Genomic DNA, 55,250 nt, shown 5'->3' on the forward strand with positions numbered 1-55,250 from the left:
GCCGGTGGGATTGGTCATCAACCGCAGCAAGCCGTGGACCCACGCCGCGCAGCAGGCGCTGGAGATGCTCGGCGGCTGGCCGTATCCGGTGCTGGCGCAGCTGCGCGACAGCCAGGCCTATGTGGTGCTGGTCGGCCTCGGCCGCAGCCTGTTCGACTACCGTTCCGCTCAGGTGCGCGATCACCAGCAGGACTGGGAACCCTTGCTCAAGTGGCTCAAGAAGGCCTGACCGATGACCATCGTCCTGCGTGAAGTGATCCTGCTGCGTCATGCCCATGCCGAACCGGCCGATACCGGCCAGGCCGATTTCGACCGCCCGCTGTCGCCGCACGGCCTGGCCGAGGCCGAGGCCGCCGGGCGCTGGCTGCTGGAACAGCGGCTGGTGCCCGACCGCGTGCTGTGCTCGCCGGCGCGGCGTGCGCGCGAGACCCTGGAAGCGGTGCTGGAATTGACCGGCTATGTCGAGCAGCGCCTGGAACCGCGGATCTACGAAGCCACTTCCGGCACCCTGGCCGCGCTGATGGACGAGCATCGCGACGTCGAGCGCCTGCTGCTGGTCGGCCACAACCCGGGCCTGGAGCAGCTGGCGGCGCTGATGCACAGCGGCCAGACCGGCGACTACCGCGGCATGCCCACCGCCAGCGTGGTGGTGCTGACGGTGCCGCAGGACGCGGCGATCGAGCCCGGGGTCGCCCGGCTGACCGGGTTCTGGTGGCCCTGAACGCACTGCGCCGGCGGCTAAGTCCGGCGCTGTACGCCGGGCTGCTGTCGCTGTGCCTGCTGCCTGGCCACGCCGTGGCCCAGGCCCCGCCGCTGGCGCAGGGCGAGCATGTGCTCGACCCGGCCCAGTCGCGCTTCGGCTTCGAGATCCGCACCCGCTTCGGGCAGCGCATCGAGGGCTTCTTCCCGCGCTTCGAGGGGATCGTGGAAGTCCGCCCGGACGGCCGCCACCAGGTGCGCCTGCGCCTGTTCACCGCCTACGTGCAGATTCCCGGCAAGCCGCGTTACACCGGCTGGATGCGCGGCGAGGATTTCTTCGATGCGGCCCGTTTTCCGACGGTGTCGTTCGATTCGCAGCCGTTCTCGCCGGACCTGCTGACCAGCGGCGGCTCCCTGGTCGGCACGCTGAGCATTCGCGGGGTCAGCCATACCGAGACGCTGACCATGATGCCGGCGGGATGCAGTCGTCCGGGCTATGATTGCGACGTGATCAGCCGCGGTACGGTTTTGCGTGGACGTTATGGAATGGACAAGTGGGATCTGGCCTTGAGTGATCGGGTCACCTTCGTGCTGCGTACGCGGCTGACCGGAGCGGACGCTCGGTGACAGCCTGGTCGAGGGTCCTGGTGCTGGCAGCGCTGCTGCTCGGCAGCGGTTGCGCGAGCCTGTCGCAGGCCCAGCATGGCCGCGCCGTGGCGATCGCCGAGGCGGCGCGCGACAGCCATGTCGAGTGCGCGCAGAGCGACCATTGCGCGCTGGCCTCGCCGCTGCGCGCCCTGGCCGGCAAGGCCTTCGCCGAATCCGGCGACGCCGCCCCGCGCCACTACGCCACCATTCTGGACCACGGCGAGGAAGCGCTGGTGGCGCGGGTCAACCTGATCCGCAGCGCCAGCCGCAGCATCGACCTGCAGACCTACATCTTCGACAAGGACGACAGCGCGCGGCTGGTGATGGACGAACTGCTGGCCGCGGCGCGGCGCGGCGTGCAGGTGCGGGTGCTGATCGACCAGCTGTCGGCGATCTCCGACCTGCAGATCCTCGGCGCGCTGGCCGGCGCGCACCAGAATTTCTCGCTGCGCATCTACAACCCCACCTTCGGCCTGGCCAAGCCCAACTACCTGCACTACGCCGCCAGCGTGCTGTGCTGTTTCCGCCGCTTCAACCAGCGCATGCACAACAAGGTGCTGGTGGTGGACGACGCGATCGGTGTGGTCGGCGGGCGCAACTACCAGGACGACTATTACGACTGGGACAGCGAGTACAACTTCCGCGACCGCGACGTGCTGGTGGCCGGGCCGGTGGCGCGCAGCATGGCCGCCAACTTCGACGCGTATTGGGCGGCGCGGCGCAGCGTGCCGGTGGCGCGGCTCAACGATGTCGGCAAGCTGCTGCTGCGCGACGGCGTGCCGCAGATGCCGCCGGCGCAGTTCCTGCGCCCGGAGCGGGTGCAGCGGGTGAGCGAGGAGGCGGCCGATCCGGCCTTCGTCGAGGACGCCTTCGTGCTGACGGCGCTGCCGGTCAGGCACGTGGACTACGTCGCCGACCTGCCGCAGAAGCACCGCCGCGAACACGGCCCCAAGGCGATCTCCACCGCGCCCAAGCTGGACAAACTGATCGCCGACGCCAAGCAGGAGATCATCCTGCAGACGCCGTACCTGGTGCTGTCGGACCCGGCGCAGGCCATCTTCCGCGACCTGCGCAAGCGCGCGCAGCCGCCGAAGGTGATCGTGGCCACCAACAGCCTGGCCAGCACCGACAACCCGGTGGTGTATGCGCTGTCGTACAAGTACAAGCGCCGCAACCTGCGCGAGATGGGTTTCGATATCTACGAGTACAAGCCGTTCCCGCTGGACGCGCCGGTGGACTACGCCAACCTGTTGCCGTCGCCGCTGCAGGTGCCGGACGAAGCCACTGGCCGCAACCCGCTGATCGGCGGCAGCGCCGCCGGCAGCAATGCGCGCAGCGGCCGCAGCACGGTGCTCGGCAGCGGCGGTTCCCCCGGCGGCGAACGCCGCGCCGACGGCAGCCAGGTCGATCGGCGCGTGCTGCGCACCGAGACCCGGCCGTCCTACCTCAGCCGCCGCATCGCCAACCGGCCGCTGCCGGTGACCCGCGAGGGGGCGCGCATGGGCCTGCACGCCAAGTCGTTGGTGGTGGACCGCCGCGTCGGCGTGATCGGTACCCACAACTTCGATCCGCGCAGCGAGACCTACAACACCGAGGGCGCGGTGATCGTCGACGACCCGGCCTTCGCCCAGGCGCTGGCCGCCAGCATCGGCCGCGACATCGAGCCGGAGAATTCGTGGACGGTGGCGGCGCGGGTCAAGCCGCCGGTGCTGTCGGGCCTGAACTACAGCATGGGCAAGGCCTCCGAGGCGTTGCCGGTGCTGGATTTCTGGCCATGGCGCTATGCCACCAACTACGAGTTCCAGCCCGGCCCCGACTGCCCGGCGCCGCTGACCCGGCGCGATCCCGGCTTCCACCGCTGCTACAGCGCGGTCGGCGACTTCCCCGAGGTCAACGTCGGCCCGAAGTGGCTGCTGGTGCGGATGCTGACGGCGTTCGGCTCGGGGTTGGTTCCGATTCTTTGAGGGCCGGGATTGGGGATTGGGGATTCGGGATTGGCAAAAGCGGGTCCCTGCGACCGGATGCTGCGTGCAGGCGCAATAATATCCACGCCGGGGATACCGCTCTTGCGAATCCCTAATCCCCAATCCCGAATCCCGGACCCAAAATGCCCTTCCGCGACCCCGTCGATCTCGATGCCCTCAACGCCGCCGCCCGCGACACGCTGATCGCGCACCTGGGCATCGTCTTCACCGAGGCCGGGCCGGACTGGCTGCGCGCGACGATGCCGGTCGATGCGCGCACGCTGCAGCCGTACGGGCTGCTGCACGGCGGCGCCTCGGTGGTGCTGGCCGAAACCCTTGGCAGCAGCGCCGGCAATCTGTGCGTAGGACCGGACCGGATCTGCGTGGGCCTGGAGATCAACGCCAACCACCTGCGCGCGGCCCGCACCGGCGTGGTCACCGGCACCGCGCGGCCGCTGCATGTGGGCCGCGCCACCCAGGTCTGGGAGATCCGCATCGAGGACGCGGCCGGCAAGCCGGTGTGCGTGTCGCGGCTGACCCTGGCGGTGATCGCACGCGATTAGCGTGCACTCAGCCGTAACCGTCTTCATGCTGACACAATAGGGTGCTTCCCTCCGGCTTCCGGTACCCTGACCAGAATGAGCGAGTTCTCCTCACCCGCCACGCGCCAACGCGGCGAGGCGCTGCGCTGGGTCCGTTACGGTTACCGCATTCCGCTGCTGGCGCTGCACGTGGTGCTGTCGTTGCCGTTCCTGCTGGCATGCATGGCGCTGTCGCCCGGCCGCGCCGGCGTCGAATCGTTCGGCGACCGCGTGGTGTGCTGGTGGTCGACCTGGCTGCTGCGCATCTTCGGCCTGCGCGTGCGCCGGATCGGTACGCCGCTGCCCAATCCGGTGCTGTTCGTGGCCAACCACGTCAGCTGGATCGACATCGTGATGCTGCACAGCCAGCGCATGATGGGCTTCGTCGCCAAGCGCGAGATCGCCGGCTGGCCGCTGGTCGGCTGGCTGGCCACGCGCGGGCAGACCATCTTCCACCAGCGCGGCAACACCGAATCGCTGGGCGGCGTGCTGCAGGCGATGCTGGAACGGCTGCGCTCGGGGCGCTCGGTCGGCGTGTTCCCGGAAGGGCGCACCCGTGGCGGCGAGGATGTCGGCCCGTTCCACGCGCGCATCTTCCAGGCCGCGGTGGAAGCCGAGGTGGCGGTGCAGCCGGTGGCGGTGCGGTACGGCGCCGGCGGCTCGGCGCAGACGGTGGTCGCGTTCGGCCCGCACGAGAGCTTCTTCGCCAATTTCCTGCGCCTGCTCGGCGAACCCGGCCGCGTGGCCGAGGTGCACTTCCTGGAGCCGATCCGCCTGCAGGACGTGGAAGGGCGCCGCGGCATCGCCGAGATCGCGCGCGCGCGCATCGTCGCGGCGATGGCGCAACGCTGAACATGGAACACTGCGGCCCAAGCGATTTGATCTATTGCTCCAATCGCCCGGCGCAAGCTCGCTGCCGATGATGAATGCCGCCGACTACCTCCCCCCGCGTTGGCTGCGCAACCCGCATCTGCAATCGGTGCTGGGTTCCAGCGTCCTGCGCGTGCGCCGCGGCGAACAGCTGCTCGCCGCCAGCGGCGCCACCACCACCTCGCACATCCTCGACGGCGGCGACGGCGTGCGCCTGCAGGGCTGGCTGAGCGTCCCGGCCGATACCGACCCGCGCGGCACCGTGCTGCTGCTGCACGGCTGGGAAGGCAGCGCCGATTCCAGCTACATGCGCCTGACCGCGGCGCAATTGCTGGCGCGCGGCTACCAGGTGTTCCGGCTCAACTTCCGCGACCACGGCGGTACCCACCACCTCAACGTGGACCTGTTCCACTCCGAGCGCCTGGACGAAGTGGTCAACGCCGCCGCCGATCTGTGGCGGCGCTTCCCGGCGCCGACGCTGCTGGCCGCCGGCTATTCGCTGGGCGGCAACTTCGCGTTGCGCCTGGCGCTGCGCGCGCCGGCCGCCGGCCTGCCGCTGCAGCACGTCGCCGCGGTGTGCCCGCTGCTGGATCCGGCCACCACCATGCAGCGGATCGAGCACGGCCCGCAGTTCTACGACTGGTATTTCCGCCGCAAGTGGCGCGAGTCGCTGCTGCGCAAGCGCGAGCTGTTCCCCGAGCGGCACGGCTACGACGACGCCACCCTGGCGCTGGACATGCGCGAGCTGATGGGCTGGCTGGCGCAGCGCCATGCCGGCTTCGCCAGCCTCGAGGAATACTTCGACAGCTATTCGATCGCCGGCGATCGCCTGCAGCAGCTGAGCGTGCCGGCCGACATCCTGATGGCCGAGGACGATCCGGTGATCCCGCTCGACGAGTTCCGCCACCTGCGCCTGCCGGCCCTGGCGCGGCTGGAAATCGCGCGCTGGGGTGGGCACTGCGGCTTCATCGAGAATGCGCGCGGCGACGGTTTCGCCGAGCGCTGGGTGGCCGAACGCCTGACCGACGGCGTGCCCGCCTGAGCCAAGGGCCCGTCGCCGGTTCCAGGGCCGGCCGCGCCTGGCATGGCCCGGCCGATCGGGTCTGACCGCCACGCGGCACCGCATGGCTCGACCTGACCGCTGCGGCGCCACGCCGCCAGCCTGCCGCACCCACCCTGCCTGTTCGCGATGTCTGGCGCAGGCCAGCGCAGGCCGGCCGGGCGCTCCCGTTACAATGCCGGTTTGCCCAGAGCCGGACCCTCATGCAAGAGCAAATTCTCGACGCCCTGCGCCGCCAGGCCAACGCCGACGCGCTGCGTATCGCCCAGGCCTGGGTGGCCGGCGCCGCCGCCGACGCGCAGGCGCACCGTTGGCTGGCGCTGGCGCAACAGCAGAACGACGACACCGCCGCCGCGCTGGTCAGCATCGACCAGGCCATCGCGCTGGCGCCGGAAGACGCCGGCCTGCACCTGCTGCGCGCCGGCATGCTGCTCAGCGCCAACGACCTGGCCCAGGCCGAGGACGCGCTGGCACGCACCGCCGCGCTGGATCCCAACCAGTTCCTGGCCTACGTGATGCGCGCCCATCTCGCACTGGGCCGCGGCGATCTGGACGAAGTGGAGCGGCTCAGCCGCACCGCCGCGCGGCTGGATCCGGAGCATCCGCAATTGCTGGGCCTGGACGGCATGCTTGCGCTGCGCCGCGGCGATGCCGATCGCGCCCTGGCGCTGCTGTCGCGGGCCAGCAATGCGCTGCCCGACGATCCGCGGTTGCTGTACGCGCTCGGTTTCGCCTACCTGGAAAAGCAGCATCTGGCGTTCGCCGAGACCGCGTTCCGCCGCGTCGCCACGCTGACCCGCGGTACCAGTGCGCTGATGGCGCTGGTCGCGCAGCTGGCACACCGCCAGGGCCGCCTCGACGACGCCATCGCGGCGCTGGACGCGGTGCTGGCCGATCCGGTCAGCGACACCGCCGGCATGCGCCGGCTGGCGGGCGAATACGCCTTGCAGGCCGGGCGCCCGGCCGATGCGCTGGAGCACCTGCGGCGCGCGCTGGGCGTGGCCCCGGCCGACCGCCGCACCCTGCATGCGGCGCTGATCGCCTGGCAGCGGCTGGGTGCGGTCGAGGATGCCCGCGCCACCCTGGAAGCGGCGCTGGCCACCACCACCGATGCGCACGACCTGTGGCTGGCGCGGCTGGCGCTGGAGCCGGTCGGCGGCGCCGAGGCGCGCGCCCTGATCGCGCGCTGGCAGGCGGCGATGCCGGGCCACGTACCGGCGCTGGAAGCGCAGCTGCGGGTGCACGACATGGCCGGCGAACGCGATCAGGGCGAGGCCGTGGCGCAGCGCATCGTCGCGTTGGAGCCGGGCCGCATCAGCGGCGAGGAGCGCCTGGTCGAGGCTCTGCTGGAGCGCGGCGAGCACGACGCGGCCATCGCCCACGTGCGCGGCCTGATGCAGCGCATGCCCGAGCACGAGCAGACCACGCTGCGGCCGTGGCTGGCGGCGGTGCAGGACCGCGCCGGTTGCGCGACCGAGGCGCTGGCGACGTGGCTGGCGTTCCAGCAGGAACAGTTGCCGCATCGCCTGCCGCTGCCGCCGCTGGGCCAGGCCCCGGCGCAGTGGCCGGCGCTGGCCGAGATCGACCCGCAACAGCACGCGCGGCCGCTGTTCGTGTGGGGCGCGCCGGGCAGCGGCGTGGAGCGGGTGATCGCGGTGATGGACGCGACCAGCCAGGTGCTGCGCAGCGACCGCTTCGGCGCGCAGCCGCCCACCGACGGCTTCCAGCGCTACCGTACCGTCCCCGAGCTCGACAGCGGCGCACTCGACGGCGCGGCGCTGATCGCCGAGTGGCGCGCGCAACTGCCTGCACGCGGCATCGACGACGGCAACATCGTCGACTGGCTGCTGTGGTGGGACAACGCGCTGCTGCGCGCGTTGCGGCCGCAGCTGCCGGAAGGGCGGCTGCTGATCGCGCTGCGCGACCCGCGCGACATGCTGCTGGACTGGCTGGCCAACGGCGCCCCGGCGCCGCTCGGCCTGGCCACGCCGGAGATCGGCGCGCAGTGGCTGGCGGCGGTGCTGACCCAGGTCGCCGACCTGCACGAGCAGGACCTGTATCCGCACCGCCTGCTGCGCCTGGACGGCATCGAGGCCGATCCAGACGGCGTGGCCGCGGCGTTGCAACAGGCCTTCGGCATCCCGTTCCCCAGCGTGTCCACGATCGGCCCGCCGCGCCTGCCGTCCGGCCATTGGCGCGCCTATGCCGCGCCGCTGGCGGCCGCGTTCGCGCTGCTCACGCCGGTGGCCGTGCGCCTTGGCTACGCTGAGAGCTGATTCCCCCACCGGAGTGTTTCGCATGCGTCTTCGCAGTGACAGCATCCAGCCCGGCCAGCCGATCGCCGCGACCTACGCGATGGGCCAGGCCGAGGGCTTCGCCGCCAACCGCAATCCGCATCTGGCCTGGGACGAGGTGCCGGCCGGCACCGCGGCGTTCGCGCTGCTGTGCATCGACCCGGACGTACCGACCGTGGCCGAGATGGTCGGCCGCGACGATGTGCAGATCCCGGTCGAACAGCCGCGCACCAATTTCGTGCATTGGGCTGCCGTTGAGATTCCGGCCGAGCTGCGCGAGATCGCCGAAGGCAGCGCCAGCGACGGCGTCGTGGCCAAGGGCAAGCGGCAACCGCCGGGCCTGCCCGGCGCGCGGCAGGGCTTGAACAGCTATACCGACTGGTTCGCCGGCGATGCGCAGATGGGCGGCGACTACTACGGCTACGACGGCCCGTACCCGCCGGCCAACGACCTGCGCGTGCATCGCTACTTTTTCCGGCTGTTCGCGCTGGACGTGGCCACGCTGGACCTGCCGGCACGCTTCACCGCCGCCGACGCGCTGCGCGCGATGCAGGGCCATGTGCTGGGCGAGGCCAGCCTGTATGGCACGTACAGCCTGAATCCCAAGCTCGCTTGAGCCCCTCTCCCCTCGGAAGAGGGGTTGGGGTGAGGGTCCGGCGCGAAAGCGTCTCGCGGAGGTTGGGTGCACGAGGCTTTGCCCGTACCCTCATCCGCCCCTGCGGGGCACCTTCCCCCGAAAAGGGGGCCATGGTCCCGACGGGAGAAGGAAAAACCGAGCCCCTCTCCCGCCGGGAGAGGGGTTGGGGTGAGGGTACGGCCGCCAGCCAACCGGCCCTAGGCCGCCGGCAACCACAGCAGCAGCGCCGCACCCAGCACGATGCGATACACCGCGAACGCCGTGAAGCGATGCGACTTGATGTAGCCCAGCAGCCACTTCACCACGATGAAGCCGGTCACCACCGCCGCGGCGAAGGCGATGGCCACGTCGCCCCAGTCCTCGCTGCCCACCGCGCCGTTCTTGTACAGCTCCAGGAACGAATAGCCGCTGGCCGCGAACATGGTCGGGATGCCGACCAGGAACGCGAAATCGGCCGCGGCCGAGCGCTTGCTCAGGCCCAGCAGCATCGCCAGGAAGATCGTCGCGGCCGAGCGCGAGGTGCCCGGGAACACGCCGGCCACCACCTGCGCCAGGCCCACCGCGATGGCCACCTTCCAGGTCACCAGCTCGCGCTCGGGCATGCGCGCGGCGAAATGCTCGGCCACCAGCATCCACACGCCGCCGATCACCAGCGCCCAGGCCACCGGCTGTACCGTTTCCGGCAGCTGCCAGCCGGCCTTGCGCACCGCCAGACCGACCACCGCGGTGACCAGGAACGCGGTGCCCAGTTTGAGCACGTAGTCGCGGTTGGCGCGATCGCCCAGCCCGGTGGCCAGCGTCCACAGCTTCTGCCGGAACACCAGGGTGGTGGCCAGGATCGCGCCGGCCTGGATCACGATGTTGAAGAAGTCCGAGCGGCGGCCGAGCCATTGCTCGGCGATCAGCAGGTGGCCGGTGCTGGAGACCGGCAGGAATTCGGTCAGGCCTTCGAGGATGCCCAGCAGCAGGGCGGAGAACAGGTCGCTCATGGGGGAGGGTTCGGCTTGTGGGGGAGGAAAGCCGGGCAAGGATAAAACATTGCTTGAAGCACCATTTTGGTGCTCAGAATTGCCAGCGACCTATTTTGGTGCGTCGATTTCACCCCGTTGGCGTGCTCGCTTCACCAAAATCAAGGACTTGTGAACCGGTCACAGTTGGCACGGCGATTGCTCTTACTGGGCAAGCCATTCACCAACCGAGGTTTCATCGATGTCTGCGGAAAATATTGAGAAGCTGGTCAAGGACAACAAGGTCGAGTTCGTCGACCTGCGGTTCGTCGATATGCGCGGCGTGCAGCAGCACGTGACCTTCCCCGCGAGCATCATCGAGCCGGCGCTGTTCGAAGAAGGCAAGATGTTCGACGGCAGCTCGATTTCGGGTTGGAAGGGCATCAACGAGTCGGACATGGTCCTGCTGCCCGATGCCGACACCGCGTTCATCGACCCGTTCATGGCCGATCCGACCCTGGTCCTGACCTGCGACATCCTCGACCCGGCCACCATGCAGAGCTACGACCGCGACCCGCGCGGCGTGGCCAAGCGCGCCGAGGCCTACCTGAAGTCCAGCGGCATCGCCGACCAGGCGTTCTTCGGCCCGGAGCCGGAATTCTTCATCTTCGACGGCGTGCGCTTCGGCAACGAGATGGGCCACACCTTCTTCAAGATCGATTCGGAAGAAGCGGCCTGGAGCAGCGGCAGCAAGATCGAAGGCGGCAACAGCGGCTACCGTCCGGCGGTCAAGGGCGGCTACTTCCCGGTGCCGCCGACCGATTCGCTGCAGGACCTGCGCGCGGAAATGTGCAAGACCCTGGAGCAGGTCGGCATCGAGGTCGAGGTGCACCACCACGAGGTGGCCACCGCCGGCCAGTGCGAGATCGGCACCAAGTTCAACTCGCTGGTGAAGAAGGCCGACGAGCTGATGATGATGAAGTACATCATCAAGAACGTCGCCTACCGCAACGGCAAGACCGCGACCTTCATGCCCAAGCCGATCGTCGGCGACAACGGCTCGGGCATGCACGTGCACCAGTCGCTGGCCAAGGGCGGCCAGAACCTGTTCTCCGGCGACGGCTACGGCGGCCTGTCGCAGATGGCGCTGTGGTACATCGGCGGCATCTTCAAGCACGCCAAGGCGATCAACGCCTTCACCAACTCCGGCACCAACAGCTATAAGCGCCTGGTCCCGGGCTTCGAGGCGCCGGTGATGCTGGCCTACTCGGCGCGCAACCGCTCGGCCTCGTGCCGCATTCCGTGGGTGTCCAACCCGAAGGCGCGGCGCATCGAGATCCGTTTCCCGGATCCGCTGCAGTCCGGCTACCTGACCTTCGCTGCACTGATGATGGCCGGCCTGGACGGCATCAAGAACCAGATCGACCCGGGCGCGCCCAGCGACAAGGATCTGTACGACCTGCCGCCGGAAGAAGAGAAGAAGATCCCGCAGGTGTGCTCCAGCCTCGACCAGGCGCTGGAAGCGCTCGACGCCGACCGCGAGTTCCTCAAGGCCGGCGGCGTGTTCAGCGACGACTTCATCGACGGCTACATCGCGCTGAAGATGCAGGAAGTGACCAAGTTCCGCGCCGCAACGCACCCGCTGGAATACCAGCTGTACTACGCCAACTGAGTTCCACGCGCGGCGATGGCGAAGGTTACCCCTCCCTCCTTCGTCATCGCCGCCACCTACTCGGCTGGGGAGCCGTGCCGGTGGTTCGCGCCCGAACGCAGTAGCGACAGCGGTTTTTCCAGGGGATGCAGCACGAGACAAGCGCTTGCGTGCCGTGGGCCACGCTCCCTCCCACGTCGCCGTTGCCGTCGCACTCGCGTGCGCCGCGCCACGGCGTGATCCGCGGGACGCACCGCGCAGCAGAACGGCGCCATTCGCGGCGCCGATGACATGCAAACCGCCGGCCGGCGTTCGGCGGCCGGCTCCTTCCACCAACGGGGTATGCGCATGAAACTGATCACCGCCATCATCCGGCCATTCAAGCTCGACGAGGTCCGCGAGGCCTTGTCGCAGGCAGGCGTGTCCGGCATCACCGTCACCGAGGTCAAGGGCTTCGGCCGGCAGAAAGGCCACACCGAGCTGTATCGCGGTGCCGAGTACGTCGTGGACTTCCTGCCCAAGATCAAGATCGAGACCGTGGTGACCGACGAGCGCCTGGACGCCGTGGTCGAGGCGATCCAGACCGCGGCCGGGACCGGCAAGATCGGCGACGGCAAGATCTTCGTCACCGCGATCGAACAGGTCATCCGGATCCGCACCGGCGAGATCGGCGCAGATGCGCTCTAACCCCACCCTGGAGCCCCTCATGAAGACAGGTCTTTTCTCCGGGTGGAAGGCCCGGTTCTACGCGGTGTGCATGCTGATGCTGGTCAGCGCGATGGCGGTGGGCGTGCCGGGCACGGCTTTCGCCCAGGCCGAAGTGACCCCGGCGCCGACGCCGGACGTGGTCACCGAACAACTGACGCCGCCGGCGCCGCCTGCCGCCGCCGCCGCGCCTGCCGCTGCCGCGCCGGTGGTGGACAAGGGCGACGTCGCCTGGATGCTGACCTCCACGCTGCTGGTGCTGCTGATGGTGGTGCCGGGCCTGGCGCTGTTCTACGGCGGCATGGTGCGCTCCAAGAACGTGCTGTCGGTGCTGATCCAGGTCGGCGTGGTGTTCTCGCTGATCGCGGTGCTGTGGGTGCTGTACGGCTACAGCCTGGCCTTCGCCGATGGCGGCCTGTTCGTCGGCACGCTCAACAAGGCGCTGCTGCACGGCGTGGATACCACCACGCTGGCCGACACCTTCTCCAAGGGCTTCAAGCTGCCGGAATACGTGTTCGTCGCCTTCCAGCTGACCTTCGCCGGCATCACCGGCGCGCTGATCGTCGGCGCCTTCGCCGAGCGCGTGAAGTTCGCCGCGGTGCTGCTGTTCGTCGTCATCTGGTTCACCTTCGGCTACCTGCCGCTGGCGCACATGGTGTGGGCGGCGCCGGGCTTCCTGTTCACCAAGGGCGCGCTGGACTTCGCCGGCGGCACCGTGGTGCACATCAACGCCGGTATCGCCGGTCTGGTCGGCTCCTACTTCGTCGGCAAGCGCCTGGGCTTCGGCCAGACCGCGCTCAAGCCGCACAACGTGACCCTGACCTTCGTCGGCGCCTCGCTGCTGTGGGTAGGCTGGTTCGGCTTCAACGCCGGTTCGGCGCTGGAAGCCAACGCCACCGCGGCGCTGGCCTTCCTCAACACGCTGCTGGCCACCGCCGCCGCGGTGCTGGCCTGGTCGCTGGTCGAGAAGCTGGTCAAGGGCAAGTCCTCGGCGCTGGGCGTGGCCTCGGGCATGGTCGCCGGCCTGGTCGGCATCACCCCGGCCGCCGGCACCGTCGGCCCGTTCGGCGCGATCGCCATCGGCGTGGCCGCCGGCGCGATCTGCGTGTGGGGCGTGACCGGGCTGAAGAAGCTGCTCAACGCCGACGACACCCTGGACGTGTTCGGCGTGCACGGCGTCGGCGGCATCGTCGGCGCGATCCTGACCGGCGTGTTCACCGACAAGGGGCTGGGCGGTCAAGGCTATGCCGAAGGCGTGACCATGGGCCACCAGGTCCTGGTGCAGGCCACCGGCGTCGGCGTGACCGTGGTCTGGATCGGCGTGGTGTCGGTGGTCGGCTTCCTGGTCGCCAAGCTGGTGTTCGGCCTGCGGGTGTCGGAAGAAGCCGAGCGCGAAGGTCTGGACATCACCTCGCACGGCGAAGCCGCGTACGAGTCCTGAGCAAGGGCGGCCCGCGACCTCGCGTCGCGGGCCGCTGCGGCATCCCGCCTGCGGCCGGCATGCCCGGTCCTGGCGGTCAGTGGCCATCGCCGGCGCTCCATGGGGCGGAACGACGGCAGTTTTCTTAGCGATCTGAGGTATTTCCGCGTGGCCGCTAGGCTCGCCCGATCCCCAATTCTTTTCTTCTCCGTTGCCGGCGGCGTCTCGCGCTCGGCGGCGGCGATGGCCGCGACCGGCCGCGCCTCGGCGCCGGCCCGCGCTGCCGGCCGGTTCCGGCAGATCGCCCGCCCGGCCAGGCGTTCAGCGCCTCCCGGCGGTCTTTGCACTACATTGGTGCAATGTCGATGACCTCGCCTCCGCCTCCGCTCGACGCGCTCGGCACTCCGGTGGTCTGGGCCGATGCCGATGGCCGCCTGCTCGGCGCCAATCCGGCCTTCGCGCGCTGGCTGGGCGTGAGCGCGCGGCGCCTGCTCGACCAGCCGCTGGCCTCGCTGGAAGTGCAGGGCGACGCGCTGGCGCGGTTCCTGCTCAACGACGAGCGCGACGTGCTGCGCCTGCACCGCATGGCGCTGGCCATTCCCGGCGAGACCCCGCGCTTCGCCGAGGGCTGGCTGTCGCGGATGGACAACGGCGGCTGGCTGCTGGAAGCGCATCCGGTCGACGAATTCCCCACCCCGGATCCGGCGCAGGCCTTGCCCAACGCGCTGGGCGCGGCGCTGAAGGGGCTGGCCCACGAACTGCGCAATCCGCTGGCCGGGCTCAAGGGCGCCGCGCAGCTGCTGGCGCGGCGCGCGCAGCACCGCGACGAGGACGAGCGCGAGCTGATCGAGCTGATCGGCGCGGAGATCGAGCGCCTCAACAGCCTGCTCGACCAGCTGCTGTCGCCGGCACCGGCGCGGCCGCACGCCATGCTCAACATCCACGCGGTGCTGGAACGGGTGCTGCGCCTGGCCGAGAACGAGGGCGGCTGGTCGGTGCGCCTGCAGCGCGACTACGACCCCAGCATTCCCGAGTTCCTCGGCGATGCCGACCGCCTGACCCAGGCGGTGTGGAACTTGGTCCGCAACGCGATCCAGGCCGGCGCCGCGCAGGTGACCCTGCGCACCCGCGTCGAGCACGCCCAGCGCATCCGCGACCGCGTGCATGCGCGCGGCGTGCGCCTGGAGATCGTCGATGACGGCCGCGGCGTGCCGGAGGAACTGGCCGAACACCTGTTCCTGCCGCTGGTCAGCGGCCGCGCCGAGGGCAGCGGCCTGGGCCTGGCGCTGGCGCAGCAGGTGGCGCGCGAGCACGCCGGTTCGCTGACCTTCCGCTCCCGCCCCGGGCATACCGTTTTCACCCTGCTGCTGCCGCAGGCCGCAGCGGACCCCGAATAGGAGCTTTCCGATGACCGAATCCCTGGAAGGATCGCAACGCATCTGGGTGGTCGACGACGACCGCTCGGTCCGCTTCGTGCTGTCCACCGCCTTGCGCGATGCCGGCTACAGCGTGGACGGTTTCGACAGCGCCGCCTCGGCGCTGCAGGCGCTGGCGCAGCGGCCGCTGCCGGACCTGCTGTTCACCGACGTGCGCATGCCCGGCGACGACGGCCTGGTGCTGCTGGACAAGCTCAAGGCCGCGCATCCGCAGCTGCCGGTGATCGTGATGTCCGCCTACACCGACGTGGCCAGCACCGCCGGCGCGTTCCGCGGCGGCGCGCACGAATTCCTGTCCAAGCCGTTTGACCTGGATGACGCGGTGGCGCTGGCCGCGCGCGCGCTGCCGGAGGCTGGCGGCGTCGCCGAGGCCGCGCTGCCGGTGCCCAGCCAGGGCAGCGCCGAGCTGATCGGCGACACCCCGGCGATGCGCGCGCTGTTCCGCGCCATCGGCCGCCTGGCGCAGGCGCCGCTGTCGGTGCTGATCAATGGCGAAACCGGCACCGGCAAGGAACTGGTCGCGCACGCGCTGCACACCGAGTCGCCGCGCGCGCGCAAGCCGTTCGTCGCGCTCAACACCGCCGCGATTCCGGCCGAATTGCTGGAGAGCGAACTGTTCGGCCACGAGGCCGGCGCCTTCACCGGCGCGCAGCGGCGCCACATCGGCCGCTTCGAACAGGCCGACGGCGGCACCTTGTTCCTGGACGAGATCGGCGACATGCCGCTGCCGTTGCAGACCCGGCTGCTGCGCGTGCTGGCCGAGAACGAATTCTTCCGCGTCGGCGGCCGCGAACTGATCCGGGTCGACGTGCGGGTGATCGCCGCCACCCACCAGGACCTGGAGGCGCTGGTCGAACAGGGCCGCTTCCGCGCCGACCTGCTGCATCGGCTCGACGTGGTGCGGCTGCAGCTGCCGCCGCTGCGCGAACGCCGCGCCGACGTGCCGCAACTGGCCGAGAACTTCCTGGCGATGGCCGCGCGCAAGCTCGACACGCCCCCCAAGCGGCTGTCGCCGGCGGCGCTGGACGCGCTGCGCGGCTACGCCTGGCCGGGCAATGTGCGCGAACTGGAGAACGTGTGCTGGCGGCTGGCGGCGCTGGCGCCGGCCGAGGTCATCGACGCGCACGACGTGGACGGCGCGCTGCTGCGCGGCAGCCGCCGCGAGCGCAGCGGCGAGGGCGGCGAATGGGACGCGCAGCTGTCGGCCTGGGCGCAGCAGCGTCTGACCGATGGCGCAGAGGGCCTGCACGCCGAAGCGCGCGATCGTTTCGACAAGGCGCTGCTGGAAGTGGCGCTGCGCTTCACCCAGGGCCGCCGCGCCGAAGCCGCCGCGCGCCTGGGCGTGGGCCGCAACACGGTCACCCGCAAGCTGGGCCCGGGGCGGCGCCGCCGCTGACGCGGCTCGGGACCCGGCACCCGGAACCGGGGACCCGCAAAAGCGCGCTGTCGTCTGATCGCTCCGCAGACCTCGTAAGCAACAGCTGCGACGCTGTGCCGATTCCCGATTCCCGATTCCCGATTCCCGAACCGGCGCGCAGCGCCGGTTAGACTTGTGCGGCCGGTGCCGCCTTCATGAGCTGTGAACGGCCCTCCCTCTAGTTTTCGCTGCACAAGGAGCCAATGCCGATGCGTTACAGCTTGCATGCCGTCGTGGGAAGCGCGTTGCTGATACTGGCCGGCTGCAGCAGTGCGCCGCCGAAAGCGCCGCCGCCGCCACCGCCGAACGCCCTGCCGATGCCGACCAGCGGCACCGCGCAGCAGGCGCAGGCCGTGCTCGCCCCGGCTTCCGGCAGCCTGGTCAGCGGCAAGCTGTCGCTGGTGGCCGCGCCCGGCGGCGTGCGCATCACCGGCACCCTCGGCGGCCTGCAGCCCAATCGCCCGTTTGCATTCCACGTGCATGAGCGCGGCGATTGCAGCGCGGCCGACGCCAGCAGCGCCGGCGGCCACTTCAATCCGCTCGGCGGCCCGCACGGCCGTGCCGGCAGCGGTCCGCACCACGCCGGCGACATGGACAACCTCAACGCGAATGCCGACGGCGTCGCCCAGGTCGACGTGCTGCTGCATGGCGTGGTGCTCGGCGGCGGCGCGGCCAACGACATCGCCGGGCGCGCACTGGTCGCGCATGCCGATGCCGACGACTACCGCAGCCAGCCGGCCGGCAATGCCGGCGCGCGCGTGGCCTGCGGCGTGATCCGCGTGTTGCGCTGATCGATCATCCGCCCGGAGCGCGCTCCGCGGCGAACGTCCGCATTCCGCGGCCCCTCAAGGAGAACCACCATGCGTACGCTTCCCACCGTCCTGTTCCTGGCCACCACGCTCGCGCTCGGCGCCTGCAAGCGCGAGGAGCCTGCCGCTGCCGACGCTCCCGCTGCGGCCGCGACGCCCGCCACTCCGGCGCCCGCCGCAGAACCCGCGCCCGCCGCCACGCCCGCGCAGGCCGCCGCCAGCGCCGCGCTGAGCCCGACCCAGGGCAACCAGGTCGCCGGCGAGGTCAAGTTCGACACGGTCGATGGCGTCGTGCACGTCACCGGCACCATCACCGGGCTCAAGCCCAACAGCGAGCACGGCTTCCACATCCACGAGTTCGGCGATTGCAGCGCGCCCGACGGCAGCAGCGCCGGCGGCCACTTCAACCCGGCCAAGTCCGAGCACGGCCAGGTGAGCGCCGACCCGCACCATGGCGGCGACATGCCGAACCTGAAGGCCGACGCCGACGGCAAGGCCACGATCGACGCGGCGGTGTCCAACAACGTCAACATCGGCAAGGGCGACGGCTTCGACATCCTCAACCACGCGGTGATCGTCCACGCCGACCCCGACGACTACAAGACCCAGCCCACCGGCAATGCCGGCGGCCGCCTGGCCTGCGGCGTGATCAAGGGCAACGCGAGCGCGGCGGCCCCGGCCGGCGCAGCGGCGGCGCCTTCCGCGCAGTAAGCGGCAGGTCCGCACAGTAAACGCAACGCCGGTGGCTTCGGACCATCGGCTGCGACGGTCTCCGAAGTCGGCAAATCCGCCGACTTCGGAGCGCCGGTCGGTCGAAACCACTTCTGCAGCGCTGGGGCACGCCGTCTGGTCCGCCCGTCTGGGAGCTGCGCGCGCTCGTGTAGGAGCGGCTGCAGCCGCGACAAACGAAGCGGCACTGCTCCTGGACCTGCATGCAGTCGGGACTGAAGTCCCTCCCACAAATGCGCGGTTCGCGGCAGGTCGCTCGGTGTGGGAGCGACTTCCGGGCACCTCTAATAACCCTAAAAAGCATGTCGATGCACTTGCGAGACGCCGACACGCCCAGCCCGCAGGTTCCGGGATCAATACGTTCGAGATGCGATGGGCAAAGGCGCATTGGCGGTAGACGGTGGCGTTGCGGCCGCGTTTTTTATGGACGCCTTGGCATCACGGCCGCTTCGTCCTCCTGTCGCGGCTGAAGCCGCTCCTACAAGAGCACGGCGCGCATGTGTAGGAGCGGCTTCAGCCGCGACAGAAAAAAGGAACACGCCATCGCCACACGCAGCGTGCAGCTTCGGGAATGGAGTTATTAGAGGTGCCCTGAAGTCGCGGCGAGCGACGCTCTAAACCGTGCGGTATCGCGCGCCATCGGCACCGAAGTCCCACCACACCGCGCCCAGCCATCCTGACGCAAACCCCTGTAGGAGCGGCTTCAGCCGCGACGAACGAACCGAGCAGCCCGAGAGCGCCGGGCAGGATCCGCGCCGAATTCCGAATCGCCGCACATTTCAGTGGGATTTCCGCAAGCTCGCCTGCGAGCCGCCGCCCCCACGCCGCTCTCGATCAAATGCGATTCACGCCGCCAGCAACGCCTGCTTCGCGTCCTCGCCGGCCTCGCAATGCACGTACAGCACCGGCATGCCGTGCGCTTCCAGCACCGCGGCCAGTTGCCGCTGCCGGGCCAGGTAGTGTTCGTAGACCCGCTGCAGACGCTCGCAGTCCTGGCGGTCGTGGGCGTAGTGCGCGCACCAGCTGGCCGGGTCGAACAAGGCCATGCGCACTTCGCCGCCGCGGTAGCGCAGCAGCGGTTCGGGCGGACTGGCCAGCCATTCCTCCTGGTCCGGCGCCAGCAACGCGGTCTCGATCAGCGGCCACAGCGGCGCCAGGCCCTGGTTGTCGTACTGCATCGACATCATCGCGGCCAGGTCGTTGACGGTCAGGTAGCGCGCGTGTTCGATCTGCGCGCCGAACGCCTGCTGCGCCAGCAGCGCGGTGTCCGGCTGCGCCATGCCCTGCGCCAGCAACACGTCCTCCAGCGCCTCGGCCACCGGTTGCAGCGTTTCGGCCGGACCGCTGAGCAGGAACGGCACCACCCGCAGCGCGCCGCCGAGCAGCGCGGTGTCGGCCTGGAACGGCAGCGGTACCGCGCCATCGGCGTCGGCGCCGAACGCCAACAGGCGCGGGCCGGCGTCGCGGCCGGGCGCGCGCGCGCGCAGCTCGTCCAGGCGCCGGTGCATCGGCCAGCCCGGACGCAGCACCTCGGCCGGGTCGAAATGCGCGCCGGCCAGGCTCAATTCCAGGTCGCGCACCGCCGGCACCAGTTGCGCCAGGTCGCGGCCGACCTTCTCGGCCAGTTCCGCGGCCAGGGCGTGCGGCAGCGCCGCGTGGGCGGGGGCGAGCCCGGCGGACAGTTCCAGGGCGATCACGCCGCGGGCATTCATGCTGGCTATGGCTTGGTTCATGGCTTGGCGGTTGGCCCGTCACGGGCGCAAAGCTACACTCGCTTCATTATGCCTGCGCTAACGTGCAGGCCATGTCCCCGACCCCTCGCGCGAGGTAATCCCATGCCAGTAGCCCGTCCCGTCGCCATTCTCGGCGGCGTCCGTATTCCGTTTTGCCGGCAGAACACGGCGTATGCGGATGTCGGGAACCTCGGCATGTCGGTGCGCACGCTGGGCGCGCTGGTCGAGCGCTACGGCCTGCACGGGCAGCAACTGGGCGAGGTGGCGATGGGGGCGGTGATCAAGCACTCCAGCGACTGGAATCTGGGCCGCGAGGCGGCGCTGTCGTCCGGCCTGTCGCCGCTGACGCCGGGCATCACCCTGCAGCGCGCCTGCGGCACCAGCCTGGACAGCATCATCACCGTGGCCAACAAGATCGCGCTGGGGCAGATCGAGTCGGGCATCGGCGGCGGTTCGGACACCACCTCGGAAGTGCCGATCGTCTATGGCAAGAAGCTGCGCGCGCGGCTGCTGGCCGCCAACCGCGCCAAGACCACCGGCGACAAGATCCGCGCGCTGACCCGCAGCTTCAAGTTCGCCGAACTCAAGCCGGAGTTCCCCGGCGTGGCCGAGCCGCGCACCGGCAAGAGCATGGGCGACCACTGCGAGGACATGGCCAAACAGTGGAACATCGCGCGCGACTCGCAGGATGCCTGGGCGGTGTCCTCGCACCACAAGCTGGCCGCTGCCTACGAGCGCGGCTTCTTCGCCGACCTGATCGCACCGTTCCGCGGCGTGGAGCGCGACAACATCCTGCGCCCCGACACCTCGCTGGAAAAGCTCGCCACGCTGAAGCCGGCGTTCGACAAGACCAGCGGCCGCGGCACGCTGACCGCGGCCAACTCCACCCCGCTGACCGACGGCGCCGCCGCGGTGCTGCTGGCCTCGGAGGAATGGGCGCAGGCGCACGGCCATGCGCCGATGGCGTATCTGCGCGATGCGCAGGTCGCGGCGGTGGACTTCGTGCACGGCGAAGGCCTGCTGATGGCGCCGACCATCGCCGTGCCGGAGATGCTCAAGCGGCATAATCTGAGCCTGCAGGACTTCGATATCTACGAGATCCACGAGGCCTTCGCCGCGCAGGTGCTGTGCACGCTGCGCGCGTGGGAGAGCGAGGACTACTGCCGCACCCGGCTGGGCCTGGACGCGCCGCTGGGGCAGATCGATCCGGCCAAGATCAATCCGCTGGGGTCCTCGCTGGCCACCGGTCACCCGTTCGCGGCGACCGGCGCGCGCATCGTCGCCACGGTGGCCAAGCAGTTGGTCGAGCGCGGCGGCGGGCGGGCGCTGATCTCGATCTGCACCGCCGGCGGCATGGGCGTGGTGGCGATCGTCGAGCGCTGAGCCGCGGCGCGCGGTCCGCGAAAGCGGGCAGGTCGACAGCTGGGCCACGAAGGCGGGCCACGAGCGCCGCATCGCCGAATCCGCTGTTCCCGCCATCGCCCGCCAGCAACGCTTGCCGCTGCGCTACCATGCGCGCCGATCCGCCTGCACGCCGCAGGCCGAACGGCGCGCAGGGGGCGCATGCCATGAGCCAGCAGGACAGCTTCAATCCGTATCAGGCGCCTGACACCGCCATCCCGACCACCACCATGCCGCCGCCGCTGCCGGGCGAGACCTTGTGGCGCGACGGCGACGACCTGCTGTGCGTGCGCGATACGCCGTTCCCGGCGCGCTGCGTCAAGTGCGGGGCGGCGCTGCGCAACGACGAACTCAAGAAGCGCACGTTCTACTGGCATGCGCCGGGCTGGTACGTGCTGATCCTGGTGAGCGTGGTGATCTACGCGATCGCGGCGTTGATCGCGCGCAAGCGCAGCAGCCACGTGCTCGGCATGTGCGCCGAGCATCGGCGCCGGCGCAACCGCTTCGTGCTGCTCGCCGCGGCCGCGTTCGTCGTCGGACCGCTGCTGGGATTCGCCGTCGGCGACGAGGCCGGGCTCTGGCTGGGCTTGGCGGTGTTCCTGGCCATGCTGATCGCCGGCATGTTCGGCGCGCGCATCCTGGTGCCGCGGCGCATGGACGAGCGCTATGCGCGCTACAAGGGTGTGGCGCCCGCCTTCCTGGCGCGCCTGCCGACGCTGCCGGCCGCGTTGCGGCGCTGAGCCGGTCGGTGCGGCCGGCCAGGCGCTGGCCTGGCGATCGTTGCGCGGAAACGCAGGCGCCGGCTGCCAGCGCCTGCCTCGATCAACGGTACGTCGTCCCGGCTGACGCGCTCATTCCTGCAGGCGCGGGAACCCGTGCTCGTCGCGGCGTTCGGCGCTGCCCGGATCCAGATCGATCGGCACGATCACCGGCGCGGCGGCTGCGGGCAGCGGCTGGACCGGTTCGCCGCGTTGCACGCGCAGCGCGTTGGCGTAGCAGTGCTGGGCCAGGACTGCGTCGCCGGCCTCGGCATAGCCATCGCCGAACGCCTCCCAGGCCTCGGCGCCGGCGCCCAGCGCGAGCGCGCGGTGCAGGAATTCCTCCGATTGCGGCCATTGCTGCTGCTGACGCGCCAGCCGGGCCAGGGTCAGCAGCAGTCCCGGGCTGTCCGGATGGTTCTGCAGCCAGCGCTGCGCGCTGGCGCGGCGCGAATCGTATTTCTCCACCGGCAGGCTGCCGTACAGCGCCGCCAGGCGTTCATCCCAGCGCGTTTCCAGCGCCTGTTCCACCGCACGCAGCGCCGCGTCGTCCCAGTGCAGCGCGGCGGCGCGGGTGGCATAGGCCTCGACCACCGCCGGTTCGCTGCGCTGCGCCTTGGGCAGGCTTTCCCAGCGTTCGGCCAGCACGTTGGCATCGTCGGCCTGCTGCAGCGAGGCGGCGGCCAGGCGCGATTCCAGCGGGCCGATCGCGTCCAGCGGCAGGGCCTGCTGCTGGCGGATCGCACCCAGCTGGCCATAGGCCTCGCCGGCGCGGCCGATGCTGGTCAGCGCCTCGGTGCGCAGCAGCAACCCGCGCGGCGGCAACGGCTGCGCCGCGGCCACATCCAACGCATTGATCGCATCGACCGGACGCTGCTGGGCCAGAAGGCGCTCGCCCTGCAGCAGCGCGTGCGCGCCGGCGTCGCGTTCGCTCAGGCGCTGCAGATAGCGGTTGGCGGCCTCCGCGTCGCCACGCGCATCGGCCACGCGTACCGCCGCGACCAGCGCGATGGCGCTGACCTCGGGATCTTCCGCAGCGGCATTGAGCTGCTTTTCGGCGCGCGTCCACTGGCCGTTGTGCAGCGCGGTCAGGCCTTCGATCAGGCGCGCGCGCGATTGCTTGCGGCGATGCCGGCCCCAGGCGCGGAACGGGAAGCTGATCAGGTTCCACAGCAGCCACAGCGCCAGGAAGGCGATCACCAGCAGCAGCGCCGCCTGCGGCAGCGGCGAGATGTAGTCGTTGCCGCCGGCGCGCACGATCACTTCGCCGAGGTCGCCCAGCCTGTCCTGCGCCAGCCATTGCGCACCGATCACGCCCAGCGCGATCACCACCAGCAACACGATCAGGGAACGGAGGGATTTCATGGTTGGCTCCTTGCGTCGCGCATGCTGCGCAACTGCTGCAGGGTGGTGCCCAGCTCGGGGATGGCCGGGCGCAGGGCGGCATTGCGCAGGGTCTGCACTGTGGCGCGGCGTTCGCGCAGCGGCGCCGAATCGGGCCACAGGCGTTGCAGCCAGGTGCCGACGCGGGTCAGCGCGCCGCGGTAGCCGCGCGCGTCGCCACGCTCCAGTGCGGCGCGCGCCAGGCTCAGGTCCAGCTGCAGCGCGTCGCGCGCGGCGATCCGCTCCGAACGCGCGACCAGCACCCCGCCCTGGGCGGGGCGGATCTTGACCAGCGGCGACAGCAGCCGTTGCCATAGCGGCGCTTGGGTGCGCTCGGGCAGTTGTGTGGGCAAGGCGTCCAGGCTGGCGGCGAAGGCGTCCAGCTGCGCCGACAGCCGCGCCTGCGGGCCCTCGCCGAGCGCGTCCAGCGCGGTGCGTTCCTGCAGCAGCACCTGGCGCAGGTTGAGATAGCGCGGATCGTCCACGCCTTCCAGCACGTCGCTGGCCAGCGCATAGGCGCGGCGGGCGCCCTGGGTATCGCCGGCCACGTCCAGGCGCTGCTGGCCCTGGCTCAGCAGCAGTTCCACCTCGTCCAGGCGCAGCGCCTGCGCGCCGTGGCGATTGGAGTCGGCGAGCTTGGCGACGTTGTCTTCGAGCAAGGCGCTGCGCTGGCTGAGGCCGAGCATCTCGTCGCGCAGCACGCGGTTGGTGCTGGCCGCGTCCTGTACCCGCTGCACGGTGGCGCGCTGGTCGCGGCGCAGCGTTTCCAGATTCTGTTGCAGGGCCTGCAACTGCAGTTGGGTCTCCGATTGTTCGGCCAGCGCGCGCGCATTGCGCGCCTGCCACCACTCCCAGCCGCGCCACCCGGCCAGCGCGAGCGCAGCCAGCATGGCCAGTACCAGAAGCAGCCAGATCCAGCGCGTGGAGCGGCGGGGCGTGGACGAGATTTCGGTCATCGGCGGGGGCATCCTTATGGCCTGCGTCCCGTCGCGACGATGGCGACGGTCGGACCCACGGCACGCGGGAGCATGGCGTGAGCGGCACCGCGCCCGCAAGCCGGGGGACGGCGCGCGTTCAGCGAGGTGGCGAGCGCGTTACGGCCGCAGCGGCGGCCGCAGCCAGTTGCTGCGCCAGCGGACCGGCCGCGCGCGTGATGTCGATGAACCCGAGTTCGGCGGCCTGCGCGGCCAGCCGCTCACTGGCCGCGACCAGCGGTCGCGCGCGCCAGGCTGCGGCCAGGTCGTCGGGTAGCTGATCCAGCACCAGCCGCAGCGCCTCGCCGCTGCTCAGCGCCAGCACGCCCGGCGCGGCGGCGCGCAGCCGGGCGATGCGCGCCGCGGACAGGGGCAACGGCACCCGGCGGTAGACATCGGCGCGCTGCAGCGGCGTGCCGCGCGCCTGCAGTTGCGCGGCGATCAGGCCGCGCCCGCCGGGCGCAGTGACCAGGCCGACGGCGCCATCGTTGGCCGCCAGCTGCGGCAGCGCCAGCAGGCCATCGCTGTCCATCCGTTCCGGAACCGCGACCTCGGCGATGCCATGGCGCTGCAGCGCGCGCGCGGTGCCGGCGCCGACCGCCAGCCAGCATTGCCCGGGCGCCGCCGCCAGCGGCTGCAGCGCCGCGGCCGCACGCACTGCAGCCGGGCTGCTGAAGATCACCCGCGGCGCGGCCAGCGCCAAGGCCAGCGCGCTGCGCGTGGCGTTATCGTCGCAGGCTTGCAGGCGCCAGGGCGAGACCGCCAGCAGCCGCGCGCCGACCCGCGCCGCGGCACGCCGCAGCGGCGCGTGCTCGCCCTGCGGGCGCAGCGAGATCAGGGTCCAGGCCGCGGCGGCAGCGGTTGCATGTGCGCTCATGCCAGGCATTATGCGAGCCCCCACCGGCAGCACAATCGCACCATGGCAGCGGATCTTCCTTTCGATGCGTTCCTGCAGCAGTTGCAGCGGCAGTTCGACGCGATGCCGCCGGTGGCGGCGCTGCAGGTCGCGCTGCAAGGCTATGCCGATCGGCGCCTGCATGTGGTCGCGCCGCTGGCGGCCAACCTCAACGACAAGGGCAACGCCTTCGGCGGCAGTCTGGGCTCGGTGATGACCCTGGCCGGCTGGGCGCTGGTCAATTGCGAACTGCACCGCGCCGGCCTGCAGGCCGACGTCTACGTCGCCGACACCCAGGTGCGCTACCTGGCGCCGCTCTACGCCGACCTGCACGCGCAGGCCGGCGCCGATGCGCAGGCCGAATGGGACACCTTCGTACAGACCTTCCGCCAGCGCGGCCGTGCCCGGATCGGCATCCAGGCCCAGGTCGGGCCGGCCGATGCCGCCGCCGCGGCGACGCTGAGCGGACGTTTCGTCGCCATCGCGAAAGGGTAGGATGCGCGCACCGCTCGCGCCCATCCGGACACCCGCCATGCCTTCGATGTTCCGCGCCCTGGCGCTGCTGCTGGTGCTGGGTTTCGCCGGCACCGCGCTGGCCGGCAGCCGCAGCCAGCAGAGCAAGCTCGACGACCTGCAGACCGCCTACGGCACCGCGATCCGCTGGAGCGAATTCGAATCGGCCTGGGAAGCGGTGGATCCGGCCTACCGGCAGGCGCACCCGCTGACCGATCTGCAGCTGGAGCGCTACCGCCAGGTGCAGGTGTCCTCCTACAAGGTCGGCCGGATCGGCGTGCTGGACGGCGACGTGGTGCGCGACATCGAGTTGGGGGTGATCAACCGCAACACCCAGGCCGAGCGCATCGTGCGCTACCGCGAGCGTTGGCGCTGGGACGCGCAGGCCAAGACCTGGTGGCTGCTGGACGGGCTGCCGGACTTGTGGAACGGCCAGTAGCGCCGCCGGCCAGCTGTGCGACAATCGGCGCCCGCTTCCAGCCCCTTATTCCTGTGAACTTCGAAGAACTGCTGGCCTTCGCCGGCCGCAACCCGATGCTGGCCCTGGCCCTGGTCGGCCTGACCATCGCCCTGATCGTCACCGAAATCGCGCGCCTGTTCCGCGGCTTCAAGACCCTGCGCCCGGCCGAGCTGACCCTCTTGATCAATGCCGGCAACGCGGTGCTGGTCGACCTGTCGGCCGCGGCCGATTTCGAGAAGGGCCATATCGCCGGCAGCCGCAATGCCACGCCGAGCCAGTTCGGCCCGGAGCACAAGCTGGTGGCCAACGCCAAGTCCTCGCCGGTGGTGCTGGTGTGCCGCACCGGCAATACCGCCGATGCCGCCGCCAAGCAGCTGAAGAAGGCCGGCTTCGAGCAGGTCTACGTGCTCGACGGCGGCATCGCCGCCTGGCAGCAGGCCGATCTGCCGCTGGTCAAGGGCCGCTGATCGCGCCTTCCGGCCGGGCGCCGAGCGCTGCGGCCGGCATGTGATAATCCCGAATCTTTCTGTTACCTGAATCCACCGGAGTCAAGAAATGTCCGACGTCACCAACAACGGCGCCACGGCGCCGGCCGAAGCCGCAGCCGGCCCCGCTTTCACCATCGAGAAGATCTACGTCAAGGACGTGTCCTTCGAGTCGCCGAACGCGCCGGCGGTGTTCAACGACAATGTGCAGCCGGAATTGCAGCTCAACCTCAACCAGCGCGTGCAGCGCCTGAACGAGCAGGCGTTCGAAGTGGTGCTCGCGGTGACCCTGACCTGCACCGCCGCCGGCAAGACCGCCTACGTGGCCGAAGTGCAGCAGGCCGGCGTGTTCGGCCTGGTCGGCCTGGACCCGCAGGCGGTGGACGTGCTGCTCGGCACGCAGTGCCCGAACATCCTGTTCCCGTACGTGCGTTCGCTGGTCAGCGACCTGATCCAGGCCGGCGGCTTCCCGCCGTTCTTCCTGCAGCCGATCAACTTCGAAGCGCTGTACGCCGAAACCCTGCGCCAGCGCGCGCAGCAGGGCGAGACCCAGTCGCTGGCCGACTCGGAGCCGGCCGGCAACGCCTGAGCGCGTTCGCCGTTGCGCATGCGCGATAACCCCGCGAAGAAGATCGCCGTCCTGGGCGCCGGTTCCTGGGGCACCGCCCTGGCCGCGCTCGTCGCCCGGCACGGTTTCCCGACCGTGCTGTGGGGGCGCGACGCCGTCGTCGCCGAGGCGATTCAGCAGCGCCACGAGAACCCGCGCTATCTACCGCAGATCCCGCTGCCGGCGAGCCTGCAGGCCACCACCGATCTGGCGGCGGCCGTGGACGGTGCCGACTGGATCCTGGTGGTGGTGCCGTCGCACGCGTTCACCGAGACCCTGCACCAGCTGGCGCCGCTGCGCCCGCCGCAGGCCGGCGTGGCCTGGGCGACCAAGGGCTTCGAACCCGGATCCGGGCGCTTCCTGCATGAGGTGGCGCAGCAGATCCTGGGCGAGGACGTACCGCTGGCGGTGGTGACCGGGCCGTCGTTCGCCAAGGAAGTGGCGCTGGACCTGCCGACCGCGGTGACCGTGCACGGCGATGCCGCATTCGCGCAGCAGGTCGCCGACGCGATGCACGGCCCCACCTTCCGCGCCTACACCGGCGACGACATGGTCGGTGCCGAACTGGGCGGGGCGATGAAGAACGTGCTGGCGGTGGCCACCGGCGTGGCCGACGGCATGGAGCTGGGCTTGAATGCCCGCGCCGGCCTGATCACCCGCGGGCTCAACGAAATGCTGCGGCTGGCCGCTGCAATCGGCGGCAAGCCGGAAACGCTGATGGGCCTGGCCGGACTCGGCGACCTGGTGCTGACCTGCACCGGCGACCTGTCGCGCAACCGGCGCCTGGGCCTGGCCTTGGGCCGCGGGCAGACCCTGCCCGACGCGGTGCGCGCGATCGGCCAGGTGGTCGAGTCGGTGCAGACCGCCGACGAGGTGATGCGCCAGGCCGACCGCCATGGCATCGACCTGCCGATCTCCAACGCGGTGCGCGCGGTGCTGCACGGCGAACTGACCCCGGCGGTGGGCCTGCAGCAGTTGCTGGCGCGCGAGCAGAAACCCGAGTATCCGACCACGCTGTTCAGCTGATCGGATCGCTTGCCGTTGCGGAAGACAAAAAAGCCCGGCCGAAGCCGGGCTTTTTCTTTGTCTGCGGCCGCTCGGCCCGCACGGCGCGCAAAAAAGAAGCCCGGTCCTGGGACCGGGCTTCGAACCGCGCGCAGCGGGAGAGAGAGACGCGGCGCGCAGCGCTACGCGGTGTTGCTTACCAGCTGAAACGCGGGCCGACGAACCATTCCTTGTCGCCATCGCGGTTCATCTTCAGGTCCGCGCTCAGGCCCCAGTTCTGGTTGAGCTTGGCCTGGGCGCCGAGGCGGCCGTAGAACTCGCCGTCCGGGTTGATGCCGTCCTTCTTGGTGTAGTCCTCGTAGCCGCCCAGCGCATACACCTCGAGGTACGGGTTGAATGCGGTACGGATGCCGACTTCGGCGCTGTAGCCGTTGAACTTGGTGCCGTATTCCGGGTCGAAGCGGTTGTAGGCCACGCGGGTCACCAGGTCGGTGCTGGTCGAGATCTCGTGGTTGTAGCCGGCGCCGATGCGCCACTGGTCGACGTCGACATCGCCGAAATCGGTCTTCTGGCGGTTGAAGTCGCCGAACACGCTGAAGTTCGGGTTGATTGCGTAGGAGCCCTTGACGGCCCAACCATCCGCGTCGCCGCCGTCGGCGTCGGTCTTGATGTAACCGCCTTCGACATAGTTGTACGACAGGCCTTCGGCCGCAGAGGCAGCGAACGGCAGGGTGGCCAGGAGGCCGAGAGCGAGCAGAGAAGTCTTCATGATCGGGATATCCTTGTTATTGGTTTAGTCGGCGCTGAGGCGTGGGCCGTTCGCTGCCGATATGTAAATTATCCGTTAGCCACCCGAACTTGCCCTGAATTTCAAACTGACCGGTATATAAATCAGACGCCGTGTTCAGGAACTTTCGCGTACACCTTTTTCAGAGCGCATAGCGCGCACGCTCCGTAGTGCTACCGCATCACACGTCGCTGCATTTCGGGATCCAGCCCGCCATCGGCGCGGTGCCGACGGGTCTGGTCCTATCCTCTTTCGTACGTGTACCGCAGTGGCGGCGTTCGTCGGCGCGTGCAGCGCGTTCCGAGCGATGGCGCGCGCGATACGCCTACCACGTGATCAGCGGCGCGCGATGCAACCAGGCATTGGATGTCACCTGGTCCAGGACGAATGTCGCGACATCCGCGCGCGCGATGCTGCCGCCGTGGAAGCCGCTGAGATCGGTGATCGCGCGGACGTCGCCGCGCGCAGGTTTGTCGTTGAGGACGGTTGGGCGCACCAGCACCCAGTCGAGGCCGCTGTCGCGGATCAGCGCTTCCTGCCGATTCTTGTCTGCATACACCTTGCGCAGCAGCAGTGGAAAGATCAGCTTGTCGAAGAGAACTCCGCCGTGTCCTGCGCTGTCGCCGGCACCGAGCCCGGTAATGGCGATCAAGCGCCCGACCTGTTCTGCCTTCATCGCGCTCAGCAGCGCCCGCGTTGCGGTGGAGAGCAGGGTGACTTCGCGGCGCGGGCTGGCCGGCGTGCCCAGCGCGCTGATCACGCTGTCGCGGCCGTGCAGCGCCTGGCGCAGGAACGCCTCGTCGCGGGCATCGCCTACGATGAGGCGTGCCCCGCCGAGATGACGCGCCGCGTCGCGCGAACGCACCAGCGCCGCGACGTCGTATCCACGGGCCAGCGCCTGGCCGACGATGAGCCGACCGGTGCCGCCGGTCGCTCCCAGAACCAGAATCTTCGGTCGCTCAGGCTCGATAGTGCCGCTGTCGTGCTGTTGCATGTTGGCGTCCTTGGGGGAAGGGACGCCTGTCGAGAGGTCGTCCCAGGGGATCTGGTGGGTGTCGGCGCACGCGCGCAGCGGTCAGGAGGAGCTCGCGACGCGAGCGGCGAACTCTCGGTAGGAATGCAGCTGGCGACCCAGCAGCGTGGTCAGGCGTTCGACGTCGCCGGCGGCGGGAATCATTCCGTCGCTGATGAAACGCTCGCTCATCAGGCGCATGTCGAAGGCCATCCAGCTCGGCATGAACTGGCGCAGGTTCTGCTCGAACGCCGCGGTGTCCTCGCCCGGATAGGAGATCTGCCGGCCCAGTGCGTCGCTCCAGATCGCGGCGACGGCGGTGCCGGTCAGCGTGTCGGGGCCGACCAGATTGATGCGCTCCAGCGCCAGCGGCACTGCCGACCGCTCGCGGCGCAGCAGTTCGATCGCCGCAACCTCGGCGATGTCGCGCGTATCGACCATCGCCAGGCCCTTGCTGCCGATCGGCATCGGGTAGACGCCGTAGCCGCTCACCACGTCCTTGATCGTGAGGTCGTTGCCGATGAAGTAGGCCGGACGCAGGATGGTGGCGTTCAGGCCCATCTGCTCGATCATGCGCTCCACGCCGTACTTGCCGGCGAAGTGCGGCACGTTGACGTACAGGTCGCTATGGATCACCGACAGATAGACGAACCGCTCGATCCCGGCCTCGCGGGCGAGGTTCAGCGCGATCAGCGCCTGGGTGTATTCGTCGGCCACTACGGCGTTGAGCAGAAACAGCGTGGAGACGCCGGAGAAGGCGCCGCGCAGCGAATCGACATCGAGCAGATCGCCCTGGACGACTTCGACGCCTGCCGGCAGGTTGGCCTTGGATGGGTCGCGGACCAGTGCGCGGACAGCGGCGCCGCGCTTGACGAGGTGTTCGACGACCTGACGGCCGACAGTGCCGGTTGCACCGGTTACGAGAATGGTCATGGTGATGTCCTTGGTTGGAGTGTGTTGTTGCTGGAACTGCGGTGGGAAGAGGTGTTGCTGTGAAGAGGTCAGGCGGACTTGAGCGCCGTTGCGAGCGTTTGTTCTTGGAGATTTCTTGCCGTTCGGTCTGGGTGTGGGCAAACGATATGAGGTTCCATATTCAAAACAAAGACTCTAAAATATGGACGCCTCGTACCGAATTTGAGACGGCATGGACCTGAACGCGCTGGAGGATTTCCAACTGGTGGCCACGCATGGCGGCTTCGGACGAGCCAGTCGCGTCAGCGGCCGGTCCAAGGCGACGCTGTCGCGCCGGGTCGCCGATCTCGAAGACTCGCTAGGCATCCGGCTCATCGAGCGGGGCGAGCGCAGCTTGGGCCTGACCGAAGCCGGCCAAATCTTGCTGGCCAGGCTCGAGGGGCCGATGCGCGAAGTTGCCGAGGCGATCGCGGCGGCGCGGGACGGGCTGGCGACCCCGCGAGGCCGGCTGCGTGTCGCGGCGCCGCTGCTGTTCTCGCAAGTGGCGCTGGGGCGGCTTGCCGCCGCGTTCCAGGCGCTCTATCCGCAGGTGCAGATAGAAGCCGTCGCCGAGGACCGGGTCGCCGACCTCGTCGAGGAGCATTTCGACGTCGCCATCCGCATCAACCCGAACAAGGACAGCGTGCTGGTCGGCAGGCGTTTCGCCAAGGACCGGCTGGTGCTTGCGGCCGCTCCTGGCATCGCGCTGCCAAAAGGGCGGAAAGGCGACGCCTTGCGCGTCCCGGCCGTGGTGACGCCGTCCTATCGCGACGGCGAGCGGTGGTCGGTCCAGGGCGGCCAGCTCGTCGTCGAACCGCAGCCCGTGCTGCGGCTGTCCTCGCTGCTGACGGTCCGCGATGCCGTCGCCGCCGGCGCCGGCGCGGCCATGCTGCCGCAGTCGCTCATCGGGCGTCTTCTCGACAAGGGCGAACTGATTGCGTGGGGCGCGGCCGACGACGAGGTCGAACTGTGGGTGCTGCACACGTCGCGGCGCCTGCAGAGTCCCAAAGTGCGGGCGTTCGTCGAGTTCATCGGCGGCCGTTACCCGGACGGCGTGTTTGCCGTCGACGCATGAGCCTGGTCGGGCGGCGCACGCCGGACTGACGCGGGGATTGCGAGCCTCCCCCCACAACACCTTGAGCGATTCGCTTCCACCGACCGTGCGGCGCGCTTGCGCGCCAATCCAGGAAGATTCGACACGGCCGCATCGCCGCGCGCCGCGTCACGGATGCAGGGACAGGCGCTTGGTGGCTTTTTCCACGGCCTTCTTCGGCCCGCGCAATCCGATCCCCACAAGGTTCAGGGCGGCCGGGTCTTCCGCGGCGAACGCCTGGCGATTGGCCTCGTCGTGCCCGGTCGCGAACATGGCGAACACGTAAGGCAGCACGGTGATCTCGCGTTCCAGTCCCACGCGGTGCGCGGCCTGGAGTCCGGCGAGATCGGCCTCGAACACCAGCATCGGTTGCCCGAGCAGGTTGCCGTAGCGGTGCCCGCTCGCATCGACATAGGCTTCGCCCATGGCGTCGGGGGCGGCCGCGGCGATGCCGGTCGCGAGGAAGGCGACGACATTCAGGCGCTGCCAGGTCGCCAGGTCGTTGCGGACGATGAGGGCCACTTTGGTGTCGAACATTGGGGAACTCCGTTCTTGCTGGACTGTGGCCATGGTCGGAGCCGCCCACGCTTCAATCTAGAACGCCTGTGCACTGCCGCCGGTAGGCGGCGGGGGTGAGCCGATAGGCGCGTTTGAACCAGCGGCCCAGATGGCTTTGGTCGGCGAAGCCGACCTTGAGCGCCACTTCCGCCGGGTCCTGGCCGCCGGCCAGCAGGGTGCGCGCGACACGCAGGCGCAATCGGATCAGGTAGGCGTGCGGCGACAGGCCGAACGTCCGCTGGAATTGCCGGGTGAGGCGGAACCTGTCCATGTCGGCGTGGCCGGCGAGTTCATCCAGGCCGACGTCGCGCTCCATCTGCGCGTGCAGGAAATCCCTGGCCCGCGCCATCCTTGCCGCCGAATCGCGCGCGGGCGGCGCATCCGCGGACAGATGCGAGGACAGCAGCCGCATCATGCGATCCAGGCTCTGGTCCCGCGCCAGGCGGCCTTCGCCGTGATGCACGGCGAGAAACGCCTGACGTATCGCCGCGCTCAACACCGCATCGCCGGTCAAGGTGCTCTGGAATGCCGGTTGAATCGCGCAGATGTCCCACTGGCCGAGCCGTTGCAGCATCTCCGCCACCCAGGTCTGGGGCAGGTAGAGCATCGCGTAGGTGAAGCCGTCCTCCTCGGGCGCATGCCCGTCGTGGACGGCTCCCGGCTCGATCAGGATGGCGCGGCCCGGCGTACTGGTATGCAGCGATCGATGGCAGTGGAACCGCTGGACGCCCTGCAAGGTGACGCCGACCAGCACTTCGTCATGATCGTGGGGATCGTAGGCGTGTCCGCGGAAATGCGCGTGCACGCTCTCGATGCCGGTTTCCCGATCGCGACGAATCCTGAGCCAATCGTCGGTGGTGGTTTTTCGGGAGCTGGGGGGCATGGCGCTACTCTGCAAGAGCGCGGCGGTGGCTCGCTCGGATCGTCATTGGGCGACAGTTCCTGACGACCGAGTGTAGGGACGAAGCGTCGCCGACTTCAATTGCAGGCGAGGACGCCCGCAATGCACATTGCGAGATGTCGCGCTTTCCGGCGGAAATAGCGGCGTGCAGCTTCCGGGGCATAGGCGAAGACGTGCTGTCGCGGCGGCGCCATGCATCGGGTGGCATGGCAGTCTCCGCCGTCCGCCGCGGGTTCACTCCGCGCCGGGGAAGCCCAGCTGCCGCCATGCTTCGAACACCACCACCGCCACGGCGTTGGACAGATTGAGGCTGCGGTTGTGCGGGCGCATCGGCAGGCGCAGGCGGTGTGCGGGCGGCACCTGTTCCAGCACCTCGGCGGGCAGGCCGCGGGTCTCCGGGCCGAACAGGAACGCATCGCCGTCGGCGAAGGCGGGCGCATCGTAGCGCGTGGTGCTGCGGGTACTCAGGGCGAACAGGCGGCGCGGCGCGATGCTGTGCAACGCGGCGTCCAGCGAAGCGTGGACCTGCAGGCGTGCGTACTCGTGGTAATCCAGGCCGGCGCGTTTGAGCTGCTTGTCCTCGAGCTCGAAGCCGAGCGGCTCGATCAGGTGCAGCTGCGCGCCGGTATTCGCGCAAAGGCGGATGGCATTGCCCGTGTTGGGCGGTATTTCGGGTTGGAACAGCAGAACATGCAGCGTGGGCGTGGCGGTCATCGGCGCAGTTTACGCGCCGGCTCCGGCCTGTGCCGGCGAAGCGTCGCCGGCTCAGCGCGCCAGGCTGGTGGTCAGGTCCTGGCTCAGGTTCTGCAGGCTCGGCTGCAGCTGCAGCATCGCGCTGTCCAGGGCGCCGCTGACCACGGTGCCGATCGCGAACACGCTCTGGGTGTCGGCGCTCGGGCGCACCTGCACCGTGGCCAGGGTGACCACGCGCTGGCTCGTCGCCTGCTCGGTATCGCGCTGGGCGATCTGCTCGGCGGACGGGCGCACCTGCACTGCCGCCAGCGTGGCGATGCGGCTGGACAGTTCGGCGTCGCGCTGCGCCAGTTGCTCGGCGGACGGACGCACCTGCACCGCGTCCAGGGTGACGATGCCGCTGTCGCGCTCGAAGCTGCGCTGGGCGATCTGCTCGGCGGAAGGGCGAACCTGCACGCTGTCCAGGGTGGTGATGGCAGGCGCGGCGATGGCCGGCGCGGCGAGCAGGGCGGCGACGGCGAAGGTCAGGGCGAAAGAAGCGGTTTTCATGGCGGGCCTCGTTGGTGTTGTTGAGCAGTGGTGTGGTAGTAAGGTAGAACACCTAATCAGGGGACGCAAGAACTTTTTGCTGTTTTCTCTTTCGATTAAGCTCTTGTTCATCATTTGCTTGGCGGCACTTGTTGCGCCCAGATGCAAAGCAGATCCTGTGCCAACTTCAAACCTTTGTTATTCAAGGACTTTATTGAGGCCCTGAGTGTCCGCTGGCGGACACCCGGTCGCCTGCGTACGTCCGTGTTCGGGCGATCGGTCGCTTTTCCGGTGTCGCTGCCGGCCCATTGCGTTCAGGATCGGAGGTGCCGGTGCTGCTCAGGAACGGGCCGAACGGCATACGCGGGCGCGGCGGCGGCCCGTTACGATCGAGGTCTGGCTGTCCTTCCACTCATTTCTCAAAAGGAACTTGCATGACCGTGTCGATCCGCCCCCGTGGGGCGCTGCTGGCCATCGCCCTGTCCACTGCGCTCGGCACGCTGAGCTACGCGCCGCCGTCGAGCGCGGCCAAGCCGCCGGCCGCGGCGAAAGTGGACATCGCGTTCGAGCAGTTCACCCTGCCCAATGGCCTGCGCGTGGTGGTGCACACCGATCGCAAGGCGCCGATCGTGGCGGTCAACCTCTGGTACCACGTCGGCGCCAAGGACGAGCCGGCCGGGCGCACCGGGTTCGCGCACCTGTTCGAACACCTGATGTTCCAGGGCAGCGAGAACCACAGCGGCGAGTTCTTCGAACCGTTCAAGCAGGTCGGCGCCACCGACCAGAACGGCACCACCAACAGCGACCGCACCAACTATTTCGAGAACGTGCCGACCACCGCGCTGGACATGGCGCTGTGGATGGAGTCCGACCGCATGGGCCACCTGGTCGGCGCCATCGACCAGGCCGCGCTCGACGAACAGCGCGGCGTGGTCCAGAACGAGAAGCGCCAGGGCGAGAACCAGCCCTACGGCCAGGCCTGGGACAAGCTGAGCCGCGCGCTGTACCCGAAGGGCCATCCGTACCACCACAGCGTGATCGGCTCGATGAACGACCTCAACGCCGCCTCGCTGGCCGACGTGAAGCAGTGGTTCCGCACCTGGTACGGGCCGAACAACGCGGTGCTGGTGCTGGCCGGCGACATCGACGTGTCCACCGCGAAAGAGAAGGTCGCCCGCTATTTCGGCGATATCCCGGCCGGCCCGAGCATGGCGCAGCCGCAGGTCGACGTGGCCCAGCGCACCCAGTCCACGCGCGAGACGATGACCGACAAGGTGCCGCAGGCGCGCATCTATCGCGTCTGGAACGTGGCCCAGACCGGGACCGAGGACATCGACCGCCTGCAGCTGCTGGCACAGGTGCTGGGCGGCGCCAAGTCCTCGCGGCTGGACCGGCGCCTGGTGCACGAGGACAAGCTGGTCGACCAGATCAGCGCCGGCGCCTGGCCGTCGCAGCTGGGCTCCAGCTTCGGCATCATCGCCACGGTGAAGCAGGGTGTGGATCCGGCCAAGGTCGAGGCGGTGATCGACGAGGAGCTGCGCAAGCTGCTCGACAAGGGGCCGGACAAGGACGAACTGCTGCGGGCCAAGACCGCGTTCCGCGCCGGCTTCGTGCGCGGCATCGAGCGCATCGGCGGTTTCGGCGGCAAGGCCGATGCGCTGGCCGAGTGCACGGTGTTCACCGGCGATCCCGGCTGCTTCCGCACCTCGCTGGCCACCATCGAGTCCACCCGCGCGCGCGACCTGAAGGCGGTGGGCCGCAAGTGGCTGGGCAAGGGCGACCACACCCTGGTGGTGGAACCGGGCGAGCGCGTGGCGCTGGCCGAAGAGCCGGCCGTGCAGCCGGCGCCGCTGACGCCGCCGCCGGTCGATCCGAAGTACCGCGCGCTGCCCAGCGTCGTCGATCGCAGCGCCGGCCCGCCCAAGACCACCCAGTTCCCGCAGCTGAAGTTCCCGGCGCTGCAGCGCGCCACGCTGAAGAACGGCACCCGGGTGATCCTGGCCGAGCGCCACGACGTGCCGGTGGTGCAATTCAGCTACGAATTCCCGGGCGGCTTCAGTGCCGACCAGGGGCGCAAGTCGGGTACCGCCAACTTCACCATGGGCATGCTCGACGAAGGCGCCGGCAATTACGATTCGCTGGGCTTCGCCGATGCCGCCGACACGCTGGGTGCCACGCTCAGCGCCGGCGCCTCGCTGGACGGCAGCAATGCCTACCTGTCGGCGCTGAAGGAGAACCTGGCGCCGTCGCTGGCGCTGTACGCCGACATGCTGCGGCGCCCGCGCTTCGAGCAGAAGGAGATCGAGCGCATCAAGGCCAGCTGGATCGCCGGTATCCGCCAGGAGAAGGCCCAGCCCAACGCGGTGGCGATGCGGGTGCTGCCGCCGCTGCTGTACGGCGACGGCCATCCGTATGCGATCCCGTTCAGCGGCAGCGGCACCGAGCCGGCGATCGCGGCGCTGGAGCGCACCGACCTGGTGGACTTCCAGCGCGACTGGATCCGCCCCGAACAAGCCACCCTGATCGTGGTCGGCGACACCACCCTGGCCGAGGTGGTGCCGCTGCTGGACGCGCAGTTCGGCGACTGGAAGGGCGAGGGCACGGCGCCGTCGCTGCAGGCGCCGGCGGCGGTGCCGCGCCCGAGCAAGCCGCGCGTGTACCTGATCGACCAGCCGGGCGCGGTGCAGGCGAACCTGTTCGCCGCCGAACTGGTGCCGCCGACCACCGATGCGTCCTCGATCCGGTTCGACACCGCCAATGGCGTGCTCGGCGGCGATTTCACCTCGCGGCTGAACATGAACCTGCGCGAGAACAAGCACTGGTCGTACGGCGCGCGCAGTTCGGCCTCCAACACCCTGGGCCAGCGCCCGTGGTCGGCCGCCGCGCCGGTGCAGATCGACAAGACCGCGCCGGCGCTGCAGGAGATGCAGAAGGAGATCAGCGCCTTCGCCAGCGGCAAGCTGCCGCCGACGGCGGAGGAAGTGGCGCGGATCCGCAACATCCAGACGCTGAGCCTGCCCGGCGCCTACGAGACCGCCAGTTCGGTGCTCGGTGCGATCGGCGGCATCGTCCGTTACGGGCGGCCCGACGACTACGTGTTCAAGCGCAAGGCCGAGATCGAGGCGATGACCCCGGCGCAGGTGGCGCAGGCCGCCGCGACCCTGGACCCGAACGCCCTGACCTGGGTGGTGGTGGGCGACCTGAAGCAGATCGAGCGCCCGGTGCGCGCGCTGAAGCTGGGCGAGGTAACGGTGATCGACGCCGACGGCAAGCCGCAGGGCGCGGCCGCGCCGGTTGCGCCGAAGCGTTGAGGCGGGCCTGCGGGGCCGGATGAGGATGCGGGCGGCGTATGCGCCCGACGCTGCGAGACGCTTCGCGCCGTACCCTCACCCCAACCCCTCTCCCGATGGGAGAGGGGCTAGCGGCTTTTCCTTTTCCCATCGGGAGAAGGTGCCCCGCAGGGGCGGATGAGGGTGCGGGCGAAGCCTCATGCACCCAAACTGCGCGAGACGCTTTCGCGCCGTACCCTCACCCCAACCTCTCTCCCGATGGGAGAGGGGCTAGCGGCTGTTCCCTTCTCCCCTCGGGACCATGGCCCCCTTTTCGGGGGAAGGTGCCCCACAGGGGCGGATGAGGGTACGGAGGCAGCCCCCTGGGAGCCGGCTTCCATGCCTGGAAGCCACCAGCCCCGCCCGCGTCATTGCCAATTCAGCAATCTGCGGCACAATCCGGGTTCTCTCAGCCTGCGGTCCCTCTCCATGCGCCTACCGATCGCCTTGCTTCTGCTCGCCAGTCTCGCTGCCTGCACCTGGGTGCCGATGGCGCCGGAAGGCAAGACCGTGCGCGTGCTGCCGCCGGGACAGGCGCCGGCCGGCTGCGAGAAGCGGGGCGAGGTGGTGGTATCGGTGAAGAGCAGCGTGGGCTTCTACCAGCGCAACCCGCTGCGGGTGCGCGAGGAACTGGAAACCCTGGCGCGCAACGAGGCCCCCGGCGTCGGTGCCAATACCGTGCAGGCGATGGGCGAACCGGTCGATGGCGACCAGCGCTACGCCGCTTATCAATGCAGCACTCGCTGAACCGGTTAAGCCATACGCTCTGTTCCAATTTGTTAAAGATGCGGTAAAACCGGGCAGCCGCTAGAATTGGCGCCCCTTCGCCTTATCCCGGCGTACATCTCGATGCTCTTCAACAATGTCTCCATCGCGGGACTGGCGCATATCGATGCGCCGCACACGCTGACTTCCAAGCAGATCAACGAACGCCTGCAGCCGACCTACGAGCGGCTGGGGATCCGGACCGACGTGCTCGGCGACATCGCCGGCATCCACGCGCGGCGCATGTGGGATGCGGACATGCAGGCATCCGATGCGGCCACGCTGGCGGCACGCAAGGCGATGGCGGATGCGGGCATCGAGGCGGGTCAGATCGGGTTGCTGGTCAACACCTCGGTCAGCCGCGACTACCTGGAACCCTCCACCGCCAGCATCGTCTCGGGCAACCTGGGCGTCGGCGAACAGTGCATGACCTTCGACGTCGCCAATGCCTGCCTGGCCTTCATCAACGGCATGGATATCGCGGCGCGGATGATCGAGCGCGGCGACATCGACTATGCGCTGGTGGTGGACGGCGAAACCGCCAACCTGGTGTACGAGAAGACCCTGGAGCGGATGACGTCGCCGGACGTGACCGCGCAGGAGTTCCGCGACGAGCTGGCGGCGCTGACCCTGGGCTGCGGCGCCGCGGCGATGGTAATGGCGCGCGCTGAACTGGTCCCGGACGCGCCGCGCTATCGCGGCGGCGTGACCCGCTCGGCCACCGAGTGGAACAAGTTGTGCCGGGGCAACCTGGATCGCATGGTCACCGACACGCGCATGCTGCTGATCGAGGGCATCAAGCTGGCGCAGAAGACCTTCCTCGCCGCCCGCCAGGCGCTGGGTTGGGCGGTGGACGAACTGGATCAGTTCGTGATCCACCAGGTCAGCCTGCCGCACACCCAGGCCTTCATCAAGAACTTCGGCATCGACCCGAAGAAGGTGATGACCATCTTCGGCGAGCACGGCAACATCGGCCCGGCCAGCGTGCCGATCGTGCTGAGCAAGCTGCGCGAGCTGGGCCGGCTGAAGAAGGGCGACCGGATCGCGCTGATGGGCATCGGCTCGGGCCTGAACTGCTCGATGGCCGAGGTGGTCTGGTAAGCCGTCTGCCGGTGGCAGTGCGCGAAAGGGACCGATAATTTTCCTTGTCAGGGCCAACCTGGCGTTTTGGGAAAATTATTGATAGTTTTCTTTCCTAATGGCCGCGTTCGGTGGCTGTAAGGAAAGCCGATGCCTCCCCGCCGTGCCACCGGCCATTACGTTTCCGGTTCGCTGGCCGGGAGTCGTTACCAAGCGTTCGTCCCCGATCCACTGCCGCCCTCGCCGCCGCTGGACCTGGCTGCGCCGGAATTGATCGCCCGCAAGGAGCGGGCGGACCAGGCTCTGGGTCGGCTGGATGGCATCACCTTGATGCTGCCGGATCCGGAACTGTTCCTCTATCACTACGTGCGCAAGGAAGCGCTGTTGTCCTCGCAGATCGAGGGCACGCAGTCGTCGTTGTCGGACCTGCTGCTGTTCGAGTTGGACGAGGCGCCGGGCGTGCCGCTGGACGACGTGGAGGAGGTATCCAACTACGTCGCTGCGCTGAACCATGGGCTCAGGCGTTTGCGCCAGGACGACTTCCCGCTGTCCTTGCGCTTGATCCGGGAAATGCACGCCTTGCTGTTGCGGGGCGGGCGCGGCGCTGGCAAGCGGCCCGGCGAGTTCCGTGCAGGGCAGGTCTGGATTGGCGGTGCCTCACCGGCGCTGGCGCACTTCGTGCCGCCGCCGCCCGATGCCCTGGAGACGGTGCTGGATGCATTCGAACGCTTCCTGCATGCGCCAGCCAGCGACGTGTCGCCATTGGTCAAGGCGGCATTGGCGCATGTGCAGTTCGAGACGATCCATCCTTTCAGCGATGGCAACGGCCGGCTGGGGCGGTTGCTGATCGCATTGATCCTGTGCAATGAAGGCGTGCTGCGCGAACCGAGTCTGTATCTGAGCCTGTTCTTCAAGCGGCATCGCGCCCAGTACTACGAGCGCCTCAACGCCGTGCGCACCGAGGGGGACTGGGAAGGATGGCTGAGCTTCTTCCTCGACGGCGTCGCGGATACGGCGCAGCAAGCGGTCAGCACCGCGCAGCGTTTGCTGGCGCTATTGGCGCAAGATCGCGCGCGCATCGCCGGCCTGGGCACGCGTGCCGGCAATGTCGGACTGGTGTTCGAGCAATTCGCGCGCAGGGTGCTGCTTGGCGTGCCGCAGGTGCAACCGCATCTGGCGTTGAGCGCACCGACGATCCGCGCGGCCATCCGGACCCTGCAGGAACTGACGATCGTCAACGAACTCACCGGCCAGCAGCGGCATCGCGTCTTCGCCTATCAGGCGTACCTGGACATCCTCAGCGAAGGTGCGCAGCCGCTATGAACGTATCTGCGCCCATTTATGCAGACGTGCCGTCCGCATGCCTTGGCCGCGACGCCGCTGCACATGCTTCGCTTCATTTCCTCCTTTTCCTTGGTCGACCCGCATGAACTACCCCGGCTACCCCTTCACCCCGCAGCGTTTCCAGGTCCGCCCGGGGCTGCACATGTCCTACCTCGACGAAGGCCCGCGCGACGGCGAGGTGGTCGTGATGCTGCACGGCAATCCGTCGTGGAGCTACTTGTGGCGGCATCTGGTGACCGGGCTGTCGGACCGTTACCGTTGCATCGTGCCCGACCACATCGGCATGGGGCTGTCGGACAAGCCGGACGACGCGCCGGGCGCGCAGCCTGGCTACGACTACACCCTGCAGTCGCGCGTGGAGGATCTCGACGCGCTGCTGCGGCACCTGGGCATCGACGGCCCGGTGACGCTGGCGGTGCACGACTGGGGCGGCATGATCGGTTTCGGCTGGGCGCTGTCGCACCATGCGCAGGTCAAGCGGCTGGTGATCACCAACACCGCTGCGTTCCCGTTGCCGGCGGCCAAGCCGATGCCGTGGCAGATCGCGATGGGCCGGCACTGGGGTCCGGGCGAGTGGTTCATCCGCACCTTCAACGCGTTCTCTTCCGGCGCGTCGTGGCTGGGCGTGTCGCGGCGCATGCCCGCCGCCGTGCGCCGCGCCTACGTGGCGCCGTACGACAGTTGGGCCAACCGCATCTCCACGATCCGCTTCATGCAGGACATCCCGCTGTCGCCGGCCGACAAGGCCTGGCCGCTGCTGGAGCGCTCGGCGCAGGCACTGCCATCGTTCGCCGACCGCCCGGCGTTCATCGCCTGGGGTCTGCGCGACATCTGCTTCGACCATCACTTCCTGGCCGGTTTCCGCCAGGCGTTGCCGCAGGCCGAGGTGATGGCGTTCGAGGATGCCAACCACTACGTGCTGGAAGACAAGCACGAAGTGCTGGTGCCGGCGATCCGCACGTTCCTGGACGCGCATCCGCTCTAGGCCGATGCGCGCTGCCGCAGCGTTGCGGCGTGCCGGCAGCTCAGGTCTCGTCCGGCAGCGGATTGCGCTCGGCGTCGCCGACGCCGATCCAGTCGCTTGCGGTCAACGCGTGCAGGCCATGCGCCAGCCGCGACTTGTCGCATTGCGCGCTGCGTTCGCCGAATTCCAGCGAGGCCGGCACCGCCGCGCAGACCGAGGGGCGGCGGTCGTGGATGCTGCAGCGGCTGTAGCGGCCGATGTCGGCGTCCAGCGCCACGCAGCGCGGCTGCGCCTGCGAGGTGCCGCGCATCACCCGTTCGTGGGTGCGCAACGGCTCGGTGAGCTCGAACGGGACCCTGCCGCCCAGCTCGGGATCGGCTTCGCTCCAGTGGAAGCTGACGCGGAAGTAGGCGCAGCAGGCGCCGCAGGTGAGGCAGGGATGTGCCATGGCAGCCGGCCTTGCGCGGCAAACAGCGGTGGGGGCGCGGCATTCTGACCGAACCGGCGTGCGCTGCAAGCGCCGCGGCGTTCAGGCGGCCGCGTTTCGTGCGGATCAGGCCAGCCTGGGCGCCGCATGCTGCTCCAGGAAGGCGAGGAAACTGGCGAGTTTGGGCAGCGGCTGGCGGTCCTGTCGGTACAGCGCGTGGACCGGGCGGCTGGCCGGCAGATAGGCCTCGAGCACGCCGACCAGGCGTCCGGCGGCCAGATCCTCGGCCACCAACACCTGCGGCTGCAACAGCAGTCCAGCGCCGTGCAAGGCGGCCTGGCGCAGCGCGGCGCTGCTGTTGCAGCGCAGGGCGGTCTCGGTGGGCCAGCTCGCTGTGGCGCCGGACGCGGCCAGCCGCCACGCCGAACGCGGGTTCCAGGCGGCGTGACCGAGGCAGCGGTGTGCGGCCAGGTCGGCGGGCGTGGCCGGCACGCCGTGGCGCGCCAGGTAGGCCGGCGCGGCGCAGATCGTCATGCGGTAATGGCCCAGCGGTCGCGCCACCAGGTCCAGCGCGGGATCGAGCGCGCCGGCCCGGATCGCCAGGTCGATGCCGTCCTCGATCAGGTCGACCACGCTGTTGCTTAGTTCCAGTTCGATGCGCACCTGCGGGAACTGCGCCTGATACTCGGCCACCGCCGCGGCGATCACGCATTCGCCCAGCGTGGTGGCGGCACTGATCCGCAGCAGCCCGCTCGGCGAGGCGGCCAGGCGCTCGACTGCGCTTTCGGCCCAGCGCAGCTGTTCCAGCACGCGCTTGCCCTCTTCGTAGAAACGGCGGCCGGCATCGGTCAGGCCCTGGCGGCGGGTGCTGCGTTCCAGCAGCCGTGCGCCCAGATGGGTCTCGAGCTGCCGCACCAGCTTGCCGACCATCACCGCACTGATGTCCAGCCGGCGCGCGGCAGCGCTGAAGCTGCCGGCGTCCACGGCGGCAGTGAAGACTTCGATGCTGCGCAGCTTGTCCACGATTGCGAACCCTGGGTTTGCAGTGCCGGAAATTCTGCGCCATTTTTCGCCGCCCGGTACGCGGCCAGACTGGCGTCCTCACATCAGCAGGAGCAGCGGCATGAAGGCGATCGTCATCGGCGGAACCGGCACCCTGGGCCGGGCCGTGGTGCAGGAACTGGGGCGCGACCACGAGGTGATCGCGGTCGGCCACACGCGCGGCGCGTACACCGTGGACATCACCGACGACGCCAGCGTGCAGGCGCTGTTCGCCGCGCTGGGGCCGGTGGACGCGATCGTCTCGGCCAGCGGCGAGCTGCACTTCGGCGAACTGGCCACGCTGCAGCCGGCACAGTTCGCGCTGGGACTGCAGCACAAGCTGCTGGGCCAGGTGCGGCTGGCGCTGCTCGGCCAGCACCATCTCAACGAAGGCGGTTCGATCACGCTGACCGGCGGCATCGTCGCCGACGAGCCGATCCGTGGCGGCAGCAACGCCACCACGGTCAACACCGCGCTGCAGGGCTTCGTGCGCGCGGCCGCGTGCGAGCTGCGCGGCGGCCGCCGCATCAACGTGGTCAGCCCGACCGTGCTGAACGAATCGGCCGAACAGTACGCGGCGTTCTTCCCGGGATTCGAGAGCGTCAGCGCCGCGCGCGCTGCGCTGGCGTACCGGCGCAGCGTGTCCGGAATCCAGAGCGGGCGCACGTTGCGGGTCGTCTAGGGCGTGTCGTCCATTGCCGGACTGGACCGGCTCGGCAACGGATGGAATGCGCGGCGGCATGGCCGGCGCCATCGGCGATAATCGGCCGATGACCACGCCCTCCATCTGCAACATCGCCGCGACGCTGCCGCCGTTGGCGCGCGAGCGCCCCGACCAGATCGCCATCCGCTGCCCGGGCCGCCGTGGCGCCGATGGCCTGGCCGCCTACGACGTGACCTTGAGCTATGCGCAGCTGGATGCGCGCAGCGACGCGATCGCCGCCGGCTTGGGCGGCTACGGTATCGGCCGCGGCACGCGCACGGTGGTGATGGTGCGGCCGTCGCCGGAATTCTTCCTGCTGATGTTCGCGCTGTTCAAGGCCGGTGCGGTGCCGGTGCTGGTGGATCCGGGCATCGACAGGCGCGCGCTCAAGCAGTGCCTGGACGAGGCGCAGCCGGAGGCGTTCATCGGCATCCCGCTGGCGCAGCTGGCGCGGCGGCTGCTGGGTTGGGCGCGCTCGGCGCGGCGCATTGTCACCGTGGGCCGGCGCTGGGCCTGGGGCGGCACTACGCTGGCGCGGATCGAGCGTGCCGGCCATGGCGCCGGCAGCCAGCTGGCCGACACGGCGGCCGACGACGTGGCCGCGATCCTGTTCACCAGCGGCTCCACCGGCGTGCCCAAGGGGGTGGTCTACCGGCACCGCCATTTCGTCGGCCAGATCGAGCTGATGCGCAACGCGTTCGGCATGCAGCCCGGCGGCGTCGATCTGCCGACGTTCCCGCCGTTCGCGCTGTTCGATCCGGCGCTGGGGCTGACCTCGGTGATCCCGGACATGGACCCGACGCGTCCGGCCAGCGCCGATCCGCGCAAGCTGCATGAGGCGATCGACCGCTTCGGGGTGACCCAGCTGTTCGGTTCGCCGGCGCTGATGCGGGTGCTGGCCGACTACGGCCGGCCGTTGCCGAACGTGCGCTGCGCGACCTCGGCCGGTGCGCCGGTACCGCCGGACATCGTCGCCAAGATCTGCAGCCTGCTGCCGGAGGATGGCAAGCTGTGGACGCCGTACGGCGCCACCGAGTGCCTGCCGGTAGCGGCGATCGAGGGCCGCGAACTGCAGGGCACGCGCGCGGCCACCGAAACCGGTGCCGGCACCTGCGTCGGCGCGGTGGTGGCGCCGAACGTGGTGCGCATCATCGCCATCGACGATGCGGCGATCCCCGAGTGGTCGGGCGTACGCGAGCTGCCGGCGGGCACGGTCGGCGAGATCACCGTGGCCGGGCCGACCACCACCGACACCTATTTCAACCGCGATGCGGCCACGCGCATCGCCAAGATCCGCGAGCGCCTGGACGACGGCAGCGAGCGCATCGTGCATCGCATGGGCGACGTCGGCTACTTCGACGCGCAGGGCCGGCTGTGGTTCTGCGGGCGCAAGACCCAGCGCGTGGAGACCGCGCAGGGGCCGCTGTACACCGAACAGATCGAACCGATCTTCAATACGCTGCATGGGGTAAAGCGCAGCGCGCTGGTCGGGATCGGCGAGGCCGGCAGGCAGCGTCCGGTGCTGTGCTACGAACTGGATGACGACACCTGGATGTGGAGCCAACTGGAGTTGGAGGAACTGGAACAGCAACTGCGCGCAACCGCCGCCGCGCACGCGCACACCGCCGGCATCGCCGATTTCCTGCGCCATCAGGGCTTTCCGGTGGACATCCGCCACAACGCCAAGATCGGCCGCGAGAAACTGGTGCTGTGGGCCAAGGACCGGGTGCGCTGAGGTCGCGGCGATGGGCGAGCGCTACCGGCTGGACGACCTGCGCATCGACGTGGCGCGGCAGCGGGTCGAACGCGACGGGGTGGCGCTGGAACTGGGCGGGCTGAGTTTCCGCCTGCTGCATTACCTGCTGCAACAGGGCCAGCGCGTGGTCGGCTTCGACGAACTGATCGCGCAGGTATGGGCGCCGGCGCTGGTCAACGAGGAGACCGTGACCCAGCGCGTGCGCCTGTTGCGGCAGGCGCTGGGCGATGCCTCGCGGCAGCCGCGCTACCTGCGTTCGGTGCGCGGCCAGGGCTATCAGTTATGCGCACCGGTGCGCACTGACGAAGACAGCGACGGCGAAGCTCCACCGGCGCCGCGACGCCGGCGTTGGCGCGGCATCGCGATCGCGGCAGTCATGGTCCTCGGTATTGGGACGTTGGCGATGCTGGCGTGGCCACGGTCTGTGCCGCCACAGGAAGCTGCGGCGCCGCTGCTGCAACGCGCCGAGTATTACGCCGGCATCGGCCAGCGCGACGACAACGAACGCGCGATCGCGCTGTACCGGCAGCGCCTGCAGCAAGTGCCCGACGAGCCACGCGCGTTGCTCGGGCTCAGCCGCGCCTACAGCGCGCGCGTGTGCCAGTACGGCGGCGATGCGCAGTACGTCGCGCTGGCGCGGCGCCTGGCGGCGCAGGTGATCGCGGCGCGGCCGCAGCTGGCTGCGGCGCATGCCGCGCTCGGCTACGCGCACGATTGCAGCGGCGAGTATGCGGCGGCGCTGGCCGCCTACGAGCGCGCGCTGCAGCTGGACCCCGGCGCCGATGCGGTGCGCGGCTCGGCGGCGTACCTGTACGAGCGCAAGGGGCAATTGGCGCAGGCCTTGGCCGCCAACCTGCAGGTGCGCGATCCGGCGCGGGTGCGCTTCCTGCCGATCCAGATCGCCAGCAACCTCAACCTGCTCGGCTATGTCAGCGCCGCCGAAGCGCGCTATCGCGACAGCTTCCAGCTGTATCCGGACAGCGCCTACTCCAACCTGGCCTGGCCGAGTTTCCTGTTCGCGCATGGCCGCAACGCCGAGGCGCAGGCGGCATTGGACGAGGCGCTGGGACGCGGCACCGACTACGCCGGGCTGTACCTGCTGCAGGCGGAACTGGCGTTGGCGCAGGGCGATGCGGCGCGCGCGCGCCAGGCCAGCCTGCAGGCGCTGCGCCTGCGCCCGCACGGCAGCCTGGGACAGACCGTGGCGTGGACGCTGGACGCGCAGCCACGGCCTGCCGCGCCGGTGCTGCGCGCGCGGGCGCATGACCTGTTGCGCAGCCTCGCGCGCGGCGCCGACCCGCTCGATGGGCTGGATGCGGCGCTGCTGCTGCAACTGGCCGGCGACCCCGCCGCCGCGCTGGAGGCGTTGCGCCGCGCACAGGCCGCCGGGTATCGCGATGCGGCCTACCTGCGGGTGTCGCCGCTGCTGGCACCGCTGCGCACGCAGGCCGGCTTCGCCACGTTGCTGGCGCGCAACCAGGCCGACATCATCGCGCAGCGCGCACTGGTGCGCCGCGCCGGCCTGCTGTCGCAGGAAACCGGCGCGGCTACGGCAATGCCTTGAGCACGTAGTCGGCGAGCAGCGCTTGCGACTGCGGATGCATCTTCGGCATGTTGTAGGCGCTGCGGGTGATCACCATCACCAGGCGTTCCTCGGGCAGCACGAACACATAGTTGCCGCCGTTGCCGGACATCGCCCACACCCCGCGTTCCACGCCGCGCACCGGGAAGCGGAAGCGCCACAGCAGATAGCCGTAGTCGGCGTCCTCGCGCGCTTGCGCGTGCACCGTGGTCATCGCCCGCACCCAGTCCGCCGGCAGCACCTGCCGGCCATGCCAGCGGCCCTGATCGAGCAGCAACTGGCCGAACTTGGCCAGGTCGCGGCTGCGGTAGCGGGTGCCGCCGCCGCCCATGCCCACGCCCTCGGCGGAGCGACCCCAATGGACGTCGGTGATACCGAGCGGCCGCTCCAACACCTTTGCGGCGAAGTCTTCCAGGCGCTGGCCGGTGGCTTTCTCCACCAGCGCGCCGAGCAGGAAGCTGCCGGCGGTGCAGTAGGAAAACGCGCGGCCGTGCGGGCTGGCCTCGGGACGGCGCATCCACGGCGCGTAGCCCTTGATCGGCAGGTCCAGCGCGAACTGGGTCCAGTCGGCGCTGACGTACATGCGTTCCTCGTTGCCGCTGGAGAACGCGTTGTCGTCGTCGCATTCCAGTTGCGAGCTCATCGTCAGCAGGTCTTCGACGGTGATCGCCCGCTTGCGCGGATCCTGCTGCTGCCACTGGCGATCGCCGAAGGCGTCAAAGACCTTGGCCTGCGCGCCGGGCAGGCGGCCGCGCTCGATCGCCGCGCCCACCAGCATCGCGGTGATGCTCTTGGTCGCCGAGCGGGTGTCGTGCAGGGTCTGCCGGTCGGCACCGCCGAAGTAGCGTTCGTAGACCAGCGCGCCGTCGCGCACGATCAGCACGCTGCTGGTGTTCGGCGCCTTGCCGTCGGCGATGGCCTGCTCCAGCGCCGCGAGCGTGGCCATGTTCCAGCCCGTGGCCCCGGCATCGGCGACGTTCCAGCCGTCGTCGAGCGCCGGCGGCGCGGTGGCGGCAGGCGCGGTGGCGGCAGGCGCGGCGAGGACGAACAAAGTGCACAGCAGGGACGGAAGGCGCGACATGGTGGGACTCCGAAGGATGCGGTCCGCGCACTGCGCCAGCACCGTGAATGAAGTGCCTGATGCCACGATGAAGATTTATGAAGTCCTGCAAGATCAACGGTTTGGAATGCGGCTGGCATCGCCGGCCGCCGCGCGGATCGCCTTCCCCGGCGACCCCGGCTATCGTGTGCGGCCTGATGCGATCGGTGCGGCGCGATGAAGATAGTGGTGACGGGCGGCGGTGGATTCCTGGGCCAGGCGTTGTGCCGCGGCCTGGTCGCGCGCGGGCATGAGGTGACCAGCTACAACCGCGGCCACTATCCGCAGCTGCAGGCGCTGGGTGTGGCCCAGGTGCGCGGCGACCTGACCGATGCGCAGGCGCTGCACCATGCCGTGGCCGGCGCCGAGGCGGTGTTCCACAACGCGGCCAAGGCCGGTGCCTGGGGCAGCTACGACAGCTATTACCAGCCCAACGTGGTCGGCACCGAGAACGTGCTGGCCGCCTGCCGCGCGCACGGCGTGGGCCGTTTGATCTACACCTCCACGCCGAGCGTGACCCATCGCGCCACGCATCCGGTGGAAGGTCTGGGCGCGGACCAGGTGCCGTATGGCGAGAACTTCCAGGCGCCGTACGCGGCGACCAAGGCCATCGCCGAGCGCGCGGTGCTCGCCGCCAACGATGCGCAGCTGGCGGTGGTGGCGCTGCGGCCGCGGCTGATCTGGGGGCCAGGCGACAACCAGATCCTGCCCAAGCTGGTGGCGCGTGCGCAGGCCGGCCGCGTGCGCCTGGTCGGCGGCGGCGACAACCGGGTCGATTCCACCTTCATCGACAATGCCGCGCAGGCGCACTTCGACGCGTTCGAGCATCTGAGCGTCGGCGCAGCCTGCGCCGGCAAGGCGTACTTCATTTCCAACGGCGAGCCGCTGCCGATGCGCGAGTTGCTGAACAAGCTGCTGGCCGCGGTCGGCGCGCCGCCGGTGACCAAGACTCTGTCGTTCAAGGCCGCCTATCGCATCGGCGCCGCCTGCGAAACGCTGTGGCCGCTGTTGCGCCTGCGCGGCGAGCCGCCGCTGACCCGCTTTCTGGCGGAGCAGCTGTGCACGCCGCATTGGTACAGCATGGAACCGGCGCGGCGCGATTTCGGCTACGTGCCGCAGGTCTCGATCGAGCAGGGCCTGCAGCGTCTGGCGTCATCATGGCGCCGCGACACTTCCGTCACTTCCTGACGACCGGCGGTTTCCGAAGATACCTGCGCGCCGATTCGGCACGACAACTTCTGGACCTTGCCATGCTGCATTACGCCATCATCTTCTTCGTTATCGCCATTATCGCGGCCGTGCTTGGCTTCAGCGGCATCGCCGGCGCCGCGACCAACATCGCCTGGATCCTGTTCGTGGTGTTCCTGATCCTGGCCGTGATCTCGATGTTCCGTCGCGGCAAGGTGTAGTCACCCGCGCGCTGCATCCCGAACGGCCCGCCGCACCGGAATATCCGGCGCGGCGGGCCGTTCGTGTTTGCGCGTGTTGCTGGCACCGTACGCCATTGCGTCGTAGCCGTTGTCCCATTCGCTCGATCCCGGCAACGCCTACCGCGCTGCGCAGCGCCGCATCCAGGGCGTGGCGTTCCAGCGCCAGCTCGATCAGTCGGGTGATCAGCGCGCGGTAGCTCATCCCGCTGGCCCTCGCTCCGCGGCGAACGTGCTGTGTCGTCGGGGGATGGACCGCGCCCCCGGAGCTTGCCAACATAAAGCCGCTCAGGGGACAGGGGAAACAATCGATGCGACGTTGGACGTTCGTGGCCGGCCTTGCGCTGGCCTTCATGGCGTGCGCGCAGGCCGAGCCGCCGCCGCTGGATCTGACGCCGTATCTGAAACGCGACCAGTTCGAGCGGGTCAAGATCTCACCGACCGGCGATTACTACGCCATCACCCAGCCGATGGAGGATCGCACCGCGCTGCTGGTGGTTCGCCGCAGGGACAAGCAGCTCTCCGCCAAGATCATTGGTGGCGCCGACTCGGCGGTGGACGATTTCTGGTGGGCCAACGATGAGCGCATCGTGGTGTCCATGGCCGAGCGCTTCGGCACGCGCGATGAACCCATGGCGATCGGCCAACTGCACGCCATTGATGCCGACGGAAAGAATCCGCGTCTGCTTGCCAGCCCCTACGGGTTGAATGATGCCGTCAATGCGGCCACGTTCAAGGCGAGCCTGGATCCCTCGGTGTTCATGCTCGATACGCTGGCACAGGATCCGCGCTACGTGCTGGTGTCGGTGATCGAGCAGTCCAGCGATCCGACCATCCACGTCGACAAGTTGGACATCTACAACCATCGCCGCATACAGGTGGCGACGCGCCGGTGCCGCGTGCGGATTTCGTCGCCGACCACGCCGGACGCGTGCGTTTCGCCAATGGGGCCGACAGCGCAATTCCAGCAAGCTCTACTACCGCGACGACAACGACACGCCGTGGCGGCTGATCAACGACGAAACCGCCAGCTTCCACCGCGCCTATCCGCTGGGGTTCTCCAGCGACGACAAGTTCGCCTATCTGCAGGTGGAACAGGCCAGCGGCCCAGACGCGGTGGTGTCTGGGATCCGGCGACCGATCGCTATTCGCCCTTGCTGCGCGACGAGCAAGTCGACCCTTACCGCGTGTTGCGCGACCTGGACGGCAAGACCCCGATCGGCGTGTCGTTCATGAGCGACCGGGTGCGCAACCGCTTCTTCGACGACAACGCGCCGACCTCGCGCCTGTATCGGTCGCTGGAAAAGGCGTTCAACGGCGATGCGGTATTCATCACGTCGGCAACGGCCGATCGCCGGCTGGTGCTGCTGTACGTCTGGAGCGACCGCAACAACGGCGATTATTTCCTGTACGACACCGTGGACAAGCAGGCCAAGCGCGTGTTCAGCCGGCGCGAGTGGTTCGTGCCCGAGCAGGTCCCGTCCAGCCGCGAGGTCAGCTTCAAGGCCAGGGACGGCTTGCCGCTGCACGGCTATCTCACCCTGCCGTTGCATGCCGACGCGGGCAAGCCCTTGCCGATGGTGCTGCTGCCGCACGGCGGCCCGTTCGGCGTGTTCGATGGCTGGGATTTCGACGACGACGCGCAGTTGCTCGCTGCCGCGGGCTATGCGGTGCTGCGGGTCAATTACCGCGGTTCGGGCAACTATGGCCGTGCCTTCACCCAGGCTGGGGCGAAGGAATGGGGTGGCCGCATGCAGGACGACCTGACCGATGCCACGCGCTGGGCGGCCGCGCAGGGTATCGCCGATGCCTCGCGCGTCTGCATCTATGGCGCCAGCTACGGCGCTTACGCGGCATTGATGGGCGCAGCCAAGGAACCGGCCCTGTACCGCTGTGCCGCCGGCTACGTCGGCGTATACGACCTGGAGACGATGTACCGAGACCAGGCCAGGCGCGCGCGCTGGGCAAAGAACTGGGCCGGCGACTGGCTCGGCGAACGCAGCACACTGGCCGAGCGCTCGCCGGTCAATCTGGCCGATCGCATCCGCATTCCGGTGTTCCTGGCCGCAGGCGGCAAGGACGAGCGTGCGCCGATCCAGCACACCGAGCGCATGGAAAAGGCGCTGAAGAAAGCCGGTACGCCCGTGGAGTCGCTGTACTTCCCCAACGAGGGTCATGGCTTCTACACCGAGCCGCACCGGCGCGCCTACTACACGCAGTTGCTGGCGTTCCTGAGCAAACACCTGGGGGGCGCGCAGGCGCAGTAGCACGGCACGCTTCACAGTCTGCCGCTGGCGCGGTGCGGCGACGTGTCTGCCGCTAGAATGCTCGGCATGCCTGGATCTCCCCTCGATGCCCTCAAGCCCCTGGCCGGCCGCGCGCTGGAAGCGGCGCTCAATCGCGCGCTGGCGCTGGACCCGGATACCCGCGAGGCGCTGCGCGGTCTCGATGGCCAGCGCGTGGCGCTGACCCTGGAGGCGCCGGCGCTGGCACTGCAGATCCGCGTGGACGGCACGCGCCTGCAGGTCGGCCCGGTGGACACGGCGCAGGAGCCGGATCTGGCGGTGCGCAGTACCCTCGGCGGGTTGTTCGCGCAGTTGCCATTTCTGGCCCAGGCGCGGCGCGGCGCCAGCCCCGGAGGGCGGGTGCGGGTATCCGGCGATGCCGAGCTGGCGCGGCGCCTGCAGCAGTTGGCGGGGCGTTTCGATCCCGACTGGCAGCGTCCGTTCACCCAGGTGTTCGGCGACGTGCTCGGCGTGCAGTTCGCCAACGCCGCGCGCACGGCGCTGCAGCAGGCCCAGCGCAGCGCGCAGGACCTGGCGCAGAGCGCGGCCGAATTCGTCACCGAGGAGTCGCGCGACGTGGTTCCGCGCGCCGAGCTGGACGCGTTCTACGACGACGTGGATGCGGTGCGCGACGATGTCGAGCGCCTGGCCGCACGGGTCGCGCGGCTGCAGCCGGGGCGCGGCGCATGAAGGCGATGTTCCGCGCCAGCCGCATCGGCCGGGTGATCCTGCGTTACCGCCTGGACGATCTGCTCGACGGCACCCCGGCCGAGCGCTGGCTGCGCCTGGCCAAGCCGTTCGTGCCGCGCGCCAGCCCGGACATCGCTGCGCAGTCGCGTGGCGCGCGCTTGCGCCTGGCGCTGCAGGACCTGGGCCCGATCTTCGTCAAGTTCGGGCAGATCCTGTCCACCCGCCGCGACCTGATGCCGCCGGACGTGGCCGAGGAACTGACCCTGTTGCAGGACCGGGTGCGCCCGTTCGACGGCGAGGCCGCGCGGCGCATCGTCGAGCAGGCGCTGGGACAGCCGATTGGCGTGGCCTTCGCCAGTTTCGACACCACGCCGCTGGCCTCGGCCTCGATCGCGCAGGTGCATGCGGCAACGCTGCACGACGGCCGCGAGGTGGTGGTCAAGGTGCTGCGCCCGGACATCGAGCGGCAGATCGATGCCGACATCGCGCTGTTGAAGTCCGCCGCCGCGCTGGTCGATCGCGCGCATCCGCGCGCCGACAAGATCCGCCCGCGCGAAGTGGTGGCCGAGATCGAGACCACCCTGGCCGCGGAACTGGACCTGCAGCGCGAAGGCGCCAACGCCAGCGTGCTGCGCCGCTTCTGGCTGCATTCGGACGACCTGTACGTGCCGGAGGTGATCTGGAGCCACACCGCCGAGCGCGCGCTGACCCTGGAGCGGGTGCGCGGCATCCCCTCCGACGACATCGCCTCGCTCGACGCCGCCGGCATCGACCGCAAGGCGCTGGCGGCCAAGGGCGTGCGCGTGTTCTACACGCAGGTATTCCGCGACAACTTCTTCCATGCCGATGCGCACGCCGGCAACATCTGGGTCGACAGCGACCCGGCGCGGCGGATCAACCCGCGTTTCATCGCGCTGGACTTCGGCATCATGGGCCAGCTGTCGCAGGAAGATCAGTACTACCTGGCCGAGAATTTCATGGCCATCTTCAACAAGGACTACCGGCGCATGGCCGAGCTGCACGTGGAGGCGGGCTGGATGCCGTCCAACGTGCGCATCGACGAACTGGAAGCGGCGGCGCGCTCGGTATGCGAGCCGTACTTCACCCGGCCGCTGTCGCAGATCTCGCTGGCCGAGGTGCTGATCAAGCTGTTCCGCGTCGCCCAGCGCTATCAGCTGACCCTGCAGCCGCAGTTGATCCTGCTGCAGAAGACCCTGCTGAACATCGAAGGCGTGGGCCGTCAGCTGGATCCGGAACTGGACATCTGGGCGGTGGCGCGGCCGGTGCTCGAGCGCATCCTCATCGAGCGCTACAGCCCGCAGCGCGCGCTGCACGAACTGCGCAAGCGGTTGCCGGAAATCATGACCCACGCGCCGGACATGCCGCGCCTGGTGCATGGCTGGCTGCGCCAGCAGGTCGAGGGCCGCCACGAGCTGTCGATGCGCTCGCGCGACCTGTTCGAACTCAATCTGATCCTGCTGCGCATGCAGCGCCGCGTGGTCACCGCGATCACCGGTGTGGGCCTGCTCACGGTGGCGGCGCTGCTGTACGCGCTCGGTGCCGGCGGGCCGCAGCTGGGCGGGGTGTCGCTGTGGGCATGGATCGCCGGCGGCATCGGTGCGGTCGCCCTACTCTCGGCGTGGTGGCGTCGCTAGCCGCGTCGCCGCTGCCGGACGTCGCGGCCCGGATGCGCTGCGTGTGCGTGGCCGATCGGCGCCACGGTGTTCTCCACCTTCGGAGCTGCGTATGCCCTGGATCGTCGGCAAGTACCTGATCACCGCCGCGCTGGTGGTGGCGATTTCCGAAGTGGCGCGGCGCAGCGACCGGCTTGGCGGGCTGATCGCGGCCTTGCCGCTGGTGACCGTGCTGACCCTGATCTGGCTGCAACTGGAACGGCAGCCGCAGGCCAAGATCGCCAACCATGCCTGGTACACGTTCTGGTACGTGCTGCCGACGCTGCCGATGTTCCTGGCGTTTCCGCTGCTGTTGCCGCGGCTCGGCTTCTGGTGGACCCTGGTCGCGTGCGCGTTGCTGACCATGGCCTGCTTCGCCGCGTTGGCGCTGGGCGTGCGCCGCTTCGGCATCCAGCTGCTGTAGCGCGGAGACTGCCGTCGGTCGGCAGCCCCCGGTGCGGCGGCCGCGGTTCAGTGCCCC

Annotated in this window: 53 protein-coding genes and 1 pseudogene (1 of these 54 cut by a window edge); 39 read left to right on the forward strand and 15 right to left on the reverse strand. The window is 69.6% G+C overall.

The features are described 5' to 3' along the window. The 9 genes from AB3X08_RS01225 to AB3X08_RS01265 form a co-directional block, all read left to right on the forward strand. Nucleotides 1-229: the 3' portion of an AAA family ATPase gene (locus AB3X08_RS01225; RefSeq protein ID WP_369935679.1), read on the forward strand. Its footprint begins 404 nt before the window's first position; the window shows 229 of its 633 coding nt (coding positions 405-633); its start codon lies beyond the left edge, outside the window; it ends in the stop codon at nt 227-229. Nucleotides 230-244: 15 nt separating this feature from the next. Further along, a complete protein-coding gene (locus tag AB3X08_RS01230) occupies nt 245-721 on the forward strand; it encodes a SixA phosphatase family protein (RefSeq protein ID WP_369938372.1) in 477 nt (158 codons plus the stop codon). Next, nucleotides 712-1,326 (forward strand): YceI family protein, encoded by a 615-nt coding sequence (locus AB3X08_RS01235; protein WP_369935681.1) that lies wholly within the window; start codon nt 712-714, stop codon nt 1,324-1,326. Before AB3X08_RS01230 ends, AB3X08_RS01235 begins: the two co-directional genes overlap by 10 nt. Nucleotides 1,327-1,346: 20 nt before the next feature. After that, nucleotides 1,347-3,311: a phospholipase D family protein gene (locus AB3X08_RS01240; protein ID WP_369935683.1), complete on the forward strand. Its 1,965-nt coding sequence runs from the start codon at nt 1,347-1,349 to the stop codon at nt 3,309-3,311. Between the two features lie 143 nt (nt 3,312-3,454). Then, on the forward strand, nt 3,455-3,874 hold the full coding sequence (locus tag AB3X08_RS01245) for a hotdog fold thioesterase (protein ID WP_369935685.1): 420 nt from the start codon (nt 3,455-3,457) through the stop codon (nt 3,872-3,874). A gap of 75 nt (nt 3,875-3,949) precedes the next feature. Continuing rightward, nucleotides 3,950-4,744, forward strand: a complete 795-nt coding sequence (locus AB3X08_RS01250; protein WP_369935687.1) for a lysophospholipid acyltransferase family protein — start codon at nt 3,950-3,952, stop codon at nt 4,742-4,744. 70 nt (nt 4,745-4,814) lie between these two features. Then, nucleotides 4,815-5,804, forward strand: a complete 990-nt coding sequence (locus AB3X08_RS01255) for a YheT family hydrolase (RefSeq protein ID WP_369938374.1) — start codon at nt 4,815-4,817, stop codon at nt 5,802-5,804. Nucleotides 5,805-6,025: 221 nt separating this feature from the next. Next, nucleotides 6,026-8,098 carry a tetratricopeptide repeat protein gene (locus AB3X08_RS01260; protein WP_369935689.1) on the forward strand — a complete coding sequence of 691 codons (2,073 nt, stop codon included), beginning with the start codon at nt 6,026-6,028 and terminating at the stop codon, nt 8,096-8,098. 22 nt (nt 8,099-8,120) lie between these two features. Beyond that, nucleotides 8,121-8,732, forward strand: a complete 612-nt coding sequence (locus AB3X08_RS01265) for a YbhB/YbcL family Raf kinase inhibitor-like protein (RefSeq protein ID WP_369935691.1) — start codon at nt 8,121-8,123, stop codon at nt 8,730-8,732. A 218-nt stretch (nt 8,733-8,950) separates the two neighbouring features. On the opposite strand, the gene AB3X08_RS01270 is transcribed toward AB3X08_RS01265, so the two are convergent. Further along, on the reverse strand, nt 8,951-9,742 hold the full coding sequence (locus tag AB3X08_RS01270; RefSeq protein ID WP_369935693.1) for an undecaprenyl-diphosphate phosphatase: 792 nt from the start codon (nt 9,740-9,742) through the stop codon (nt 8,951-8,953). A gap of 220 nt (nt 9,743-9,962) precedes the next feature. On the opposite strand from AB3X08_RS01270, the gene glnA reads away from it, so the two are divergent. From glnA to AB3X08_RS01305, 7 genes are all read left to right on the forward strand, one after another. Continuing rightward, complete coding sequence (gene glnA, locus AB3X08_RS01275; RefSeq protein WP_369935695.1) at nt 9,963-11,372, forward strand: type I glutamate--ammonia ligase; 1,410 nt, start codon at nt 9,963-9,965, stop codon at nt 11,370-11,372. A 327-nt stretch (nt 11,373-11,699) separates the two neighbouring features. Continuing rightward, nucleotides 11,700-12,038: a P-II family nitrogen regulator gene (locus AB3X08_RS01280; protein WP_003470522.1), complete on the forward strand. Its 339-nt coding sequence runs from the start codon at nt 11,700-11,702 to the stop codon at nt 12,036-12,038. Between the two features lie 19 nt (nt 12,039-12,057). After that, nucleotides 12,058-13,497: an ammonium transporter gene (amt, locus tag AB3X08_RS01285; protein ID WP_369935697.1), complete on the forward strand. Its 1,440-nt coding sequence runs from the start codon at nt 12,058-12,060 to the stop codon at nt 13,495-13,497. Nucleotides 13,498-13,835: 338 nt separating this feature from the next. Beyond that, on the forward strand, nt 13,836-14,873 hold the full coding sequence (locus tag AB3X08_RS01290) for a two-component system sensor histidine kinase NtrB (protein WP_369935699.1): 1,038 nt from the start codon (nt 13,836-13,838) through the stop codon (nt 14,871-14,873). Nucleotides 14,874-14,883: 10 nt separating this feature from the next. Beyond that, nucleotides 14,884-16,308 carry a nitrogen regulation protein NR(I) gene (ntrC, locus tag AB3X08_RS01295; RefSeq protein WP_369935700.1) on the forward strand — a complete coding sequence of 475 codons (1,425 nt, stop codon included), beginning with the start codon at nt 14,884-14,886 and terminating at the stop codon, nt 16,306-16,308. Between the two features lie 230 nt (nt 16,309-16,538). Beyond that, the gene (locus tag AB3X08_RS01300) at nt 16,539-17,120 is read left to right on the forward strand and encodes a superoxide dismutase family protein (protein WP_369935702.1); all 582 of its coding nucleotides are present in this window, start codon (nt 16,539-16,541) and stop codon (nt 17,118-17,120) included. 69 nt (nt 17,121-17,189) lie between these two features. After that, nucleotides 17,190-17,849 (forward strand): superoxide dismutase family protein, encoded by a 660-nt coding sequence (locus AB3X08_RS01305; RefSeq protein ID WP_369935703.1) that lies wholly within the window; start codon nt 17,190-17,192, stop codon nt 17,847-17,849. 863 nt (nt 17,850-18,712) lie between these two features. Here AB3X08_RS01305 and AB3X08_RS01310 read toward each other — a convergent pair. Further along, nucleotides 18,713-19,600, reverse strand: coding sequence for a hypothetical protein (locus AB3X08_RS01310; RefSeq protein ID WP_369935705.1), 888 nt, complete (start codon nt 19,598-19,600; stop codon nt 18,713-18,715). A 102-nt stretch (nt 19,601-19,702) separates the two neighbouring features. Between AB3X08_RS01310 and AB3X08_RS01315 the strand changes: the two genes are divergently transcribed. Beyond that, nucleotides 19,703-20,983, forward strand: a complete 1,281-nt coding sequence (locus tag AB3X08_RS01315; protein ID WP_369935707.1) for an acetyl-CoA C-acetyltransferase — start codon at nt 19,703-19,705, stop codon at nt 20,981-20,983. A gap of 185 nt (nt 20,984-21,168) precedes the next feature. Beyond that, nucleotides 21,169-21,741: a hypothetical protein gene (locus tag AB3X08_RS01320; protein ID WP_369935708.1), complete on the forward strand. Its 573-nt coding sequence runs from the start codon at nt 21,169-21,171 to the stop codon at nt 21,739-21,741. A 111-nt stretch (nt 21,742-21,852) separates the two neighbouring features. Here AB3X08_RS01320 and AB3X08_RS01325 read toward each other — a convergent pair whose 3' ends face one another. The 3 genes from AB3X08_RS01325 to AB3X08_RS01335 form a co-directional block, all read right to left on the reverse strand. Next, entirely contained in the window at nt 21,853-23,124 is a 1,272-nt protein-coding gene (locus AB3X08_RS01325) for a heme biosynthesis HemY N-terminal domain-containing protein (RefSeq protein WP_369935710.1), read from the reverse strand. Next, complete coding sequence (locus AB3X08_RS01330; protein WP_369935711.1) at nt 23,121-24,098, reverse strand: uroporphyrinogen-III C-methyltransferase; 978 nt, start codon at nt 24,096-24,098, stop codon at nt 23,121-23,123. The genes AB3X08_RS01325 and AB3X08_RS01330 overlap by 4 nt, the downstream gene beginning before the upstream one ends. 118 nt (nt 24,099-24,216) lie before the next feature. Continuing rightward, on the reverse strand, nt 24,217-24,993 hold the full coding sequence (locus AB3X08_RS01335) for a uroporphyrinogen-III synthase (RefSeq protein WP_369935713.1): 777 nt from the start codon (nt 24,991-24,993) through the stop codon (nt 24,217-24,219). Between the two features lie 42 nt (nt 24,994-25,035). Between AB3X08_RS01335 and AB3X08_RS01340 the strand changes: the two genes are divergently transcribed. The 5 genes from AB3X08_RS01340 (at nt 25,036) to AB3X08_RS01360 (ending at nt 28,102) form a co-directional block, all read left to right on the forward strand. Beyond that, nucleotides 25,036-25,506, forward strand: coding sequence for a YiiD C-terminal domain-containing protein (locus AB3X08_RS01340; protein ID WP_369935715.1), 471 nt, complete (start codon nt 25,036-25,038; stop codon nt 25,504-25,506). 37 nt (nt 25,507-25,543) lie between these two features. Continuing rightward, the gene (locus tag AB3X08_RS01345; protein WP_369935716.1) at nt 25,544-25,963 is read left to right on the forward strand and encodes a hypothetical protein; all 420 of its coding nucleotides are present in this window, start codon (nt 25,544-25,546) and stop codon (nt 25,961-25,963) included. Between the two features lie 53 nt (nt 25,964-26,016). Next, nucleotides 26,017-26,451: a rhodanese-like domain-containing protein gene (locus tag AB3X08_RS01350; protein WP_179571134.1), complete on the forward strand. Its 435-nt coding sequence runs from the start codon at nt 26,017-26,019 to the stop codon at nt 26,449-26,451. Nucleotides 26,452-26,539: 88 nt separating this feature from the next. After that, on the forward strand, nt 26,540-27,058 hold the full coding sequence (gene secB / locus AB3X08_RS01355) for a protein-export chaperone SecB (protein WP_179571133.1): 519 nt from the start codon (nt 26,540-26,542) through the stop codon (nt 27,056-27,058). A gap of 18 nt (nt 27,059-27,076) precedes the next feature. Next, complete coding sequence (locus tag AB3X08_RS01360; RefSeq protein WP_369935718.1) at nt 27,077-28,102, forward strand: NAD(P)H-dependent glycerol-3-phosphate dehydrogenase; 1,026 nt, start codon at nt 27,077-27,079, stop codon at nt 28,100-28,102. Between the two features lie 175 nt (nt 28,103-28,277). Here the strand turns inward: AB3X08_RS01360 and AB3X08_RS01365 are convergent, their stop codons facing one another. The 3 genes from AB3X08_RS01365 to AB3X08_RS01375 form a co-directional block, all read right to left on the reverse strand. Further along, nucleotides 28,278-28,850, reverse strand: coding sequence for an Ax21 family protein (locus AB3X08_RS01365; protein WP_185814848.1), 573 nt, complete (start codon nt 28,848-28,850; stop codon nt 28,278-28,280). Between the two features lie 343 nt (nt 28,851-29,193). Beyond that, nucleotides 29,194-29,862, reverse strand: coding sequence for an NAD(P)-dependent oxidoreductase (locus tag AB3X08_RS01370; protein ID WP_369935719.1), 669 nt, complete (start codon nt 29,860-29,862; stop codon nt 29,194-29,196). An 81-nt stretch (nt 29,863-29,943) separates the two neighbouring features. Next, nucleotides 29,944-30,813 carry an SDR family oxidoreductase gene (locus AB3X08_RS01375; protein ID WP_369935721.1) on the reverse strand — a complete coding sequence of 290 codons (870 nt, stop codon included), beginning with the start codon at nt 30,811-30,813 and terminating at the stop codon, nt 29,944-29,946. A gap of 211 nt (nt 30,814-31,024) precedes the next feature. On the opposite strand from AB3X08_RS01375, the gene AB3X08_RS01380 reads away from it, so the two are divergent. After that, entirely contained in the window at nt 31,025-31,906 is an 882-nt protein-coding gene (locus tag AB3X08_RS01380; protein WP_369935722.1) for a LysR family transcriptional regulator, read from the forward strand. Between the two features lie 147 nt (nt 31,907-32,053). Here the strand turns inward: AB3X08_RS01380 and AB3X08_RS01385 are convergent, their stop codons facing one another. The 4 genes from AB3X08_RS01385 to AB3X08_RS01400 form a co-directional block, all read right to left on the reverse strand. After that, complete coding sequence (locus tag AB3X08_RS01385) at nt 32,054-32,461, reverse strand: DUF2000 family protein (RefSeq protein WP_369935723.1); 408 nt, start codon at nt 32,459-32,461, stop codon at nt 32,054-32,056. 52 nt (nt 32,462-32,513) lie between these two features. Beyond that, nucleotides 32,514-33,365 (reverse strand): AraC family transcriptional regulator, encoded by an 852-nt coding sequence (locus tag AB3X08_RS01390; protein ID WP_369935724.1) that lies wholly within the window; start codon nt 33,363-33,365, stop codon nt 32,514-32,516. Nucleotides 33,366-33,617: 252 nt separating this feature from the next. Continuing rightward, nucleotides 33,618-34,097: a tRNA (cytidine(34)-2'-O)-methyltransferase gene (locus AB3X08_RS01395; RefSeq protein ID WP_184413875.1), complete on the reverse strand. Its 480-nt coding sequence runs from the start codon at nt 34,095-34,097 to the stop codon at nt 33,618-33,620. Between the two features lie 51 nt (nt 34,098-34,148). Further along, complete coding sequence (locus AB3X08_RS01400) at nt 34,149-34,625, reverse strand: hypothetical protein (protein ID WP_369935726.1); 477 nt, start codon at nt 34,623-34,625, stop codon at nt 34,149-34,151. A 413-nt stretch (nt 34,626-35,038) separates the two neighbouring features. Between AB3X08_RS01400 and AB3X08_RS01405 the strand changes: the two genes are divergently transcribed. The 5 genes from AB3X08_RS01405 (at nt 35,039) to AB3X08_RS01425 (ending at nt 42,107) form a co-directional block, all read left to right on the forward strand. Beyond that, nucleotides 35,039-37,915, forward strand: coding sequence for a M16 family metallopeptidase (locus tag AB3X08_RS01405; RefSeq protein WP_369935727.1), 2,877 nt, complete (start codon nt 35,039-35,041; stop codon nt 37,913-37,915). Nucleotides 37,916-38,362: 447 nt separating this feature from the next. Then, nucleotides 38,363-38,680 (forward strand): DUF4156 domain-containing protein, encoded by a 318-nt coding sequence (locus AB3X08_RS01410; RefSeq protein WP_369935729.1) that lies wholly within the window; start codon nt 38,363-38,365, stop codon nt 38,678-38,680. Nucleotides 38,681-38,782: 102 nt separating this feature from the next. Then, complete coding sequence (locus AB3X08_RS01415; RefSeq protein ID WP_369935730.1) at nt 38,783-39,799, forward strand: 3-oxoacyl-ACP synthase III; 1,017 nt, start codon at nt 38,783-38,785, stop codon at nt 39,797-39,799. A gap of 129 nt (nt 39,800-39,928) precedes the next feature. Then, a complete protein-coding gene (locus AB3X08_RS01420) occupies nt 39,929-41,101 on the forward strand; it encodes a Fic family protein (protein WP_369935732.1) in 1,173 nt (390 codons plus the stop codon). Nucleotides 41,102-41,204: 103 nt separating this feature from the next. Then, the gene (locus AB3X08_RS01425; protein ID WP_369935733.1) at nt 41,205-42,107 is read left to right on the forward strand and encodes an alpha/beta fold hydrolase; all 903 of its coding nucleotides are present in this window, start codon (nt 41,205-41,207) and stop codon (nt 42,105-42,107) included. A 40-nt stretch (nt 42,108-42,147) separates the two neighbouring features. On the opposite strand, the gene AB3X08_RS01430 is transcribed toward AB3X08_RS01425, so the two are convergent. Together AB3X08_RS01430 and AB3X08_RS01435 are read right to left on the reverse strand one after the other, a co-directional pair. Continuing rightward, nucleotides 42,148-42,534 carry a YkgJ family cysteine cluster protein gene (locus AB3X08_RS01430; protein ID WP_369935735.1) on the reverse strand — a complete coding sequence of 129 codons (387 nt, stop codon included), beginning with the start codon at nt 42,532-42,534 and terminating at the stop codon, nt 42,148-42,150. Nucleotides 42,535-42,639: 105 nt separating this feature from the next. Then, entirely contained in the window at nt 42,640-43,536 is an 897-nt protein-coding gene (locus tag AB3X08_RS01435; protein WP_369935737.1) for a LysR family transcriptional regulator, read from the reverse strand. 100 nt (nt 43,537-43,636) lie between these two features. Here AB3X08_RS01435 and AB3X08_RS01440 point away from each other — a divergent pair, with 100 nt between their 5' ends. From AB3X08_RS01440 to AB3X08_RS01450, 3 genes are all read left to right on the forward strand, one after another. After that, a complete protein-coding gene (locus AB3X08_RS01440; protein ID WP_369935739.1) occupies nt 43,637-44,236 on the forward strand; it encodes a short chain dehydrogenase in 600 nt (199 codons plus the stop codon). Nucleotides 44,237-44,324: 88 nt separating this feature from the next. Beyond that, nucleotides 44,325-45,992: an olefin beta-lactone synthetase gene (gene oleC, locus AB3X08_RS01445; RefSeq protein WP_369935740.1), complete on the forward strand. Its 1,668-nt coding sequence runs from the start codon at nt 44,325-44,327 to the stop codon at nt 45,990-45,992. A 10-nt stretch (nt 45,993-46,002) separates the two neighbouring features. Next, nucleotides 46,003-47,577, forward strand: coding sequence for a winged helix-turn-helix domain-containing protein (locus AB3X08_RS01450; protein WP_369935742.1), 1,575 nt, complete (start codon nt 46,003-46,005; stop codon nt 47,575-47,577). Here the strand turns inward: AB3X08_RS01450 and AB3X08_RS01455 are convergent. Continuing rightward, complete coding sequence (locus tag AB3X08_RS01455) at nt 47,561-48,676, reverse strand: serine hydrolase domain-containing protein (protein ID WP_369935744.1); 1,116 nt, start codon at nt 48,674-48,676, stop codon at nt 47,561-47,563. The two genes, AB3X08_RS01450 and AB3X08_RS01455, sit on opposite strands and share 17 nt — an antisense overlap. A 67-nt stretch (nt 48,677-48,743) precedes the next feature. On the opposite strand from AB3X08_RS01455, the gene AB3X08_RS01460 reads away from it, so the two are divergent. The 7 genes and pseudogenes from AB3X08_RS01460 (at nt 48,744) to AB3X08_RS01490 (ending at nt 55,193) form a co-directional block, all read left to right on the forward strand. Then, a complete protein-coding gene (locus tag AB3X08_RS01460) occupies nt 48,744-48,875 on the forward strand; it encodes a hypothetical protein (RefSeq protein WP_369935745.1) in 132 nt (43 codons plus the stop codon). Beyond that, complete coding sequence (gene oleD, locus AB3X08_RS01465; RefSeq protein WP_369935747.1) at nt 48,872-49,882, forward strand: 2-alkyl-3-oxoalkanoate reductase; 1,011 nt, start codon at nt 48,872-48,874, stop codon at nt 49,880-49,882. Before AB3X08_RS01460 ends, oleD begins: the two co-directional genes overlap by 4 nt. A 62-nt stretch (nt 49,883-49,944) precedes the next feature. Continuing rightward, nucleotides 49,945-50,103 (forward strand): DUF1328 domain-containing protein, encoded by a 159-nt coding sequence (locus tag AB3X08_RS01470; RefSeq protein WP_003468167.1) that lies wholly within the window; start codon nt 49,945-49,947, stop codon nt 50,101-50,103. A gap of 371 nt (nt 50,104-50,474) precedes the next feature. Beyond that, a pseudogene (locus tag AB3X08_RS01475) lies at nt 50,475-52,388 on the forward strand (alpha/beta hydrolase family protein). A gap of 66 nt (nt 52,389-52,454) precedes the next feature. Beyond that, on the forward strand, nt 52,455-53,096 hold the full coding sequence (locus tag AB3X08_RS01480) for a ubiquinone biosynthesis accessory factor UbiJ (RefSeq protein WP_369935748.1): 642 nt from the start codon (nt 52,455-52,457) through the stop codon (nt 53,094-53,096). Next, on the forward strand, nt 53,093-54,751 hold the full coding sequence (gene ubiB / locus AB3X08_RS01485; protein ID WP_369935749.1) for a ubiquinone biosynthesis regulatory protein kinase UbiB: 1,659 nt from the start codon (nt 53,093-53,095) through the stop codon (nt 54,749-54,751). Before AB3X08_RS01480 ends, ubiB begins: the two co-directional genes overlap by 4 nt. Nucleotides 54,752-54,842: 91 nt before the next feature. Continuing rightward, a complete protein-coding gene (locus tag AB3X08_RS01490) occupies nt 54,843-55,193 on the forward strand; it encodes a DUF3147 family protein (protein WP_369935750.1) in 351 nt (116 codons plus the stop codon). Nucleotides 55,194-55,250: the final 57 nt, after the last annotated feature.

Source organism: Xanthomonas sp. DAR 34887, from assembly GCF_041245805.1.
Taxonomy (GTDB): domain Bacteria; phylum Pseudomonadota; class Gammaproteobacteria; order Xanthomonadales; family Xanthomonadaceae; genus Xanthomonas_A; species Xanthomonas_A tesorieronis.

Bases quoted from the DNA above. Each gene is read 5' to 3' on its own strand.
- AB3X08_RS01340 (WP_369935715.1), top strand. From the start codon at position 25,036: ATGGCAGCGGATCTTCCTTTCGATGCGTTCCTGCAGCAGTTGCAGCGG.
- AB3X08_RS01320 (WP_369935708.1), top strand. From the start codon at position 21,169: ATGAGCCAGCAGGACAGCTTCAATCCGTATCAGGCGCCTGACACCGCC.
- AB3X08_RS01250 (WP_369935687.1), top strand. From the start codon at position 3,950: ATGAGCGAGTTCTCCTCACCCGCCACGCGCCAACGCGGCGAGGCGCTG.
- amt (WP_369935697.1), top strand. From the start codon at position 12,058: ATGAAGACAGGTCTTTTCTCCGGGTGGAAGGCCCGGTTCTACGCGGTG.
- AB3X08_RS01470 (WP_003468167.1), top strand. From the start codon at position 49,945: ATGCTGCATTACGCCATCATCTTCTTCGTTATCGCCATTATCGCGGCC.
- secB (WP_179571133.1), top strand. From the start codon at position 26,540: ATGTCCGACGTCACCAACAACGGCGCCACGGCGCCGGCCGAAGCCGCA.
- ubiB (WP_369935749.1), top strand. From the start codon at position 53,093: ATGAAGGCGATGTTCCGCGCCAGCCGCATCGGCCGGGTGATCCTGCGT.
- AB3X08_RS01305 (WP_369935703.1), top strand. From the start codon at position 17,190: ATGCGTACGCTTCCCACCGTCCTGTTCCTGGCCACCACGCTCGCGCTC.
- AB3X08_RS01330 (WP_369935711.1), bottom strand. From the start codon at position 24,098: ATGACCGAAATCTCGTCCACGCCCCGCCGCTCCACGCGCTGGATCTGG.
- AB3X08_RS01455 (WP_369935744.1), bottom strand. From the start codon at position 48,676: ATGTCGCGCCTTCCGTCCCTGCTGTGCACTTTGTTCGTCCTCGCCGCG.
- oleD (WP_369935747.1), top strand. From the start codon at position 48,872: ATGAAGATAGTGGTGACGGGCGGCGGTGGATTCCTGGGCCAGGCGTTG.
- AB3X08_RS01255 (WP_369938374.1), top strand. From the start codon at position 4,815: ATGAATGCCGCCGACTACCTCCCCCCGCGTTGGCTGCGCAACCCGCAT.
- AB3X08_RS01430 (WP_369935735.1), bottom strand. From the start codon at position 42,534: ATGGCACATCCCTGCCTCACCTGCGGCGCCTGCTGCGCCTACTTCCGC.
- AB3X08_RS01490 (WP_369935750.1), top strand. From the start codon at position 54,843: ATGCCCTGGATCGTCGGCAAGTACCTGATCACCGCCGCGCTGGTGGTG.
- AB3X08_RS01315 (WP_369935707.1), top strand. From the start codon at position 19,703: ATGCCAGTAGCCCGTCCCGTCGCCATTCTCGGCGGCGTCCGTATTCCG.
- AB3X08_RS01310 (WP_369935705.1), bottom strand. From the start codon at position 19,600: ATGAACCAAGCCATAGCCAGCATGAATGCCCGCGGCGTGATCGCCCTG.
- AB3X08_RS01375 (WP_369935721.1), bottom strand. From the start codon at position 30,813: ATGACCATTCTCGTAACCGGTGCAACCGGCACTGTCGGCCGTCAGGTC.
- oleC (WP_369935740.1), top strand. From the start codon at position 44,325: ATGACCACGCCCTCCATCTGCAACATCGCCGCGACGCTGCCGCCGTTG.
- AB3X08_RS01290 (WP_369935699.1), top strand. From the start codon at position 13,836: ATGTCGATGACCTCGCCTCCGCCTCCGCTCGACGCGCTCGGCACTCCG.
- AB3X08_RS01425 (WP_369935733.1), top strand. From the start codon at position 41,205: ATGAACTACCCCGGCTACCCCTTCACCCCGCAGCGTTTCCAGGTCCGC.
- AB3X08_RS01335 (WP_369935713.1), bottom strand. From the start codon at position 24,993: ATGAGCGCACATGCAACCGCTGCCGCCGCGGCCTGGACCCTGATCTCG.
- AB3X08_RS01280 (WP_003470522.1), top strand. From the start codon at position 11,700: ATGAAACTGATCACCGCCATCATCCGGCCATTCAAGCTCGACGAGGTC.
- AB3X08_RS01390 (WP_369935724.1), bottom strand. From the start codon at position 33,365: ATGCCCCCCAGCTCCCGAAAAACCACCACCGACGATTGGCTCAGGATT.
- AB3X08_RS01360 (WP_369935718.1), top strand. From the start codon at position 27,077: ATGCGCGATAACCCCGCGAAGAAGATCGCCGTCCTGGGCGCCGGTTCC.
- AB3X08_RS01345 (WP_369935716.1), top strand. From the start codon at position 25,544: ATGCCTTCGATGTTCCGCGCCCTGGCGCTGCTGCTGGTGCTGGGTTTC.
- AB3X08_RS01420 (WP_369935732.1), top strand. From the start codon at position 39,929: ATGCCTCCCCGCCGTGCCACCGGCCATTACGTTTCCGGTTCGCTGGCC.
- AB3X08_RS01300 (WP_369935702.1), top strand. From the start codon at position 16,539: ATGCGTTACAGCTTGCATGCCGTCGTGGGAAGCGCGTTGCTGATACTG.
- AB3X08_RS01370 (WP_369935719.1), bottom strand. From the start codon at position 29,862: ATGCAACAGCACGACAGCGGCACTATCGAGCCTGAGCGACCGAAGATT.
- AB3X08_RS01385 (WP_369935723.1), bottom strand. From the start codon at position 32,461: ATGTTCGACACCAAAGTGGCCCTCATCGTCCGCAACGACCTGGCGACC.
- AB3X08_RS01380 (WP_369935722.1), top strand. From the start codon at position 31,025: ATGGACCTGAACGCGCTGGAGGATTTCCAACTGGTGGCCACGCATGGC.
- AB3X08_RS01365 (WP_185814848.1), bottom strand. From the start codon at position 28,850: ATGAAGACTTCTCTGCTCGCTCTCGGCCTCCTGGCCACCCTGCCGTTC.
- AB3X08_RS01410 (WP_369935729.1), top strand. From the start codon at position 38,363: ATGCGCCTACCGATCGCCTTGCTTCTGCTCGCCAGTCTCGCTGCCTGC.
- AB3X08_RS01260 (WP_369935689.1), top strand. From the start codon at position 6,026: ATGCAAGAGCAAATTCTCGACGCCCTGCGCCGCCAGGCCAACGCCGAC.
- AB3X08_RS01440 (WP_369935739.1), top strand. From the start codon at position 43,637: ATGAAGGCGATCGTCATCGGCGGAACCGGCACCCTGGGCCGGGCCGTG.
- AB3X08_RS01400 (WP_369935726.1), bottom strand. From the start codon at position 34,625: ATGAAAACCGCTTCTTTCGCCCTGACCTTCGCCGTCGCCGCCCTGCTC.
- AB3X08_RS01395 (WP_184413875.1), bottom strand. From the start codon at position 34,097: ATGACCGCCACGCCCACGCTGCATGTTCTGCTGTTCCAACCCGAAATA.
- AB3X08_RS01450 (WP_369935742.1), top strand. From the start codon at position 46,003: ATGGGCGAGCGCTACCGGCTGGACGACCTGCGCATCGACGTGGCGCGG.
- AB3X08_RS01460 (WP_369935745.1), top strand. From the start codon at position 48,744: ATGAAGATTTATGAAGTCCTGCAAGATCAACGGTTTGGAATGCGGCTG.
- AB3X08_RS01480 (WP_369935748.1), top strand. From the start codon at position 52,455: ATGCCTGGATCTCCCCTCGATGCCCTCAAGCCCCTGGCCGGCCGCGCG.
- AB3X08_RS01405 (WP_369935727.1), top strand. From the start codon at position 35,039: ATGACCGTGTCGATCCGCCCCCGTGGGGCGCTGCTGGCCATCGCCCTG.
- AB3X08_RS01245 (WP_369935685.1), top strand. From the start codon at position 3,455: ATGCCCTTCCGCGACCCCGTCGATCTCGATGCCCTCAACGCCGCCGCC.
- AB3X08_RS01325 (WP_369935710.1), bottom strand. From the start codon at position 23,124: ATGAAATCCCTCCGTTCCCTGATCGTGTTGCTGGTGGTGATCGCGCTG.
- glnA (WP_369935695.1), top strand. From the start codon at position 9,963: ATGTCTGCGGAAAATATTGAGAAGCTGGTCAAGGACAACAAGGTCGAG.
- AB3X08_RS01270 (WP_369935693.1), bottom strand. From the start codon at position 9,742: ATGAGCGACCTGTTCTCCGCCCTGCTGCTGGGCATCCTCGAAGGCCTG.
- AB3X08_RS01265 (WP_369935691.1), top strand. From the start codon at position 8,121: ATGCGTCTTCGCAGTGACAGCATCCAGCCCGGCCAGCCGATCGCCGCG.
- ntrC (WP_369935700.1), top strand. From the start codon at position 14,884: ATGACCGAATCCCTGGAAGGATCGCAACGCATCTGGGTGGTCGACGAC.
- AB3X08_RS01415 (WP_369935730.1), top strand. From the start codon at position 38,783: ATGCTCTTCAACAATGTCTCCATCGCGGGACTGGCGCATATCGATGCG.